At 64.8% G+C, this 54,427-nt stretch carries 57 protein-coding genes and 5 tRNA genes (1 of these 62 cut by a window edge); 29 read left to right on the forward strand and 33 right to left on the reverse strand.

The features are described from left to right. Window positions 1-17 precede the first annotated feature (17 nt). The 3 genes from ACFIMZ_RS05135 to ACFIMZ_RS05145 all read left to right on the forward strand — a co-directional run bounded on the left by ACFIMZ_RS05135 (window position 18) and on the right by ACFIMZ_RS05145 (window position 3,029). Window positions 18-953, forward strand: a complete 936-nt coding sequence (locus tag ACFIMZ_RS05135) for a carbohydrate ABC transporter permease (RefSeq protein WP_431821694.1) — start codon at window positions 18-20, stop codon at window positions 951-953. Further along, on the forward strand, window positions 943-1,800 hold the full coding sequence (locus ACFIMZ_RS05140) for a carbohydrate ABC transporter permease (protein WP_431821695.1): 858 nt from the start codon (window positions 943-945) through the stop codon (window positions 1,798-1,800). Before ACFIMZ_RS05135 ends, ACFIMZ_RS05140 begins: the two co-directional genes overlap by 11 nt. Window positions 1,801-1,910: 110 nt before the next feature. After that, window positions 1,911-3,029: an ABC transporter ATP-binding protein gene (locus ACFIMZ_RS05145; protein ID WP_431821696.1), complete on the forward strand. Its 1,119-nt coding sequence runs from the start codon at window positions 1,911-1,913 to the stop codon at window positions 3,027-3,029. Between the two features lie 72 nt (window positions 3,030-3,101). Here ACFIMZ_RS05145 and ACFIMZ_RS05150 read toward each other — a convergent pair whose 3' ends face one another. The 4 genes from ACFIMZ_RS05150 to trxB form a co-directional block, all read right to left on the reverse strand. Then, window positions 3,102-3,446: a hypothetical protein gene (locus ACFIMZ_RS05150; RefSeq protein ID WP_431821697.1), complete on the reverse strand. Its 345-nt coding sequence runs from the start codon at window positions 3,444-3,446 to the stop codon at window positions 3,102-3,104. 125 nt (window positions 3,447-3,571) lie between these two features. Continuing rightward, window positions 3,572-4,195 (reverse strand): trimeric intracellular cation channel family protein, encoded by a 624-nt coding sequence (locus tag ACFIMZ_RS05155; protein WP_431821698.1) that lies wholly within the window; start codon window positions 4,193-4,195, stop codon window positions 3,572-3,574. Next, window positions 4,182-4,967, reverse strand: a complete 786-nt coding sequence (locus ACFIMZ_RS05160; RefSeq protein ID WP_431821699.1) for a Smr/MutS family protein — start codon at window positions 4,965-4,967, stop codon at window positions 4,182-4,184. The genes ACFIMZ_RS05155 and ACFIMZ_RS05160 overlap by 14 nt, the downstream gene beginning before the upstream one ends. Before the next feature lie 131 nt (window positions 4,968-5,098). Next, window positions 5,099-6,061, reverse strand: coding sequence for a thioredoxin-disulfide reductase (gene trxB, locus ACFIMZ_RS05165; RefSeq protein WP_431821700.1), 963 nt, complete (start codon window positions 6,059-6,061; stop codon window positions 5,099-5,101). Between the two features lie 396 nt (window positions 6,062-6,457). Between trxB and ACFIMZ_RS05170 the strand changes: the two genes are divergently transcribed. From ACFIMZ_RS05170 to ACFIMZ_RS05180, 3 genes are all read left to right on the forward strand, one after another. Next, window positions 6,458-8,767, forward strand: coding sequence for a DNA translocase FtsK (locus tag ACFIMZ_RS05170; protein ID WP_431821701.1), 2,310 nt, complete (start codon window positions 6,458-6,460; stop codon window positions 8,765-8,767). A 41-nt stretch (window positions 8,768-8,808) separates the two neighbouring features. Next, window positions 8,809-9,498: an outer membrane lipoprotein chaperone LolA gene (gene lolA, locus ACFIMZ_RS05175; protein ID WP_431821702.1), complete on the forward strand. Its 690-nt coding sequence runs from the start codon at window positions 8,809-8,811 to the stop codon at window positions 9,496-9,498. Window positions 9,499-9,687: 189 nt separating this feature from the next. Next, the gene (locus tag ACFIMZ_RS05180; protein ID WP_431821703.1) at window positions 9,688-10,998 is read left to right on the forward strand and encodes a replication-associated recombination protein A; all 1,311 of its coding nucleotides are present in this window, start codon (window positions 9,688-9,690) and stop codon (window positions 10,996-10,998) included. Between the two features lie 21 nt (window positions 10,999-11,019). Here ACFIMZ_RS05180 and ACFIMZ_RS05185 read toward each other — a convergent pair whose 3' ends face one another. Then, window positions 11,020-11,286 (reverse strand): DUF2164 domain-containing protein, encoded by a 267-nt coding sequence (locus ACFIMZ_RS05185; RefSeq protein ID WP_431821704.1) that lies wholly within the window; start codon window positions 11,284-11,286, stop codon window positions 11,020-11,022. 173 nt (window positions 11,287-11,459) lie between these two features. Between ACFIMZ_RS05185 and serS the strand changes: the two genes are divergently transcribed. The 3 genes from serS (at window position 11,460) to ACFIMZ_RS05200 (ending at window position 13,654) form a co-directional block, all read left to right on the forward strand. Continuing rightward, window positions 11,460-12,761 (forward strand): serine--tRNA ligase, encoded by a 1,302-nt coding sequence (gene serS, locus ACFIMZ_RS05190; protein WP_431821705.1) that lies wholly within the window; start codon window positions 11,460-11,462, stop codon window positions 12,759-12,761. A gap of 125 nt (window positions 12,762-12,886) precedes the next feature. Continuing rightward, window positions 12,887-12,977, forward strand: a tRNA-Ser gene (locus ACFIMZ_RS05195). Between the two features lie 95 nt (window positions 12,978-13,072). Then, the gene (locus tag ACFIMZ_RS05200) at window positions 13,073-13,654 is read left to right on the forward strand and encodes a recombinase family protein (protein ID WP_431822425.1); all 582 of its coding nucleotides are present in this window, start codon (window positions 13,073-13,075) and stop codon (window positions 13,652-13,654) included. A 196-nt stretch (window positions 13,655-13,850) separates the two neighbouring features. Here the strand turns inward: ACFIMZ_RS05200 and ACFIMZ_RS05205 are convergent, their stop codons facing one another. The 11 genes from ACFIMZ_RS05205 to ACFIMZ_RS05255 all read right to left on the reverse strand — a co-directional run bounded on the left by ACFIMZ_RS05205 (window position 13,851) and on the right by ACFIMZ_RS05255 (window position 21,885). Continuing rightward, entirely contained in the window at window positions 13,851-14,135 is a 285-nt protein-coding gene (locus ACFIMZ_RS05205) for a helix-turn-helix domain-containing protein (RefSeq protein WP_431821706.1), read from the reverse strand. Continuing rightward, the gene (locus ACFIMZ_RS05210) at window positions 14,128-14,442 is read right to left on the reverse strand and encodes a transcriptional regulator (RefSeq protein WP_431821707.1); all 315 of its coding nucleotides are present in this window, start codon (window positions 14,440-14,442) and stop codon (window positions 14,128-14,130) included. Before ACFIMZ_RS05210 ends, ACFIMZ_RS05205 begins: the two co-directional genes overlap by 8 nt. 379 nt (window positions 14,443-14,821) lie before the next feature. Beyond that, the gene (locus tag ACFIMZ_RS05215; RefSeq protein WP_431821708.1) at window positions 14,822-16,171 is read right to left on the reverse strand and encodes a type II secretion system protein GspD; all 1,350 of its coding nucleotides are present in this window, start codon (window positions 16,169-16,171) and stop codon (window positions 14,822-14,824) included. Further along, a complete protein-coding gene (locus ACFIMZ_RS05220; RefSeq protein WP_431821709.1) occupies window positions 16,168-17,259 on the reverse strand; it encodes a zonular occludens toxin domain-containing protein in 1,092 nt (363 codons plus the stop codon). Before ACFIMZ_RS05220 ends, ACFIMZ_RS05215 begins: the two co-directional genes overlap by 4 nt. A gap of 3 nt (window positions 17,260-17,262) precedes the next feature. Then, window positions 17,263-17,556, reverse strand: coding sequence for a DUF2523 domain-containing protein (locus ACFIMZ_RS05225; RefSeq protein WP_373374805.1), 294 nt, complete (start codon window positions 17,554-17,556; stop codon window positions 17,263-17,265). 10 nt (window positions 17,557-17,566) lie between these two features. Then, on the reverse strand, window positions 17,567-19,363 hold the full coding sequence (locus tag ACFIMZ_RS05230) for a hypothetical protein (RefSeq protein ID WP_431821710.1): 1,797 nt from the start codon (window positions 19,361-19,363) through the stop codon (window positions 17,567-17,569). A gap of 154 nt (window positions 19,364-19,517) precedes the next feature. Beyond that, window positions 19,518-19,757, reverse strand: a complete 240-nt coding sequence (locus tag ACFIMZ_RS05235; protein ID WP_431821711.1) for a hypothetical protein — start codon at window positions 19,755-19,757, stop codon at window positions 19,518-19,520. 43 nt (window positions 19,758-19,800) lie between these two features. Then, window positions 19,801-20,097 (reverse strand): hypothetical protein, encoded by a 297-nt coding sequence (locus ACFIMZ_RS05240; RefSeq protein WP_431821712.1) that lies wholly within the window; start codon window positions 20,095-20,097, stop codon window positions 19,801-19,803. A gap of 5 nt (window positions 20,098-20,102) precedes the next feature. Beyond that, complete coding sequence (locus ACFIMZ_RS05245) at window positions 20,103-20,306, reverse strand: hypothetical protein (RefSeq protein ID WP_431821713.1); 204 nt, start codon at window positions 20,304-20,306, stop codon at window positions 20,103-20,105. A gap of 2 nt (window positions 20,307-20,308) precedes the next feature. Further along, a complete protein-coding gene (locus ACFIMZ_RS05250) occupies window positions 20,309-20,614 on the reverse strand; it encodes a hypothetical protein (RefSeq protein ID WP_060076448.1) in 306 nt (101 codons plus the stop codon). Then, window positions 20,593-21,885 (reverse strand): replication initiation factor domain-containing protein, encoded by a 1,293-nt coding sequence (locus tag ACFIMZ_RS05255; RefSeq protein ID WP_431821714.1) that lies wholly within the window; start codon window positions 21,883-21,885, stop codon window positions 20,593-20,595. The genes ACFIMZ_RS05250 and ACFIMZ_RS05255 overlap by 22 nt, the downstream gene beginning before the upstream one ends. A 553-nt stretch (window positions 21,886-22,438) precedes the next feature. On the opposite strand from ACFIMZ_RS05255, the gene ACFIMZ_RS05260 reads away from it, so the two are divergent. The 4 genes from ACFIMZ_RS05260 to ACFIMZ_RS05275 all read left to right on the forward strand — a co-directional run bounded on the left by ACFIMZ_RS05260 (window position 22,439) and on the right by ACFIMZ_RS05275 (window position 26,808). Then, complete coding sequence (locus ACFIMZ_RS05260; protein ID WP_431821715.1) at window positions 22,439-22,828, forward strand: helix-turn-helix domain-containing protein; 390 nt, start codon at window positions 22,439-22,441, stop codon at window positions 22,826-22,828. A gap of 189 nt (window positions 22,829-23,017) precedes the next feature. Continuing rightward, the gene (locus tag ACFIMZ_RS05265) at window positions 23,018-23,815 is read left to right on the forward strand and encodes a lysozyme inhibitor LprI family protein (RefSeq protein WP_431821716.1); all 798 of its coding nucleotides are present in this window, start codon (window positions 23,018-23,020) and stop codon (window positions 23,813-23,815) included. A 330-nt stretch (window positions 23,816-24,145) separates the two neighbouring features. After that, complete coding sequence (locus ACFIMZ_RS05270; RefSeq protein ID WP_431821717.1) at window positions 24,146-24,952, forward strand: lysozyme inhibitor LprI family protein; 807 nt, start codon at window positions 24,146-24,148, stop codon at window positions 24,950-24,952. Between the two features lie 314 nt (window positions 24,953-25,266). Then, window positions 25,267-26,808 carry a methyl-accepting chemotaxis protein gene (locus ACFIMZ_RS05275; RefSeq protein WP_431821718.1) on the forward strand — a complete coding sequence of 514 codons (1,542 nt, stop codon included), beginning with the start codon at window positions 25,267-25,269 and terminating at the stop codon, window positions 26,806-26,808. Between the two features lie 55 nt (window positions 26,809-26,863). On the opposite strand, the gene ACFIMZ_RS05280 is transcribed toward ACFIMZ_RS05275, so the two are convergent. Then, window positions 26,864-28,024 (reverse strand): alkane 1-monooxygenase, encoded by a 1,161-nt coding sequence (locus ACFIMZ_RS05280; RefSeq protein WP_431821719.1) that lies wholly within the window; start codon window positions 28,022-28,024, stop codon window positions 26,864-26,866. A gap of 542 nt (window positions 28,025-28,566) precedes the next feature. Here ACFIMZ_RS05280 and ACFIMZ_RS05285 point away from each other — a divergent pair. From ACFIMZ_RS05285 to ACFIMZ_RS05305, 5 genes are all read left to right on the forward strand, one after another. Then, window positions 28,567-29,079 carry a GNAT family N-acetyltransferase gene (locus ACFIMZ_RS05285; protein ID WP_431821720.1) on the forward strand — a complete coding sequence of 171 codons (513 nt, stop codon included), beginning with the start codon at window positions 28,567-28,569 and terminating at the stop codon, window positions 29,077-29,079. A 241-nt stretch (window positions 29,080-29,320) separates the two neighbouring features. Then, window positions 29,321-30,082, forward strand: coding sequence for a septum site-determining protein MinC (gene minC, locus ACFIMZ_RS05290; RefSeq protein WP_431821721.1), 762 nt, complete (start codon window positions 29,321-29,323; stop codon window positions 30,080-30,082). A gap of 59 nt (window positions 30,083-30,141) precedes the next feature. Then, window positions 30,142-30,957, forward strand: a complete 816-nt coding sequence (gene minD, locus ACFIMZ_RS05295; protein ID WP_124510040.1) for a septum site-determining protein MinD — start codon at window positions 30,142-30,144, stop codon at window positions 30,955-30,957. Between the two features lie 12 nt (window positions 30,958-30,969). Then, a complete protein-coding gene (gene minE / locus ACFIMZ_RS05300) occupies window positions 30,970-31,224 on the forward strand; it encodes a cell division topological specificity factor MinE (protein WP_010091676.1) in 255 nt (84 codons plus the stop codon). A 160-nt stretch (window positions 31,225-31,384) separates the two neighbouring features. After that, window positions 31,385-31,786 carry a YXWGXW repeat-containing protein gene (locus ACFIMZ_RS05305; RefSeq protein ID WP_431821722.1) on the forward strand — a complete coding sequence of 134 codons (402 nt, stop codon included), beginning with the start codon at window positions 31,385-31,387 and terminating at the stop codon, window positions 31,784-31,786. A 116-nt stretch (window positions 31,787-31,902) separates the two neighbouring features. Here the strand turns inward: ACFIMZ_RS05305 and ACFIMZ_RS05310 are convergent, their stop codons facing one another. After that, complete coding sequence (locus ACFIMZ_RS05310) at window positions 31,903-33,456, reverse strand: chloride channel protein (protein WP_431821723.1); 1,554 nt, start codon at window positions 33,454-33,456, stop codon at window positions 31,903-31,905. 176 nt (window positions 33,457-33,632) lie between these two features. Here ACFIMZ_RS05310 and waaC point away from each other — a divergent pair, with 176 nt between their 5' ends. Beyond that, window positions 33,633-34,634 carry a lipopolysaccharide heptosyltransferase I gene (gene waaC, locus ACFIMZ_RS05315; protein WP_431821724.1) on the forward strand — a complete coding sequence of 334 codons (1,002 nt, stop codon included), beginning with the start codon at window positions 33,633-33,635 and terminating at the stop codon, window positions 34,632-34,634. Window positions 34,635-34,656: 22 nt separating this feature from the next. On the opposite strand, the gene ACFIMZ_RS05320 is transcribed toward waaC, so the two are convergent. The 8 genes from ACFIMZ_RS05320 to rph form a co-directional block, all read right to left on the reverse strand. Next, window positions 34,657-34,836, reverse strand: coding sequence for a hypothetical protein (locus tag ACFIMZ_RS05320; protein WP_431821725.1), 180 nt, complete (start codon window positions 34,834-34,836; stop codon window positions 34,657-34,659). Between the two features lie 98 nt (window positions 34,837-34,934). Further along, complete coding sequence (locus tag ACFIMZ_RS05325) at window positions 34,935-36,245, reverse strand: MFS transporter (RefSeq protein WP_431821726.1); 1,311 nt, start codon at window positions 36,243-36,245, stop codon at window positions 34,935-34,937. Between the two features lie 273 nt (window positions 36,246-36,518). Beyond that, on the reverse strand, window positions 36,519-37,007 hold the full coding sequence (locus ACFIMZ_RS05330) for a TonB family protein (RefSeq protein WP_431821727.1): 489 nt from the start codon (window positions 37,005-37,007) through the stop codon (window positions 36,519-36,521). Between the two features lie 154 nt (window positions 37,008-37,161). After that, entirely contained in the window at window positions 37,162-37,458 is a 297-nt protein-coding gene (locus tag ACFIMZ_RS05335; RefSeq protein ID WP_431821728.1) for a hypothetical protein, read from the reverse strand. Between the two features lie 209 nt (window positions 37,459-37,667). After that, window positions 37,668-37,755: transfer RNA gene (locus tag ACFIMZ_RS05340), tRNA-Ser, on the reverse strand. A 40-nt stretch (window positions 37,756-37,795) separates the two neighbouring features. Continuing rightward, window positions 37,796-39,010, reverse strand: a complete 1,215-nt coding sequence (gene hemW / locus ACFIMZ_RS05345) for a radical SAM family heme chaperone HemW (protein ID WP_431821729.1) — start codon at window positions 39,008-39,010, stop codon at window positions 37,796-37,798. Then, window positions 39,007-39,633, reverse strand: a complete 627-nt coding sequence (rdgB, locus tag ACFIMZ_RS05350; RefSeq protein WP_431821730.1) for an RdgB/HAM1 family non-canonical purine NTP pyrophosphatase — start codon at window positions 39,631-39,633, stop codon at window positions 39,007-39,009. The genes hemW and rdgB overlap by 4 nt, the downstream gene beginning before the upstream one ends. Beyond that, on the reverse strand, window positions 39,626-40,366 hold the full coding sequence (gene rph / locus ACFIMZ_RS05355) for a ribonuclease PH (protein ID WP_017333041.1): 741 nt from the start codon (window positions 40,364-40,366) through the stop codon (window positions 39,626-39,628). The genes rdgB and rph overlap by 8 nt, the downstream gene beginning before the upstream one ends. Window positions 40,367-40,540: 174 nt before the next feature. Here rph and ACFIMZ_RS05360 point away from each other — a divergent pair, with 174 nt between their 5' ends. The 4 genes from ACFIMZ_RS05360 to ACFIMZ_RS05375 all read left to right on the forward strand — a co-directional run bounded on the left by ACFIMZ_RS05360 (window position 40,541) and on the right by ACFIMZ_RS05375 (window position 44,850). Then, complete coding sequence (locus ACFIMZ_RS05360; RefSeq protein WP_431821731.1) at window positions 40,541-41,464, forward strand: YicC/YloC family endoribonuclease; 924 nt, start codon at window positions 40,541-40,543, stop codon at window positions 41,462-41,464. 6 nt (window positions 41,465-41,470) lie between these two features. Continuing rightward, on the forward strand, window positions 41,471-42,154 hold the full coding sequence (gene gmk, locus ACFIMZ_RS05365) for a guanylate kinase (protein ID WP_431821732.1): 684 nt from the start codon (window positions 41,471-41,473) through the stop codon (window positions 42,152-42,154). A 60-nt stretch (window positions 42,155-42,214) separates the two neighbouring features. After that, a complete protein-coding gene (gene rpoZ, locus ACFIMZ_RS05370; protein ID WP_006999799.1) occupies window positions 42,215-42,418 on the forward strand; it encodes a DNA-directed RNA polymerase subunit omega in 204 nt (67 codons plus the stop codon). 65 nt (window positions 42,419-42,483) lie between these two features. Next, complete coding sequence (locus ACFIMZ_RS05375) at window positions 42,484-44,850, forward strand: RelA/SpoT family protein (protein WP_431821733.1); 2,367 nt, start codon at window positions 42,484-42,486, stop codon at window positions 44,848-44,850. A 168-nt stretch (window positions 44,851-45,018) separates the two neighbouring features. Here ACFIMZ_RS05375 and ACFIMZ_RS05380 read toward each other — a convergent pair. From ACFIMZ_RS05380 to ACFIMZ_RS05390, 3 genes are all read right to left on the reverse strand, one after another. After that, window positions 45,019-45,095 (reverse strand) — tRNA-Arg (locus ACFIMZ_RS05380). Window positions 45,096-45,155: 60 nt separating this feature from the next. Further along, a tRNA-Arg gene (locus tag ACFIMZ_RS05385) sits at window positions 45,156-45,232 on the reverse strand. A 61-nt stretch (window positions 45,233-45,293) separates the two neighbouring features. After that, window positions 45,294-45,370 (reverse strand) — tRNA-Arg (locus tag ACFIMZ_RS05390). Window positions 45,371-45,500: 130 nt separating this feature from the next. On the opposite strand from ACFIMZ_RS05390, the gene greB reads away from it, so the two are divergent. Further along, complete coding sequence (greB, locus tag ACFIMZ_RS05395; RefSeq protein ID WP_431821734.1) at window positions 45,501-46,064, forward strand: transcription elongation factor GreB; 564 nt, start codon at window positions 45,501-45,503, stop codon at window positions 46,062-46,064. An 86-nt stretch (window positions 46,065-46,150) separates the two neighbouring features. On the opposite strand, the gene ACFIMZ_RS05400 is transcribed toward greB, so the two are convergent. Then, the gene (locus ACFIMZ_RS05400; protein WP_431821735.1) at window positions 46,151-47,296 is read right to left on the reverse strand and encodes a porin; all 1,146 of its coding nucleotides are present in this window, start codon (window positions 47,294-47,296) and stop codon (window positions 46,151-46,153) included. A 503-nt stretch (window positions 47,297-47,799) separates the two neighbouring features. After that, the gene (locus tag ACFIMZ_RS05405) at window positions 47,800-48,066 is read right to left on the reverse strand and encodes a hypothetical protein (protein WP_431821736.1); all 267 of its coding nucleotides are present in this window, start codon (window positions 48,064-48,066) and stop codon (window positions 47,800-47,802) included. Between the two features lie 395 nt (window positions 48,067-48,461). Here ACFIMZ_RS05405 and ACFIMZ_RS05410 point away from each other — a divergent pair, with 395 nt between their 5' ends. Further along, window positions 48,462-48,665, forward strand: a complete 204-nt coding sequence (locus ACFIMZ_RS05410) for a cold-shock protein (protein ID WP_010091695.1) — start codon at window positions 48,462-48,464, stop codon at window positions 48,663-48,665. Window positions 48,666-48,813: 148 nt separating this feature from the next. Then, a complete protein-coding gene (locus ACFIMZ_RS05415; protein ID WP_431821737.1) occupies window positions 48,814-49,941 on the forward strand; it encodes an exonuclease domain-containing protein in 1,128 nt (375 codons plus the stop codon). Window positions 49,942-49,995: 54 nt separating this feature from the next. Here ACFIMZ_RS05415 and ACFIMZ_RS05420 read toward each other — a convergent pair whose 3' ends face one another. Beyond that, window positions 49,996-50,589, reverse strand: coding sequence for a chorismate mutase (locus ACFIMZ_RS05420; protein ID WP_431821738.1), 594 nt, complete (start codon window positions 50,587-50,589; stop codon window positions 49,996-49,998). Between the two features lie 221 nt (window positions 50,590-50,810). After that, on the reverse strand, window positions 50,811-50,957 hold the full coding sequence (locus ACFIMZ_RS05425; RefSeq protein WP_431821739.1) for a hypothetical protein: 147 nt from the start codon (window positions 50,955-50,957) through the stop codon (window positions 50,811-50,813). Window positions 50,958-51,154: 197 nt separating this feature from the next. On the opposite strand from ACFIMZ_RS05425, the gene ACFIMZ_RS05430 reads away from it, so the two are divergent. The 3 genes from ACFIMZ_RS05430 to ACFIMZ_RS05440 all read left to right on the forward strand — a co-directional run. After that, window positions 51,155-51,544 carry a DUF2946 domain-containing protein gene (locus ACFIMZ_RS05430; RefSeq protein WP_431821740.1) on the forward strand — a complete coding sequence of 130 codons (390 nt, stop codon included), beginning with the start codon at window positions 51,155-51,157 and terminating at the stop codon, window positions 51,542-51,544. 118 nt (window positions 51,545-51,662) lie between these two features. Further along, the gene (locus ACFIMZ_RS05435; RefSeq protein ID WP_431821741.1) at window positions 51,663-54,032 is read left to right on the forward strand and encodes a TonB-dependent receptor; all 2,370 of its coding nucleotides are present in this window, start codon (window positions 51,663-51,665) and stop codon (window positions 54,030-54,032) included. Next, window positions 54,020-54,427: the 5' portion of a sialidase family protein gene (locus ACFIMZ_RS05440; RefSeq protein ID WP_431821742.1), read on the forward strand. 852 nt of this gene lie beyond the right edge of the window; only the first 408 of its 1,260 coding nucleotides appear in the window; its start codon is at window positions 54,020-54,022; the stop codon falls past the right edge of the window. The genes ACFIMZ_RS05435 and ACFIMZ_RS05440 overlap by 13 nt, the downstream gene beginning before the upstream one ends.

Below are 54,427 nucleotides of genomic sequence, written 5' to 3' on the forward strand. Positions count from 1 at the left end.
TCCAGGAGTCGAATCAAGTGGCTGCCCCTCTTAGCGGAAACGGATCCGGCGCTGCCGTCAGGCGCACGTCGCCGATGTCGGCCTTCGCCGACCGCTGGATACCGAAGCTCGTGCTCGCGCCCAGCGTGGCGATCGCCGTGGTGTTCATCTACGGCTTCATCCTGATTACCGGCTATCTGTCGCTGACCCGGTCGCGGCTGTTGCCGAACTACGCGTTCGACGGCTTCGGCCGCTACACGGACCTGTTCCAGAACGACGTGTGGTGGACCTCCGCCGCGAACCTCGGCTGGTTCGGCATTCCGTTCATCGCGATCTGCGTCGCGCTCGGCCTCTTTCTCGCGATCCTGCTCGACCAGAGGATTCGCAACGAAGGCGCGCTGCGCGCGATCTTCCTGTACCCGATGGCGCTGTCGTTCATCGTGACCGGCACCGCGTGGCAGTGGATCCTGAACCCGGGCCTCGGCCTCGAGAAGGTGATGCACGACTGGGGCTGGACGAGCTTCTCGTTCGGCTGGCTCGACGATCCGGACAAGGCGATCTTCTGCGTCGTGATCGCGGCCGTGTGGCAATCGACGGGCTTCGTGATGGCGCTGTTCCTCGCGGGCCTGCGCGGCGTCGACAGCGAGATCTTCAAGGCCGCGCAGGTCGACGGCGCGACGCTGCCGACGATCTACCGCAAGATCGTGATCCCGAGCATGCGCCCGGTGTTCTTCTCGGTGCTGCTGATCCTCTGCCACATCACGATCAAGACCTTCGACCTCGTCGTCGCGCTGACGGCGGGCGGGCCCGGCACGTCGTCGTCGCTGCCGGCGATGTTCATGTACACGTTTTCGTTCAACCGCGGCCAGCTCGGCCTCGGCGCCGCATCGTCGGTGATGATGCTCGCGACCGTGGTCGCCGTGCTCGTGCCGCTGATGTATATGGAATCGAGGAGCACTCGCAATGCAGCCTAAGCCGACCCTCAGCCGAGCGGTCATTTACGCCGCCCTGATCCTGTTCGCGCTGTACTTCCTGTTCCCGATCTACGTGATGCTGTCGACGTCGTTCAAGGATCTCGACCAGCTGCGCACCGGCAACCTGCTGACGCCGCCGACGCACTGGACCCTCGATCCGTGGGTGAAGGCGTGGAGCGGGGCCTGTACCGGCGTGCGCTGCGACGGCATGAAGCCGTTCTTCCTGAATTCGCTGCAGATGGTGATCCCGGCCGTGCTGATCTCGTCGCTGATCGGCGCGTTCAACGGCTACGTGCTCACGCACTGGCGCTTTCGCGGCGCGGACGCGCTGTTCACGATGATGCTGGTCGGCTGCTTCATCCCGTTCCAGGTGATCCTGCTGCCGATGGCGCGCCTGCAGGGGATGCTGGGCCTCGCCAACACGATTCCCGGCCTCGTGTTCGTGCACGTCGTGTACGGGATCGCGTTCACGACGATGTTCTTCCGCAACTTCTACGTGAGCGTGCCGGCCGAGCTCGTGAAGGCGGCGCGCATCGACGGCGCGGGCTTCTTCACGATCTTCACGAAGATCCTGCTGCCGGTGTCGCTGCCGATCTTCATGGTGTGCCTGATCTGGCAGTTCACGCAGATCTGGAACGACTTCCTGTTCGGGATCGTGTTCTCCGGCGTCGATTCGATGCCGATCACGGTCGCGCTGAACAACCTCGTCAACACGTCGACGGGCGTGAAGGAATACAACGTCGACATGGCGGGCGCGATCATCGCCGCGCTGCCGACGCTGCTCGTCTACGTGATCGCCGGCCGCTACTTCGTGCGCGGCCTGACGGCGGGCGCGGTGAAGGGCTGAGCGCGGTTTCATACGAGACGACGAACCGGCCGCGCGCGCGACGCGCGGCGCATCGAAACGAACCCGACGCGGCGCGCGGAACGCGCCGCACGAGACAGAGGATTCACAGCATGGCAAGCCTTTCCATCCGTGACGTGTACAAGACTTACCCGAACGGGGTGCCGGTCCTGAAGGGTGTCGACATCGACATCGAGGACGGTCAGTTCCTGATTCTCGTCGGCGGCTCGGGCTGCGGGAAATCGACGCTGCTCAACATGATCGCCGGGCTCGAGACGGTCACGAGCGGCGAGATCCGGATCGACGGCAAGGTCGTCAACGACCTGTCGCCGAAGGACCGCGACATCGCGATGGTGTTCCAGTCGTATGCGCTTTATCCGTCGATGACGGTGCGCGAGAACATCTCGTTCGGCCTGAACATCCGCAAGGTGCCGAAGAGCGAGCAGCAGCAGATCGTCGAGCGCGTGTCGCAGATGCTGCAGATCCAGCACCTGCTCGAGCGCAAGCCGGGCCAACTGTCGGGCGGCCAGCGCCAGCGCGTCGCGATGGGCCGCGCGCTCGCCCGCGATCCCGCGCTGTTCCTGTTCGACGAGCCGCTGTCGAACCTCGACGCGAAGCTGCGCATCGAGATGCGCGCGGAGATCAAGCTGCTGCACCAGCGCCTCGGCACGACGATCGTCTACGTGACGCACGACCAGATCGAGGCGATGACGCTCGGCGACCGCATCGCGGTGATGAAGGACGGCGTCGTCCAGCAGTTCGGCGCGCCGCAGGACATCTACGATTCGCCGTCGAACCTGTTCGTCGCGGGCTTCATCGGCGCGCCGCCGATGAACTTCATCAATGGCCGGCTGGTGGAGCAGGGCAGCGGCGTCGCGCTGGAGATCGACACGGGCGTCGCGCGCGGCGCGCTGAACCTGCCGTTCGACGCGGGCAAGCTGAAGGCGCATGTCGGTCGCGAGGTGATCCTCGGCCTGCGGCCGGAGCGCATCACCGACGTGCGTCATGCGCACAACGGCGACGCGTCGCACCTGCAGCCGCTCGATGTGCGCGTCGACGTGACCGAGCCGACCGGCCCGGACACGCACGTGTTCGCGCAGGTGAACGGCAAGCGCATCGTGAGCCGCGTGCACCCGGCCGCGAACCCGCAGCCGGAGCAGACGCTGTCGCTGCTGTTCGACGTATCGAAGGCGGTGCTGTTCGATCCGGCGTCGGAAGAGCGGATCGCGTAACGCGAATGGGCCGGGGCATCGACGACGTGTCTTGTTTCGCACTCGAACGGGAGACGCGTCGATTGCCCGGTTTCAAGGGACGCTCGTGAATTCAACGCGGATGCCAGGCCATTTGCGCCCGTACAGGGAGATGATGCGAGGGGGGCGTTCACAACGGCATCGGACCCAATCTCCATCCAGGGCTTGAAGCCTTTCTCCGGAAGTGAGGTCGCGCATTCGCCTTTTGTCTGGAGAGCCGGGAGCCGCTTCGATCGTCCCGACGCTTTCGCAGGTGTTGCACCACGCCTGTTGTCCGAGGAACGCGATTCTCCGGCGTTCGCCATCGTCACCCGTGATCGTTCCGCATTTTCCTTCCTTGAGTACGTGGCCTCCGCTGTCCAACGGATCGCCTTCAACTACCGCATAAAGGATGCTCATGCGCATTCCACTCGTTTGTCATCAACCGGGCGGAACGTAGCATGGCGGCATTGCGCGCCGAAAGGGATATGTAAAAGACTGTGTCTGATGGATCGCGTCAGTTCTGGACAACCGATGGTCTGCGCTCAATGCGGCAGCCGCACGTCGAACTTGAACGTAACGAGCCGCGCGACGAGGATGAAGCCGGTCGCCGTCAGCACGCTGTAGACCGAATCGACGTCCAGCCACATGAGCAGCAGGTAGAACCAGCAGCCGACGAATGCGCAGGTCGCGTACGGCCGCGAGTCGCGCAGGATCAGCGGGATGTCGTTGCACAGCACGTCGCGGATGATGCCGCCGACGACGCCGGTGATCACGCCCATCATCACCGCGATGAAGCGCGGCATCTCGGCGTCGAGCGCGATCGACGTGCCGGACACGCTGAAGATGCCGAGGCCGACCGCGTCGGCGACGAGCAGCGTTCGTTCGGCCAACAGCCGCGACAGCATTCGCAGCACGAACGGCGCGCACAGCGACAGCGCGAAGATCACCAGCACGTAGTCGTCGTGCACGACCCAGTAGAACGGCCGGCGTTCGAGCAGGATGTCGCGCAGCGTGCCGCCGCCGAACGCCGTCGCGAGCGCGACGACGAACGTGCCGACCGAATCGAGCCGGTTCTTGCGCGCTTCGATGAAACCGGAAATCGCGAACGCGAGCGTCGCAATGGCCTCGAGTACCGTGATCGCGAGCGTCAGCCTAGGATGCGGCACGCGGCCCCCGATCGCCGGGCGCGGCCAACGGCTGCAGCAGCACGAGCACCGCGCCCGCGCCGCCGTCGTGGCCGCGCGCTTCGCAGAATGCGATCACTTCCTCCTTCTGCACGAGCCATGCGCGCACCTTGCCCTTCAGCACCGGCTCCTTGCCGACCGAGCCGAGGCCCTTGCCGTGGATCACGCGCAGGCAGCGCAGCCCCTTCTTGCCGGACTCGCGGATGAACTCGGCGAGCGCCTCGCGCGCTTCGTCGCGGCGCATCCCGTGCAGGTCGATCTGCGCCTGGACGATCCACGCGCCGCTTCGCAGCTTGCGCACGACGTCGCGGCTCACGCCGGGGCGGTGGTAATAGAGCGACTCGTCGCTGTCGAGCAGCGTCTCGGGATCGAACTCGTCGGACAGCGTCGCGTTCAGCACCGCTTCCTCGTCGCGCTGCGTCTGCTTCGGCACGGGCGTGGGCGGCTCGCGGCCGGATGCGGCGCGCGGCGGCGCGTTGAGCGGCCGGATCGCGCCGATCTCGTTGCGGAACAGGTTCGCGTCGGCTTCGGCCTGGCGCGTGGCTTTCGCGGTTTCGACGCGCTCGCGCTCGCGGCGCTCGGTTTCGCCCTTGAGCGCGGTGCGCAGCGCACCGAGGCCGGCAAGGCCCTGGCCGCGCAGCGCGGCGGGGTCGGGCGCCGGCGGCGCGGAAGGGGCGCCCGGGGCGGGTTGCTTGGGACGGGCGGCGGCCTGCCGCTTCGCGGGATCGCTCGGATGGGGCTGATTCTTCGCCATGATTCACACACGCAAGGCAAACGCGCGCGGGCGCGCGCGGGCATGAAAAAAGCCGCTGCGTCGGCAGCGGCTTGGTCGGCCAGGCGTGCGTCGCGGCAGCGGACGCCATTGTAGCGCCCGGCGCGCGCGGCTTACTTGTGGTCGTGCAGGCTTTCGAGGTAGCGCTGCGCGTCGAGCGCGGCCATGCAGCCGGTGCCCGCGCTGGTGATCGCCTGGCGATACACATTGTCCTGCACGTCGCCCGCGGCGAACACGCCCGGCACGCTCGTCGCGGTCGCGTTGCCGTGCAGGCCGCTCTGCGTCAGGATGTAGCCGTCCTTCATCTCGAGCTGGCCCTGGAAGATGTCCGTGTTCGGCTTGTGGCCGATCGCGACGAACAGGCCCTGCACCGCGAGGTCTTCCGTCGCGCCGGTCTTCACGTGCTTGATGCGCAGGCCCGTCACGCCCGAATCCTCGCCCGTCACTTCGTCGAGCACGTGGTCCCACTTGATCTCGACCTTGCCTTCCTTTTCCTTCTCGAGCAGGCGGTCGACGAGGATCGGCTCCGCGCGGAACTTGTCGCGGCGGTGGATCACGGTGACCTTGTTCGCGATGCCCGTCAGGTAGAGCGCTTCCTCGACCGCGGTGTTGCCGCCGCCGATGACCGCGACGTTCTGGCCGCGATAGAAGAAGCCGTCGCAGGTCGCGCAGGCCGACACGCCCTTGCCCATGAACGCCTCTTCGGACGGCAGGCCGAGGTACTGCGCCGACGCGCCGGTCGCGATGATCAGCGCGTCGCACGTGTATTCGCCGGCGTCGCCGATCAGGCGGATCGGCTTCTCGTGCAGCTTCGTGGTGTGGATGTGATCGAACAGGATCTCGGTGTTGAAGCGCTCGGCGTGCTCGAGAAAGCGCTGCATCAGCTCGGGACCCTGCACGCCCTTCGCGTCCGCCGGCCAGTTTTCGACGTCGGTCGTGGTCATCAGCTGGCCGCCCTGTGCGATACCGGTGATCAGAACCGGGGACAGGTTGGCGCGCGCCGCGTAGACGGCAGCCGTGTAGCCGGCGGGGCCGGAACCGAGAATCAGGACTTTGGCGTGTTTGGGCGTGGACATGTGCGAAATCCGTAAAAGGCGGCTGCGGCGGGCGGGGTGAGCGCGCCGGACGGTCGGGGTTGACCGGGATGCCACCGTAGATGGGTATCAGACGCGCATTATAAAGGCCCTGTTGTTGCGCTGCCGAACGAGAGTTTCAATCGCGGCGATAGCGTTCGGCGGGGCGGGCAGGTCGAGGGAGGGCGTCCGCGTTCTGGCGGCCCGGCCTGTGGGGCTCCACCGCGCCGGCCGCACCAGGGCGGTCCCACCTCGCCGGCCCCACCTCGCCGGCCCCACCTTGGCGGCCCCATGTAACCGTCATTTACACTTGGCGGCGCGGCGCAGCGTTTACAATAAGCGGGCTCGAACGATCGGCGGGCGCGCGGCGTGCGCGGCCCGTCTTCTCTATACGGATTCATGGCAAAAGCTCCTTATTCCGCTCAGGCACAGGCGTTGCCGCACCGGATGTCGAAGCTCCTCACGGAGATCCGCTGGATTCTCCAGGTCGCGCTGTGCGCATTTCTGGTGATGGCCCTGCTGAGCTACAGCCGGCGCGATCCGAGCTGGACGCACGCGGCGCAGGTCGATCACATCACCAACTGGGCAGGCCGCGTCGGTGCGTGGACCGCCGACATCGTGCTGCTGCTGTTCGGCCTGTCGGCCTACTGGCTGATCGTGCCGCTCGGGCGCCGCATCAACGCCACCTATCGCCGCATCACCCGCCACGAAGCGTTGCCCGACGAGCCGGAGCGGCCGGTCGGCTGGCTGACCGAGGTATTCGCGTTCGTGCTCGTGCTGCTCGCGTGCGACGGCATCGAGGCGCTGCGGATGTGGTCGCTGAAGGTGCAGCTGCCGCGCGCGCCGGGCGGCGTCGTCGGCGAGGCGGTCGCGGGCGCGATGTCGCACGCGTTCGGCTTCACGGGCGGCACGCTGCTGCTCCTGATCGCGCTCGCGATCGGCCTGTCGCTGTATTTCCGCTTTTCGTGGCTGTCGGTCGCCGAGCGCGTCGGCGGCGCGATCCTGTCCGCCGTCAACATCGCGAAGCTGCGCCGCGAGGCCGAGCGCGACCGCAAGCTCGGCGAGGCCGCAGCCGTGCGCCGCGAAGGCAAGGTCGAGGAAGAGCGCGTGCGCATCGAGGATCACGAGCCGGTGACGATCGTGCCGCCGGTCGTCACGCCGGTGAAGTCCGAGCGCGTCGAGAAGGAGCGTCAGGCGCCGCTCTTCACCGACCTGCCGGGCGACTCGACGCTGCCGCCGGTCTCGCTGCTCGACCCGGCGCCGAAGGCCCAGGAGGCGATCTCCGCCGACACGCTCGAATTCACGTCGCGGCTGATCGAGAAGAAGCTGAAGGACTTCGGCGTCGAGGCGAGCGTCGTCGCCGCGTATCCGGGGCCGGTCGTCACGCGCTACGAGATCGAGCCGGCCACCGGCGTGAAGGGCAGCCAGATCGTGAACCTCGCGAAGGATCTCGCGCGCTCGCTGTCGCTCGTGTCGATCCGCGTCGTCGAGACGATTCCCGGCAAGAACTACATGGCGCTCGAGCTGCCGAACCAGCGCCGCCAGACGGTGCACCTGTCGGAGATCATCGGCTCCGAGGTGTACGCGGCCGCGTCGTCGGCGCTCACGCTCAGCCTTGGCAAGGACATCGGCGGCAAGCCGGTGTGCGCCGATCTCGCGAAGATGCCGCACCTGCTGGTGGCCGGCACGACCGGCTCGGGCAAGTCGGTCGGGATCAACGCGATGATCCTGTCGCTGCTGTACAAGGCGACCGCCGACCAGGTGCGCCTGATCCTGATCGATCCGAAGATGCTCGAAATGAGCGTCTACGAAGGCATTCCGCATCTGCTGTGCCCGGTCGTCACCGACATGCGCCAGGCGGGCCACGCGCTCAACTGGACGGTCGCCGAGATGGAGCGGCGCTACAAGCTGATGAGCAAGCTCGGCGTGCGCAACCTCGCCGGCTACAACAACAAGATCGACGAGGCCGCGAAGCGCGAGGAGAAGCTCCCGAATCCGTTCAGCCTGACGCCGGAGGATCCGGAGCCGCTTGGCCGGCTGCCGAACATCGTCGTCGTGATCGACGAGCTTGCCGACCTGATGATGGTCGTCGGCAAGAAGGTCGAGGAACTGATCGCGCGGATCGCGCAGAAGGCCCGTGCGGCCGGCATCCACCTGATCCTCGCGACGCAGCGTCCGTCGGTCGACGTGATCACGGGCCTGATCAAGGCGAACGTGCCGACGCGGATCGCGTTCCAGGTGTCGTCGAAGATCGACTCGCGCACGATCCTCGACCAGATGGGCGCCGAATCGCTGCTCGGGATGGGCGACATGCTGTACCTGCCGCCCGGCACCGGGCTGCCGGTGCGCGTGCACGGCGCGTTCGTCGCCGACGACGAGGTGCACCGCGTCGTCGAGAAGCTCAAGGAGCATGGCGAGCCGAACTACGTCGAGGGCCTGCTCGAGGGCGGCACCGTCGACGGCGACGAGGGCTCGGCCGGCGCGGGAACCGGCGAAGGCGGCGGCGAGTCTGATCCGCTGTACGACCAGGCGGTCGAGATCGTCGTCAAGAACCGCCGCGCGTCGATCTCGCTCGTGCAGCGCCATCTGCGGATCGGCTACAACCGCGCGGCGCGGCTGCTCGAGCAGATGGAACAGTCGGGGCTCGTGTCGGCGATGTCGTCGAGCGGCAACCGCGAAATTCTTGTGCCGGCGCGCGACGCGGAATGAGTCCGCGACGCACGCAGGCCACCCAGGGAGAAAACCGCATCATGCAGCAACATCCGTTCGCCCCTTCCCTTCGTTCGACGCGGCGCTGGCTCGGCGCGGCGCTCGCCGGCGCATCGCTGATGCTCGCGGCGACGCATGCGTTCGCGGGCGGCACCGAACAGCTGAAGGCATTCGTGTCGCAGGTGCGTTCGGCGAAGGGCGAGTTCACGCAGCAGATCGTCAAGGCGCCGGCGAAGGGCGCGAGCGCCGCGCAAGTCGCGCCGAAGCCCACCGACAATTCGAGCGGCACGTTCGTGTTCGCGCGTCCGGGCAAGTTCATCTGGACTTACCAGAAGCCGTACCAGCAGGTGCTGCAGGCCGACGGCGACAAGCTCTACGTGTATGACCGCGACCTGAACCAGGTCACCGAGCGCAAGCTGGCCGGCGCGCTGGGCGCGAGCCCGGCCGCGATCCTGTTCGGCAGCAACGACCTCGACAAGAACTACACGCTGCGCGACGCCGGCGAGAAGGGCGGCATCGAGTGGCTCGAAATGCTGCCGAAGGCGCAGGACACGCAGTTCCAGCGGATCGGCATCGGCTTCAGGAACGGCACGCTCGCCGCGATGGAGCTGCATGACGTGTTCGGCAACGTCACGCTGCTGACGTTCACGAACATCCAGACGAACCCGCCGCTGAAGGCGGACACGTTCAAGTTCGCCGTGCCGAAGGGCGCGGACGTGATCACCGGCTGACCGGCGCCGCGCGCCGGATTTGCCGTCGGGCCTGCCAGCGATGGCAGGCCCGTGTTGTTTGCGGGCGCGGGCACCGGGCGCGGGCACCGGGCGCGGGCACCGGGCGCGGCGGCCATGTCGCGCGGCTGTCATAATGTCGGGTCCGGCGGCCGCGTTCGGTCGCCACCGTATGATGGGGAGCGAGGGTTCATGTCCGACCTGTTTCAAGTCGAACCGCGCCGGCCGCTCGCCGAGGCGCTGCGGCCGAAGACGCTCGCCGAGGTGATCGGCCAGACGCATTTGCTGGGCGAAGGCAAGCCGCTGCGGCTCGCGTTCGAATCGGGCAAGCCGCATTCGATGATCCTGTGGGGGCCGCCAGGCGTCGGCAAGACCACGCTCGCGCGGCTCACCGCGCTCGCGTTCGACTGCGAGTTCATCGCGCTGTCCGCGGTGCTGGGCGGCGTGAAGGACATTCGCGAAGCGATGGAGCAGGCGAAGGACACGCTCAATCGCACCGGCCGCCACACGATCCTGTTCGTCGACGAGATCCACCGTTTCAACAAGGGCCAGCAGGATGCGCTGCTGCCGTTCGTCGAGTCGGGGCTCGTGACCTTCATCGGCGCGACTACCGAGAACCCGAGCTTCGAGGTCAACTCGGCGCTGCTGTCGCGCGCGCAGGTCTACGTGCTGAAGTCGCTGACCGACGACGAGATGCGCCAGCTGCTCAAGCGCGCGCAGGAGATCACGCTCGAAGGGCTCGCGTTCGACGACAAGGCGGTCGACACGCTGGTCGGCTACGCGGACGGCGATGCGCGGCGTTTCCTGAACCTGCTCGAGCAGGCGCAGACGGCGGCCACGTCGGCCGGCGTGACGACGATCGACGCGGATTTCGTCAGCAGCGCGATGACGCTGAACGCGCGCCGCTTCGACAAGGGCGGCGACAACTTCTACGACCAGATCTCGGCGCTGCACAAGTCGGTGCGCGGCTCGAGCCCGGACGGCGCGCTGTACTGGTTCTGCCGGATGATCGACGGCGGCGCGGACCCGAAGTATCTTGCGCGGCGGATCGTGCGGATGGCGTGGGAGGACATCGGCCTCGCCGATCCGCGCGCGATGCAGATGGCGAACGACGCGGCCGAGACCTACGAGCGGCTCGGCTCGCCGGAGGGCGAGCTCGCGCTGGGCCAGGCCGTGATCTATCTCGCGTGCGCGGCGAAGAGCAACGCGGGCTACAACGCGTTCAACCAGGCGATGGCCTTCGTGAAGCAGGACAAGTCGCGCGAGGTGCCGGTGCACCTGCGCAACGCGCCGACCAAGCTGATGAAGGAGCTCGGCTACGGCCACGCGTACCGCTACGCGCACGACGAGCCGAACGCGTACGCGGCCGGCGAGACGTACCTGCCGGACGGGATGCGCGAGCCGCGCTGGTACAAGCCGGTGCCGCGCGGGCTCGAATCGAAGATCGCCGACAAGCTCGCGTGGCTGCGCGAGCTCGACCGCGAGGCGGGCAAGAAGGACTAGCGCGCGAGCGGCCGGCCCGCGTCAGCGCTTGCGGCCCGGCAGCTGCTTCCAGTAGCCGAACGGCTCCTCGTGGCATTCGATGTCCAGCTCGGCGATCCGCGCGTGCAGGCGTGCCTGCGCGTCGGCGATCGCGCGGTTGTAGATATCCGGCGCGATCTCTTTGACGAAGAAGTGCAGCAGCGCGCCGGCCTGGATGTTGCCGATCGGCTCGTCCATGTTTTCTGTGAAATAACGTTGCAGCGATGCGATCGCGCGGTCGCGTACGTCCTTGTCCAGTTCGATGGCCATCGGTTCTCGGGTCCCATGCGTGGCGGTTTGCCGGCGGGCGACATGCGGCCGGCACCACGAGTCTGCCACGGACGGCCGCGGCGTGTTCCCGGCGCTGTCCATCCGGCCGATGCCGTGGCGACCCCGCGGTGCGTTAGAATCCCCGTCTTACACAACGATTTTCCAGTCCTCCCATGCTCGACATCCAGTTGCTGCGCAAAGACCTCGACGGCGTCGCCAAGCGCCTCGCCGATCGCGGCTACACCCTCGACGTCGCCGCGTTTTCCGCGCTCGAAGCGGAACGCCGCGCGATCCAGACCCGCACCGAAGAGCTCCAGGCGCGCCGCAACAGCCTGTCGAAGCAGATCGGCGCGATGAAGGGGCGGGGCGAGGACACGTCGGCGGTGATGGCCGAAGTCGGCGGCATCGGTGACGAGATGAAGGCGTCGGAGGCGAAGCTCGGCGAGATCCAGGCGCGCCTGTCCGACCTGATGCTGCTCATGCCGAACCTGCCGCACGACAGCGTGCCGGTCGGCAAGGACGAGAACGACAACGTCGAGGTGCGCCGCTGGGGCACGCCGCGCCAGTTCGACTTCGACGTGAAGGATCACGTCGACGTCGGCACGCCGCTCGGCCTCGATTTCGAGACCGGCGCGAAGCTCGCCGGCGCACGCTTCACGATGCTGCGCGGCTCGATCGCGCGCCTGCACCGCGCGCTCGCGCAGTTCATGATCGACACGCACACGCAACAGCACGGCTACACCGAGACGTATACGCCGTACATCGTGAACCCCGAGATCCTGTACGGCACCGGCCAGCTGCCGAAGTTCGCGGACGACATGTTCCGCGTCGAGAAGGGCGGTGCGGAGAACACCGTCACGCAATACCTGATCTCCACGTCGGAAATCTCGCTGACGAACACCGTGCGCGAGTCGATCGTTGAAGCGTCCGCGCTGCCGATCAAGCTGACCGCGCATTCGCCGTGCTTCCGTTCGGAAGCGGGCTCGTACGGCCGCGACACGCGCGGGATGATCCGCCAGCACCAGTTCGACAAGGTCGAGATGGTGCAGATCGTCGAGCCGGAAGCGTCGTATGCGGCGCTCGACGAGATGGTCGGCCATGCGGAAGCGATCCTGCAGAAGCTCGGCCTGCCGTACCGCGTGATCACGCTGTGCACGGGCGACATGGGCTTCGCGGCTGCGAAGACGTTCGACCTCGAAGTGTGGCTGCCCGCGCAGAACACGTATCGCGAGATCTCGAGCTGCTCGAACACCGAGGCGTTCCAGGCGCGCCGGATGCAGGCGCGTTTCCGTAACGCGCAGGGCAAGCCGGAGCTCGTGCATACGCTGAACGGTTCGGGCCTCGCGGTTGGCCGCACGCTGGTGGCCGTGCTCGAGAACTACCAGAACGCCGACGGTTCGGTCACGGTGCCTGAAGCGCTGCGTCCGTACATGGGTGGCGTGGAGCGCATCGACGCGCCTGCACAGGCGTCGTGAGATTGCCCCGCGACCTGCTTCCGACGGCCTCGCAAAAAATTTGCAAAAAAGGCTTGAAGATATCGAAGAGATCGTTTTATAATCTTTTCTTTCCCGGAGACGACCAACCGGGAAATAAGCAGGAAGGAGAGGTGGCAGAGTGGTCGAATGTACCTGACTCGAAATCAGGCGTACGGTTTCCCCGTACCGTGGGTTCGAATCCCACCCTCTCCGCCACACAAAAGAAGAATTTCGATTTTGAATGCAATATCGAAATTGTTCGTAAGGAAACGCCAGATTCTGTGGAAGAATCTGGCGTTTTTTTACATCCAATGAGAATCGGTTACGCCAGAGTTTCCACACAAGAACAGGAAACGCGTGCGCAGATCGACGCATTGACGAAGGCCGGCGTCGATGCAGTCCACGAAGAGAAGCGATCAGGTGCAAACCTGCGCCGACCAGTCCTAGACAAACTCCTCAGAAACCTCAAGCGCGGCGACGTCCTAGTCGTCTACAAGCTCGATCGCATTGCGCGATCGCTCAAGCACCTTCTCAGCATCATCGATCGCCTGCAGGAGCGCGGAGCGGGCTTTGAGAGCCTTACCGAGCACATCGACACCACTTCGCCAGCTGGGCGGCTGATGATCCAGATGCTTGGCGCATTCGCCGAATTCGAGCGGGAAATGATTCGCGAGCGGACGAAGAGCGGCATGCAGGCTGCGAAGAAGCGCGGTGTCCGCTTAGGCCGACCACGAAGCCTTGAGTGCGAGGACGAGCGCCGCGTCGTGCGCCAGTGGCGTACCGGGAACTACACGCTAGCCGCGCTCGCTCACGAATACGGGGTTCACCTGTCGAGCATCAAGCGCGCGGTCTATCGCGCAGAAGAACACGCTCAACCGGCGCCCGTTCAGTAAAAGCAGCCTTGCAGAGAGGGGAGGGGGTGCATATGGCGCTGCCTACGTTCCCCCTCCCCGGAGATACCCGCTACTCGGTCCGGCAGGCCGCGCTAAGCCGCGCGACAACCGATAGCACTTCGAGCACAGACAGTCGCCCTAAGCCTCTTCGATTCCGGCCGGACACTCCTGACGCTGAACGTCCTATGCGCCTCTATCAGACTGGTTGGAGATCTTGAAGCGCTTCCGGATGCTTAACGACAACACGCAACAAAGTTTGTGCTGCACCAGTTGGCGTGCGTCGTCCCTGTTCCCAATCCTGAAGCGTGCGCGCCGAGACGCCTAAAAGCGCGGCAAATGCACTTTGGGACAGCCCGACCTTTGCGCGAGCGAGCGACGCCACCGTCGGCTCAACTGTTGTCGAACGGGCAGCCTTTCGCGCCTTCATTTCTCGAACCGAATTCAGCAAGTCGGCTTGAAATTGTTCCAGTTCCTTATCCATGGCTAATTTCCTCCCGCAGTTGGTTCAAAAACGATGTCGGTAGGTTGTCAAACTTGGCCTTCGTATATGCAATCAGAAGCCAGATTTCTCCGTCATCCAAAAGGTTGTAATAGATGACGCGCGCCCCGCCGCGCTTGCCCATTCCGGAGCGAGACCAGCGCACTTTTCGTAACCCGCCAGTACCTGGAATTACGTCACCCGCAAGTGGGTTGTTTGCGATCCAGTTAATGAACTCATCGCGCTCTACATCGCGCCAAATATCTGACGAATACCGCTGGAAAACTGGGGTCTCGATGATCGTAAACATGGTATAACCATACGGCAGCGCCGTATAGTTGTCAACTCCGTCCCCTAGACGCCCGTCTGACCCGCCTGCCAGTTTTGCGAGTGCGCGCAGGGGCAGCAGATTTGATACCGTTCAGCGAACAACTCCAAGGCACTACGACGCATGCACGGCAACAAGCCAGATCCGCACTACTACCCCAAGCAGCACCGCCGCCCCAAAGACACGCCCTCGCTAACAACCCCTCGACCCAAGATTCAGCGGGAGCCGTTCTGGAAACACCCGCTGTACCTCGCAATATGGGAGTGGCTTCCGAACAGCCTACAGATTCGCCTACTGGAATACGAAGCAAGGTTAGAGCAGCGCCCGCGGCGACCCCGATGAAATCGCCGCCGACCAAGCATCACAGCTTCTGGACTTGCAGGAGCAACAGGATTTCCGTGCGGCTGCCGCCGCTCGAGTGCCCTCTCATCCACGACGGCAGGAACGACAGGCCCGAATCAATGTGACTGGCCTTTTCCTGCATCAGCCCGCCGATAAGCACGGCGTCCCCATCCTCGACACTGAACGACGATTCGAGCTTGCGCGTGTTCTTCGTGGGCGAGTTGTTGACGCCGGTCGTTGTACGCACGAAGTCGCTTATCTCTTCAACGACGGTCAGATCAATCGCCCCCGCTTTGACGGTCGGCTGCACCTGAAAGATCACCCCCGCGTCCTGATACTGCACGCTCTGCACCGGCGCACCCGATGTACTTGGATAGGAAACAGACCCGACAACCGGCACGGATTGACCGACATTCAGCCTGGCTAACTGGCCGGACCGGACCCGCAGATTCGGCGAGGTGACGACCTTAAATCGAGAGTCGCTGTTCAACGCCGATATCGCGGCTTCAAAACCACCGGCACGCAACCGAATCGCGTTCGAATCATTGCCAACGGATCCAGACCCGATCGACGCCCCGACGCGCCCACCTAGCAGGCTCAAAGCCAACTGGAAAGCCGAATTGTTGTCTTCCTGCTTGCTGACCTCATACACCCAAGCACGCACCGCAACTTGACCGGCCGGCATATCGACTTGCGGAAGCAGCTTTTTCAGTGCGGCTATCTCGCGTGCGGACCCGATGAACACAAGCGTATCGGTTTCCTGATCCAGCATCGCCGCCGCAGACGTAGGCGACGAACCCGCACGCATCCGGCTATCGGTCGATGTGGCGATATCGCGATTGGTTGTGAATCGCCCCGTGAACAATGGCTGCACGAGGCGAGAAAGGTAATTTGCATCACGATAGCGCGGTTGATATACGTAGTTATCCTGATCTTCGTCTGGTGCCGCGTCGCGCTTCGACACATAGTCCACCCCATCGCGCGTGTTCAGCGAAAAGCCGAGCGACGCGAGGAATCCCCGCATGAAGTTACGCATATCACCATCGCGCTTATCAAATCGAAACGACACCGGCCGTTGATCCGCGAGCACTTCAGGCGCGATCACGTAAGGCACCTTCAGCATATCGGCGTAGACCAGATCGACCACTTGTGCAACCGGCACAAACCGCAAATCGATACGCGTCCCTGACACTGGCGGAAGCGCCGATAGCGCAACCGGGGCAGGGGGCGCATTCGGTGGTACGAATGCCGCTTCGGACGGCCCGACTGCTCCGGGCGGCAGCGGTGGCAACGTCGGCACCGGGTGCACCGCCTGCGCTGCGTGTGCAATGGATGCAGCGAGGAGCAAGAGAATCGCAATCCTTTTCATCGGCCGCCCCCTGCTGGGAGCGCGGCCCCCGGCGATCCAGACCACGTTGTAACGTCCTGACCGTCGATCTTCCCGACTCGCACCATCCCATCGTTTACAAACATCGACGGTGACTCGATACGCAGCCGGCCCGAGCCGCCAACGAGAACCACCCATTCAAGATCACCTATGCGATACGATCCTGCGATTCGCCACGCATCCGACACCTTACTCGATGCAGGCGCAGCTTCTCCGGCGGGACCTACGGCATTTCCCGGCGCCCTCGATGTAGTGTCAATCTGAGGTGGGGGCGCTGCATGTGAAACATCCACCTTTGACGCTGGATGAAAGAAGCGCCACGCACCCCAAGCACCAACCATCATGCATACGGCAACGCCGCCAACGATCCCCCAGAGCGTCTTATTTGCCAACACGTTCTGTCGCTTGTCGATCGTTGCCTCAGACCCGGAGCCACCCACGTAGCTGCTATAGAGCGGAAAGATTTCTGACTTGTACGTTCGCACGAACGTCCCGACTCGCGTTTTCAGTGTCTGCTTGCCACCCTCATACATCTCTACGCGGTACTTCTTCGATAGGCCCAAGCTCTTGAGCTTGACCATGACGAACGACAGTTCCAGCACGCCGCGAACAGACCGATGCAGGTCTGCGATATTCTGGATCATCAAGGCCACGTCGCACGAAACGCCTGTGTCCGCGCTGACGAAGTGTCGATGCATGCGAAAGAAATTCATATGTTCAGGCGTGACTTTCATCCCTACCGCCCACAGCTTCCACGCCTCATCAATTACAAGGAAGTCCCCCGGCTTCACGAAGCCCGGTGTTACGACCGCGCCATCATGGCTTTCATCCTCAGTCGGGAAAAAGCCGTCCGTCAAGAGATCAGCAGTCCGAACGTGAACGATAGCGCCCAACCTGTCTGGCGAAACACGCCGCCTCTCGATGAGGTAAGCGTGCACGCGCTCTTCACTGATGCCATCGATGTTCGTCACGACTCGCCGACCGGATGCGACTGCATCAAGCAACGGGCCAGATACAACCTCATACGACTTTCCGGACCCCATGACACCGCAATATGCATTGATTGCCATGTGTCACCCGATCACTGGAATACGACGAATGATGAAGCGCGTCGCGTATGCAGAGATGATCAACTGCGCGCCGAAACTGAACGCGCAGAGATCGAGGAAGTACCAAACGTCAGCGCCAATACCGCCAAATGCCCCCGCGAGCGACGCGGCCGTCGGCAACAGCCCCGACGACTGAAGTACAGCAATAAATTCGGTCGTGATGAAGTACATCACGAAGTAAGCGAAGAACTTCGCGATGACCGACCGCACTACGAACCCGAGAAGCAGGTTCACCGCAGATGCAAGCAATGCCCACATAGTTGCCCCCTTATGCTGCCAACACGATAAACAGCGCGCCGAGAACAAACACGGCAACGAACACCGCATGTATTTGCGGTCTGAACTTTTCAGCAAGATCGCAATGCGAAGTAACGGTGATCTGCTGACCGAACAGCGTTATTGAAGGCCGAGGGCATTCGCCGTTGTGTGCCGGAACTTCGAAGCTACGCAGATCGGGAAACAGCCGAAGCAATGGCCGCAGGATCATTTCTGCCGTCGGCGTATCTTCAAGCGATGGCGCACCAATGCCCGGATCGGGACCGACATCGACGCCCACGCGGTTTATCACGTTCACGCTTGGAACATTTACGACGTTCACGTTCTGCGCGATGCTCGGGTCGGGATTCGGATTCGGATTCGGATTCGGATTCGGATTCGGGTTTGGGTTTGGGTTTGGGTTTGGGTTCGGGTTCGGGTTCGGGTTCGGGTTCGGGTTCGGATTCGGATTCGGATTCGGATTCGGATCGGGATTCGGGTTGGGGTTTGGATTGGGGTTCGGACTTGGCTCAGGATTCGGAAGGGGAACCGGCTCAGGATTGGGAACCGGAGTCGGAGTCGGAGTGGGGACCGGGATTGGGTACGGTGCAGGATTGGGATTCGGCTGTACATCGGGCGATACCACGACAGATGTTCCAGGCGTAGCAGGCCGAGACAGCAAATCGCCGAGAGTCGGCCTACGGGCGAACGGGTCTGACTTGTAGTATTCCTCAACGTCATCCTTCGTAACCGGAGAATTTGGCGAATAGGGCAGGCCGTGATAACCCGGTTGCGCCGCTGCGCGCTTCCACGTCTCATCAACCAGTTTCGCGACCGTCTGCGGCGGAACTGTTGCCCTCGCCGCCGCAGGCGAAATGTTCTTCACGATATCTGAAAGGTCTCCGCTAGCCAATGCTACGACATCCTGATCAAACGTCCATGAGATAGCACGATCAATACTGGTATCGACCGTAGAGCACATTTCCATTTGTGGATCACCACTCCGGCATTGAAACGTGACGCGGGAGACTGTCTTTGTGTACAAGTACCACGGACCATTGTAATTGGGAGGTTCCTTGGCGAAGTAGGTGACACTCGACAACACTTCGCTATTCTTACCATCACTCACGCGATCATGAGCCATGTACCATGCGTGGTATGCGTTGTAGCGCGAAACTTGATCGAGCGTATCTGCATAAAGGTCCATCCATCCATTTCGGAGAATGAAAGCTCCATCCGCACTCGAATCAGGATATGGGTACCTGCCACATTCGGTACGGAGGTTGCACGTCGTATTCTTGAATACTCGGATGCCGAACGCGCGTGCACGAGACTCGGGGGATTCCACCGCGTCCGGTTTTACTGGTATCCGGCCCGGATCTGGATATGGAGCCGGAAGAGGCGAAGCAACTCGATTGAGAGAGACACTCTTGCCGTCGGGGCTAACCGCCACCTTGAAATTGGTGAGCCCCGAATTCATCGTGATGGCAGCGCCTGCCGCCAAAATACCGAGGCCCGCTAAGACCGTGAGCCATACCGGGGCACCGGCGACAGCCATAACGGCCCCCACACCCGTCGCAGCGATACTGGCCACGGATGAGACGGAACCCATGCCCGTGAGCGTCGCGGCGATCCGCGGGTCGTTTGCCGCGAATCCTCGCTGAATCGCGACTCGCGTCAGGATTGCAGCCTCAACGCGGTTGATTACGAAATTCTCGATAGGCAAGAGAGCGGCCTGTGCGTGCGCTTGCTGGTTGCAAACCATTGCCAATGCCGCGAACAACGCTATCCATGCGTTCTTAATCTTCATCCTTGCATCCCCTGAATGACGGCCCACGCTGACAGCAAGCCCCATGCGAACATCACCAGATACCACGCCTCAACATTGGTCATGTCTCTTTCGACCCGTCAAAAAAGAGGGGGCGCTAGGCCCCCTCAACACTCACCCCGTAACGCGGGCTAACTTAAGCGCCGCGCACCATGCCGATAACGATCTTCGCCCCCTTGATCGCCATATACAGACCAGCGAGCAGCGCTGCGATCGACAGGACGGCCGCCGTGGTCGTCGCAAAGTCGATCTTCGCCAGCATCGGGCCATAGTCGACGCCGCCACCTTCCGCGTGAGCGAGGACCGGCAGGACAGCGACGCCACCGAGAATCGAACGCACGGACAGCGCCTTGAGAGTTTGCAACTTCGTTTTCATACGTACACTCCAGAAAGAGCCGGGAAGCGCCCGGCACGCGTTTCTACGCCCGTCGAATCATCTCGACGACCGCACCAATCCCACGGCACGCGAAATACAGACCTACAACCGACGTAAATGCAGCACCCCAGAATCCGGCCGCCTGACCGTAATCGAAGGGCTGCACCACCGCATCGATATATCCGGCGCTCGCTGCATCGAGCACGTACGCCTGTACTGCTTGCACATGGAAAAACTGTTCGCTACTGGGCGGGCATACCGCTTGATCCGTTGCGTTCGCCTGATCGGCCGACGAGACCGGCGCGCAAACCAGTACGTAACGTGTCGTGCCCGCAGTCATCCTGTTCACACCCCTCTGTTGAAGAAGATCAGCGCAACGACGTCGAAAGCACCGTCGCAGTGATCGATGCCAGCCTCATGCGCCTCGCCGATATCCTCGAATCCGCCAGCGTCACGCAAGCGATCGGTCCGGCCCACGTCCCCGGCATCGGGCCGCAGGAAGCCCCCTGAAACAAGGTCCTGCACGACGTACACGACCCTGCCGTCCATGACTAGCCCGCCTTCGCCGCACGAGCGGTCGGCGTCAGGGAATGCATCACGGTTTTCTGCGTCTTGCCATTCGTGACGATTTCCAGCTCGGCGGTCGCTTCGAAGGGGAAGGGCAGGTGCTTGTACTTGTCGAACTCGGCCGACGTGCCGAGCGTGAACTCTGCGACGGCGAAGCCCTTGGCCGTACCTTTCGAATCATCGAGCGCGGTTTCGGTATAGACCTTCGTGCTATCGAAGGCCGTACCGTTATCCATCTGGCCTTTGCTCGACTTCATCCCCAACACCTTCACATCGCTCTTGAATCGCATGATTCGCTTCCTGTCATAGCGGCTGGTGCGAAGACCGCTTCCTCTGTCCAGCCATCGCCAGAGGGGTCTAAATCATTGAATGCTTGCTCGCACGGCCGGGCGTGCAGAGGCGTCGCGCAGGTCTCGAAATCAGGCACCTTGAGCCGTTCCGGCCACTCGCCCGACTGGTTCGTGATCGCGTCGAGAAAGTCCTCATCGCCCAGGAGGTTCCGAAGCACGAATGCATACTTGCCGTAGCTCGTGCGGATGTTCCGCAGGCTGGCATCGACGTTGATTTCCGCCGCCTTGCGCTTGATCTCAATCTTTTCTGGCGTGCGTGCTGCATCAAGGAGACGAAGACACGGATACGCGCCTACGAAGTAGCTGGACGGGTCGAGAAGCACGTCGAGTGGAATGACGCGCTTGTTGTTGCGAAACTCGACCTCAACACGCAGCCATTCCGATTCCGCGTCGCCTTGCTCGCGCCCTTTCTCGTATGCACGGCAGAGCTTCCCGTTCCGGCGCAGGCCGATGTACACGCTGCGACCCTTGCCGTTCGGCTTCTTCCAATCGCCCTTGTACTCGTGGTGCGGGGCGTTCACGGAGCAGGTGAACAGGCCGTCGTCGTACCAGCCGTCAACCTGATCGACCGTGTATTCACCTTCCATGCAGTCGTGCGCGAGGTCCACCCGCGTGATCGTCGGTCGTTTGGCCGTATCAACAAGGAAGTCATGCAAGCGGGATTCCCACCCGGCTTTAGCTGCGATGCAACCCTGACCGTTCAGGTTGATGAGCATCGTTCCGCGCTGGCTGGCACCACCGAAGGCGACGTGACCGAAGTTGTCGCCTAGCTCCCATGCGTTCGTGTAGAAGTCGCGGCTCTTCTTCAGGTCGCGCGTGACGCCGAAGCCGAAAATCTCCGTCAGGTGCTTGCTCGCTTCGAAGATGAACGCCTCATCGGCAACAAGCTGAATGCCCGCCGTCCGGTTCCACGTTTCCTCGCCCACCGTGAAACGGAGCGTATCGACCATCGCAATCTGTTCGTTGACCGGGCGGCGCACGAGGATAGTTTTCAACTCGCCCGTATCAGTCATGACCATTTGCAGTTCTTGCACCGTCGCGATGGCCGGCCTTTCCGTTCCCCCCCTGTTAGTCCGGGGGGGGCAAAAAGCAGCGGCCCCGCCGCTGCTGTCCTCGCTGCCGCTGCGGGCAGGAGCAGCGGGGCCGCTGCACGGGACGGATTTAGGAATACGAAGCGCACCCGATTGAACTGCTGCCTTGAGCTTGCCCATGTCTAGAACTCAGCCCAGATCGGTTTGGGAGGGGATACGGCCGCAGACATCGCAGCCGCGCGAAGGCGCACCGCACCACTCGCAGGAGTTTTCGTTACACGTAACGGGAATGAGGCGACGGCGAGCGCGGAAGTTCGCCACGCGCTGAGCACCGGTCAACGCATTGGCCTTTGCCGGGCGGCCCGGCCGATTGCCGAACATATCGCCCGTGAATCTGTCCTGCGCCTGCTTCGCCATAGAGCCCCCACAACGTTGTAGTTTTTCCGCCACACTGGCGGACCGCTCAAAAAGGGCGGGGGCCAACGGGCCGCCCGCCAAAAAAACCGTGCGCTTCGTGGGGACAAAGTCGCACGGTCAAAGAGGCACGACCTACCGCCGAACTACTCCCCACACAACCCAACCCAGACCAACCGCCGCTGCAGCCCGGCGGGTTTACCTTTCCGCCGAAGCTGCTAGACTGCCGCCTATCGCAAATCCACAAAAATTTGCGTAATTGCCCAAATGCTCGGGCGAATTATTTGGGCGAAAGCGCAAATATGTCAAGGAGATTGTTATGACGATTAGCGAACTTTTGGACGCAGCGAAGCGCAAGCAGGGATCGCTTGGGGCCATAGCAGCGCACCTCGACTTCCACCAATCACGGCTGTCCGAGTGGCGATCCGGGAAGCGCAAGCCGGATGCAAGCGAAATCCTGATTCTTGCTGAGCTAGCCGAATTGCCACCGCTTGAGACGCTTGCGGAGATCGAGCAGGAATTGGACGCCAAGCACGCATCCGTTTGGGCGCGGGCATTGGGAAACCTGCGCGCGGCGGGGGTGGCCGCGTCCGTGACACTCGCACTCGGGACCTCTTTGACGACCTCGAATGACGCCAAGGCCGCCGTCGATCATTCGGGTAAAGCGGTTCGAAATGCACCCTCTCCGCCAAAATACGAAACCCCTTGATCCGGAAGGATCAAGGGGTTTTTCGTTTTTGCCGATCTGATCGCACGGTACTTCTTCACTGATCGGTGCATGTGCAGTCGGCCATCGAATTGCGCATCGTCTCGATTCGATCCGGCACGGCTCTGTCTTCACCGCTTCGAAATACGCTTCCCGTGGCTGTACGTATCCGCTCGACCTTGGAGGTTGTCAATGATGAGAAGGGCATTCAGGCTGATGCTGGTTATCGGGTTGCTTTTTCATGCGCTCGGTGCCGCTGCGGAGAGCGCTTATCGCCTGACCGGTGTCGCGAGGATATACAGCGTCGGCCCGGCAGTGCAGCCGAACATCGAACTGCCCGTCAATCCGGCATATTCCAGCGTTCTCGCGTTGAGGGGAGATTCGTTCTATTTGAACTATGACGGTTCGACCTCGGATGAGTGTGGCGTGAAAATAAAAAAGCAGGCGCCATTCTCGTTTGACTCGGCGCCGCTCGGGAATGCTCAGAAGCTGAATAAATTCCTCGAGGACAAGTTCCGCATCAATTCGAATGGCTGGACGACGATGTATCTGCTGCAGGATGCGGCATCGCCGAGCTGTACCGCGCTCCGCTTCTCGAGGATATATGCGTCGAATTCCGGGTTCGTCTTGCTGGATGAACCCTTCATCTATGTGTTCACGCTCGAGAAGCATCGCTTCAGGGATGCGAGCAAGGGGTTCGATTGTGGAGCCGCGAGGTCCGACGTGGAGCACCTGATCTGCGGCGATCCAAAGCTGCGGAAGATGGATGCCGACGTCAATTATGGATTTGTCCTGATGCAGCGAAAATACTCGAAGGAGATCTCTTATCAGGATCCTGTCCGGATGGATCAGATCAAATGGGTTTCTGGCGTAAGAAACAAATGTGCGACGGTGGATTGCCTGCTGAAGGCGTACTCGTCGAGAATCAGCTATATCAAGGGCAAGGTATCGGATAGCTACCCGTCGTATCCGAACGACGAGAACGATTGAGTCGCAACGGTTCGGAACGAGGTGTCGAATCTGCTGGATTGATCGAAAAGATATCCCGATGGGCGTCCGCGCGGCGTGAACGAAATCATCGACGGCTATCCGATTTTCACGGTCGGCGGGGGGCGTGTGCGCTGCATGACTACCTTATCGAGTGCGGCTGCACCAGAATGCGTCGATCGACTGTCGCCGATTGCTTCACCGACCCTGAGCGCCTCCTTGACCCTTCGGGATCAACGGGGGATTCTGGACCACGGAATCGGCTTCGGCCCATGCGACGCCCCGATCTGGCAAGGGTGTTTATAATTCGAGGCGCCGAGTCACGTGGTCGAGATGATGAAAGAATTTAAGCGCCTTGCAGTATTTATGATTCTGATGTTTTCGTTGTCGGGTATCGCTTTTGCGCAAGATCGATACCTGATGACCGGAGTCGCCCGATTCGAAGAAACGAAGGACGCTCATGCACTTCCATTTCCGGTGAATCCGGTTGGTTCGAGTGTGCTGGCTCCGAGCAATGGTGCCATGACGATTCGGTATGGTGGGCACGAATGCTCGGTCAAGATTCAGAGGCGGATGAATTTTTATTTCGATCCGGTCATTGCACGCGCCTTTGGGTCGCTTGATGCATTCGGGACATTTCTGGGCGATAAATTTCATATGAGTTACAAGGACATGAATGAAATTTATCTGCTTGGAGATGCGAATGTGCCGCTTTGCTCGGGGTTGCGATTCGCGATGGTTTACAAATCCGCGGACGACCTCGTTCTGGCGAGCGGAGCGTGGATGTATGCGTTCCAGCGCGAGACGCATCCTCCCGTGAACGCGGAAAAGAGCTTTGATTGTTCGAAGGCCCGGACGAATGTCGAGCGTCTTGTATGCGCCAATCCTGATCTCGTGAAGCTTGATGAGATGGTGAACCGTGGATTTGTCGCGATGCAGCTGGTCGAATCGAAGGAAATTTCGTATCAGGACCCGGTCAGGAAAGACCAGATCAACTGGATCAGAAACGTCAGGAACAAGTGTGTAGACAATACTTGCCTCACTGATGCATACCGTGCGCGAGTTCAATATATCAAGGGCCGGATATCCAGTGCCTACCCGTCTTATCCGGGAAACGAGCCCGAGCAGGATGGTGATTGATCGACAGTAAAAGGATCGCCCGGCTGCACATGTCGGCGATGTTTTTTGGGGTTCCTGAAATCGGCTCCGACCGTCGCGTCGTCCTCAATGTGGCCCGGCGCACGCAGTCGCTTCGCAGCCGTCCGCCATCCAGCCGAAGCGGCAGCCAGTCACCAGCCGTCTGTCCTGTTGTCCGCACACGCACGCGGTTCGCGCCCGATCCGGGCCAATCGCTTTCGTCTACTTTAAGCCGCCAGCTTGCCCGCCGTTAACAGGTTTCGACAAATAGGCGTCCGTGCCGCGACGCCGCCCCCTCTCTGTCGATCCAAGGTCCCATGAAGCTGAGCTACAAGATTCCCCTCGCGTTCGCCGTCGCGCTATTGCTGATGTTCTCCGGCGCGCTGTACGGCATTCACATCCTCAATCGCTCGATCGACACGTTCGCGAACGACGTGCAGACGCATGTCGCCAACGAGCGGCTCGTCTCGGCGACGCTCGTGCAGTTCAAGCTGCAGGTCCAGGAATGGAAGGACACGCTGCTGCGCGGCAAGCAACCCGACAAGCTCGACAAGTACTGGAGCGCGTTCCAGACGCGCGAGCGCACGGTCAACGCGCTCGCCGCGCAGCTCGACAAGCAACTGCCGGCCGGCGAGAGCCGCACGCTCGTCGAGCAGTTCATGCGCGCGCACGCGACGATGGGCGACGGCTACCGGCGCGGCTTCGACGCCTTCAAGGCCGCCGGCTTCGATCCGACGGCCGGCGATGCGGCGGTCGCGGGCGTCGATCGCGAGCCGGCCGAGCTGCTCGAACGGGCCGCGAAAACGATCGCCGACGAGAGCGCGGCGGTGTCCGAGCGCGCGGGGCGCGACGCGCAGCAAGCGACGATCGCGAGCATCGTGCTGATGCTGGTCGTGCTGGTCGTCGCGATGATCGGCGCGTTCCTGTTCAGCCGCGCGATCCTGCGGCCGCTCGACGCGGCGGTCGCGTGCGCGAAGGCGGTCGCCGACGGCGACCTGACGCGCGAGTTCTCCGTGTCCGGCCGCGACGAGATCGCCGACCTGCTGCGCGCGTTGCAGACGATGCAGGCAAGCCTGTCGGGCGTCGTGCTCGAGGTGCGCGCACATGCCGAGTCGGTCGCGACCGCGAGCGCGCAGATCGCGTCCGGCAATCACGACCTGTCCGCGCGCACCGAGGCGCAGGCGGCGTCGCTCGAGGAAACCGCGGCGAGCATGGAGCAGCTGACGGGCGCCGTGCGGCAGTCGGCGGACCATGCGCAGCATGCGGCGCAGCTCGCGAACGAGGCGTCCGACATCGCGTCGGCCGGCGGCGGCGTGATGGCGCAGGCGGTCGAGACGATGAGCGGCATCGCCGACAGCTCGACGAAGGTCGGCGAGATCATTTCGGTGATCGACGGGATCGCGTTCCAGACCAACATCCTCGCGCTGAACGCGGCGGTCGAGGCCGCACGGGCGGGCGAGCAGGGGCGCGGGTTCGCGGTCGTCGCGGCCGAAGTGCGCACGCTCGCGCAGCGCAGCGCCGCCGCGGCGAAGGAAATCAAGGCGCTGATCGATCAGTCGACGCAGCGCGTCGACGCCGGCGCGGCGCTGATCGGCCGCGCGGGTGAATCGATTCGCGAGATCGTCGGCGCGGTGGAGCGGGTCACGACGATCGTCGGCGAGATTTCGTCGGCATCGCAGGAGCAGAGCGGCGGCATCCACCAGGTCAACATCGCGGTCACGCAGATGGACGACGCGACGCAGCGCAACGCGGCGCTCGTCGAGCAGGCGTCGGCCGCGACGCAGGCGCTTGCCGAGCAGGCGCGGGCGCTGCGGCACGCGGTGGCGGTGTTCAAGCTGCCGGAAACGGCGACGGCCTGAGCGGGCGGCGGCGCGGCACGCGGCACCGTCGCGCGCAACGCGTCGACGCAGGGGCTCAGGCCGCCGCGCCGTACTGCGCGAGAACCTTCTCCCGGATCGACGGCTTGATGTTCGATTGCGCCATGTTGCCGCCGTAGTGCGCGACGACGCGCGGGTTCATCACGCGGTACCAGAGCGGCGGGACGTACGCGAGCAGGATCATCGTCGCGTAGCCGGCCGGCAGTTGCGGCGAATCGCCGAAGTGGCGCAGCGCCTGGTACGAGCGGGTCGGATTCGCGTGATGGTCGGCATGCCGCTGCAACTGGTACAGGAACAGGTTCGTCACGACGTGATTGCTGTTCCATGAATGCTGCGGCGTGCAGCGCTCGTAGCGGCCGTTCGGCAGCTTCATGCGCCCGAGCCCGTAATGCTCGACATAGTTCACGACTTCGAGCAGCGACGCGCCGTACACCGCCTGGATCAGCAGGAACGGGATCACCACCTTGCCGGCCAGCGCGATCGCGATGCCCCACACGACGACGGTCATCGCCCACGCATGCAGCACTTCGTTGCGCCAGGTCCACGGCGACTTCCCGAGCCGCGCGAGGCGCGTCTGCTCCAGATGCCACGCGGAGCGGATGCTGCCGATCACGGTGCGCGGCAGGAACGCCCAGAACGATTCGCCGTAGCGCGCGCTCGCCGGGTCCTCGGCGGTCGCGACCCGGACATGATGGCCGCGATTGTGCTCGACGAAGAAATGCCCGTATGCGACCGGCGCGAGCGTGATCTTCGCGAGCCGGCGCTCGAAGCGGCTGGTCTTGTGGCCGAGCTCGTGCGCGGTGTTGATCGAGATGCCGGTGGCCGTGCCGACCGACAGCGCGAAGCCGACGTAGTCGTACCACGCGAGCGTGTGCGTGCCGACGATCCAGACGCCCACGAAGAACGCGACGTATTCGACGAGCGTCGCGAGATAGACGATGAGCCGGTAGTAGCGGTCCTGTTCCAGGCGGGGCACGACGTCCTCGGGGGGATTGTCGCGATCGTCGCCGATCAGCGTATCGAGAATCGGGATCACGCCGAACGCGAACAGCGGCCCGAACCACCAGAACACGTGGATGCCCGTCGACAGCGCAAGCTGGGCGGCGAGGATCGGCAGCGTGATCGTCAGCGCGCCGAGCAGCCACAGGTAACGCTTGCCATCCGACCAGCTCGCGGCCGATCCGTTGGTCGTTGCCATCGTCTCCCTCCTTGCTTGAACCCGCTCGTTGGTCCGCGCCGCATGGGCATGCGCGGCGCCGGGTCGTGGCCCGGTTCTGCCTGTTATACGACCGGTGCGCGCACTTTTCCAAACCCCCGCGCTAGGCAGGACGCTCCAAACGGCGGGGTTCCGCCAACGCATCCGGGGAAGGGCGGTCGCGCGCCGATTGAAACGGGCCGGCAGATCGCGCGCGGCGCCGGCGAGGCCATGCGATCGTCAGACGAAACCGCGACGGCAGCCGTGCGCGCACCGCGCTTGCGGTCGCGCAACAAATGTTGCGTCGCAATAAAAATCACCGGTGCGAGGCGGCTTTTGTTTGATTTTAGGTCGTCGCCGCGAAGCGCGGCCGGGTGTACCGTCGATGCTGCACCTGCACAGCGGCGCGCGGGCGGCGGTGCCGGGGGGCGCCTGCAACGCCTGTTGCCTTTCGATTTGCGCCGGCATTTGAAAATAACGATTTGACTCATGCCCCGCTTTCGGATGAAGCTTATAGCTTGCTGTCCGAAGGGGGCTGTGCCTGCATGAGTTCGATCTTGACCGTTCGTCGTATCGCTGCCGACCAGGGCAACGTGTATCGCGAACTCCGCGCCGCGTCGCTGCGTGAGCCCTACGCACCCGGCGAAGCGCCGGAGGCCGAATTGCTGAACGTCGATGCCGACGCGGCGGCGGCCATTGCCGCGCTGCGCGCGACGTCCGATCAGTCGACGACGTTCCTGCTGTACACGGAAGGCCATCCGGCCGGCATGATCGGCGCGTATTTCGACAACACGCCCGAGCGCCGCGCCTTCGTGAGCGAGCTATGGGTCGCGCATGCAGTCCGTCATCTGCGCGGCGGGCTGTTGCTCGTCGACACCGCGAGCGCGTGGCTCGCCGAGCGCGGCGCGCAGGAAATCTATGCGTGGATCGCCGACGCGAACCGCAACGCGATCCGCTTCTACGAGCGTGCCGGCTTCGGCAACACCGGCGAGCATGCGCCGATCGCGCGAATGCCGGGCGCGATGAAAACGCTGTTCGTGTCGCAGGCGACGCACTGAACGACGGGCCGCGCCCGCGGCGCAGGCCCGGCCTCCGTCCGGCGCGCACGATCACCGTCCGCCAGCAATTCGCGCGCACCGGCGTGCCTTCCCTCCCGTCCGGGCCGCCGCGGCCCGACACCCGATTCCCGACAACCGTGGCGTGACGCCCGGTGCACGACGCCTGTTGCACGACGCCCAAAAATAATGGCTGGTCGCGTGGACGCCTGTAAAATACGCAAAAATTTTTTGCAGAGTGTCCATGTCGCTTAAAAAATCGCCATTCTTCGAACTGCGCAGCGGCTCGGTCGATACGTTGCTGTTCACCGTGAAGACGACCGATCTCGATGCGTTGCGCACCGAGCTGGTCAAGCGCTTCGAGGCGACTCCCGAGTTTTTTGCCGACGACGTCGTTGCGATCGACGTCCGTCGTCTCGCGGAAGGCGAGCGCGTGGCGCTGGGCGACATCCGCCAGATGCTCAACGACGTGCGGATGCGCCCGGTGGGCGTCGTCGCGCTGGCTTCGCAGGGCTGGGCGGGCGAGGCGGGCCTGCCGCTGCTCGAGGCGCGCGATCGTCGCGTGCCGTCGGCGAAGGGCGCGGGCGACACGGACGCTGCGCCTGCCGTCGAGGCGGTGGCCGCTCCGGCCCCTGCGCCCGAGCCGGCGCCGGCGCAGCCGCAGGCCGGCGGCCAGACGCTCGTGATCGATCGGCCGTTGCGCTCGGGGCAGCAGGTTTACGCGAAAGGAGACCTCGTGGTGCTCGCGCCGGTCAGTCACGGCGCCGAGATCATTGCGGAAGGCAATATCCACATCTACGCGCCGTTGCGCGGCCGCGCGTTGGCGGGCGTGCACGGCAATCACGACGCGCGCATTTTCTGCACGTGTCTGGAGCCGGAACTGATTTCGATTGCGGGTATCTATCGAACCACCGAGAACCCGCTGCCTGCCGACGTGCTGGGCAAAGCGGTGCAGATCCGGCTCGAAGAGGAAAAATTGATGATCGAACCGCTGCGCCTGACGTGAAGCACGCGGCGCACGCCGGATCGATCGGCTCTCATTGACGAACACAGGGTATAGGGTAAATGGCAAAAATCATCGTGGTGACTTCCGGCAAGGGCGGCGTGGGCAAGACGACGACGAGCGCGAGCTTCGCGTCCGGCATCGCGCTGCGTGGCCACAAGACGGCCGTGATCGACTTCGACGTCGGCCTGCGCAACCTCGACCTCATCATGGGCTGCGAGCGTCGCGTCGTGTACGACCTCGTGAACGTGATCCAGGGCGAAGCGAACCTGAACCAGGCGCTGATCAAGGACAAGAAGTGCGAGAACCTGTTCATCCTGCCGGCGTCGCAGACCCGCGACAAGGATGCGCTGACGCGCGACGGCGTCGAGAAGGTGCTGAACGACCTGGCCGCGATGGATTTCGAGTACATCGTCTGCGATTCGCCGGCGGGCATCGAGGCCGGCGCGCTGCACGCGATGTACTTCGCGGATGAAGCGCTGATCGTCACGAACCCGGAAGTGTCGTCGGTGCGCGACTCGGACCGCATTCTCGGCATCCTGTCGTCGAAGACCAAGCGCGCGACCGAAGGCAAGGACCCGATCAAGGAGCACCTGCTGATCACCCGCTACAGCCCGAAGCGCGTCAACGAAGGCGAGATGCTGTCGCTCGAGGACATCAGCGAGATCCTGCGCATCAAGCTGATCGGCGTGGTGCCGGAGTCGGAAGCGGTGCTGCACGCATCGAACCAGGGCCTGCCGGCCGTCCACCTCGACGGCACCGACGTCGCCGAAGCGTACAAGGACATCGTCGGGCGCTTCCTCGGCGAGGACAAGCCGCTGCGCTTCACCGAATACCAGAAGCCGGGCCTGCTGCAGCGCCTCTTCGGCAGCAAGTAACGGAGGCCGCCCATGTCCATTCTGTCGTTTCTCCTCGGCGAGAAAAAGAAGTCCGCATCGATCGCGAAGGAGCGCCTGCAGCTCATCATCGCGCACGAGCGGGTAGGCGGCAAACCGCCGGCCGACTACCTGCCGGCGCTGCAGAAGGAGCTCGTCGCCGTGATCTCGAAGTACGTGCAGATTTCGAACGATGACATCCGCGTGAGCCTCGAGCGTCAGGACGATCTCGAGGTGCTCGAAGTGAAGATCGAGATCCCGCAAGCCTGACCCGCGTCGTTCCCGTTCCGCGCGGCGGCACCCGCCGCCGCGCGCGTCTTACGCCCTGTTGCACTTTCGGGCACGCCGTAACACGGCGCCTGTCGGCCGTAACCCCCGCTCCCGCATTGAACGAATACGCTCGCGTTGCTTGTTCAATCAGGAGGTTGTAATGGCTGTCTCATCGATTCGTCGCGTTGTCCTTGCATTCGCAGCAGTGGCTGCGGGCGCGTCCGCTTTTGCCGCACCGCTCGCCGCGCGCGCGGATGAAATCCTCGTCGCCACGCCGGTCGTCACCCGGCCGGGCGAAGTCGTCATCGCCGAGCCGGTCGCCGGGCGCACGGAAGAGATCGTCGTCGTCGCGCCGAACGCGCCGCCGCCTGTCCGCTATGAAGTCGTGCCGGACGCGCGGGTCGGCTACGTATGGGAGCGCGGCCACTGGCGCTGGGATCATGGCCGCTACGTGTGGATCGACGGCCACTGGGAAACCGAGCGGATCGGCATGCACTGGGTGCCGGGCCACTGGGACCAGCGCGGTCCGAACTGGTTCTGGACGCGCGGGCACTGGGCGTAACGGAGGCGAGCGATGAAAAGAACCGTATTCGTGATCGCGCTCGTCGCCGTCACGCTCACCGGCTGCGTCGTCGTGCCGGCCCGTCCCGTCTACTACCGGCCGGCGCCGGTGGTGATCTACTGAGCGTCGCGCGGTCCGGCTTGCGTCGCGGCGGGGTTCGCCGCGGCGGCAGCCGGTCCGGTGTCGGCTGCGGGCCTGCCGCCGGCAGCTTCGTTGCCGGCAAGCCCGTCGCCGGCATGCCCGTCGCCATTCTCGTCACGCAGCGTATCGAGCGGATCGGCGGGTGCGGCGGCCGCATCCTGCGGCGCGGTGACGCCGGACGCTGCCGGCGCGCGTTCGGCCGGCGCCGCGGCTGCTGCTGCGGTTGCCGCAGCCGGCGGCGCAAGATAGCGCTGCGCGAGCGTCTCATACAGCGGCGGCACGAAGAAGCGCGAGACGCGGCTCGAGATCAGCGCGGTGGCCATCAGCGAAATGACGAGCGCATGGCCGTTGATCATCTCCATCACGATCACGAACGACGTGATCGGCGATTGCGTGACCGCCGCGAGGTAGCCGACCATCGCGAGCGCGATCAGCACCGGCAGGCTCAAGTTGCCGAACACGACGTGCAGCAGGTTGCCGAAACCCGCGCCGATCGACAGCGACGGCGCGAAGATGCCGCCCGGGATGCCGGGCAGGTAAGACGCGACCATCGACACCATCTTCAGGAACGGATACAGCACGGACAATTGCTCGCGCCCGTCGAGCAGGCCGCGCGCTTCCGCATAGCCGCTGCCGAACGTCGTGCCGCCCGACACGAGACCGACCACGGCGATCACGAAGCCGCACAGCGCGGCGAACGCGATCGGCCGCTCGCGATACAGCGCGAGCAGCCGCGCCGGCAGCCAGCGGCCGGTATTGAGCAGCAGCCAGCAGAACAGCCCGCCGGCGACACCGGTCACGACCGCGGCGACGAGCACCGCGACTGCGAGCAGCTTCGGGAAATGCGCGCCGGCGTCGATCGTGCCGAAATACGTGTAGTTGCCGTTCAGCCCGAGCGCGACCACGCCGGCGATGATGATCGCGGTGATCAGCACGCCGCTCGCGCGCGCGGAGAAGCTGCGCGTCAGTTCCTCGATCGCGAACACGATGCCGGCGAGCGGCGTGTTGAACGCGGCCGACAGACCGGCCGCCGCGCCCGCGAGCACGAGCTGGCGCTCGATCTGCGCGTTCGAGCGCGGATAGAAGCGCCGCAGGTTGAACATCAGCGCCGCGCCGACCTGCACGGTCGGCCCTTCGCGGCCGATCGTGAAGCCGCCGAGGATCGCGAGGAACGAAAGCAGGATCTTGCCGAACAGGATCCGCAGCGTCAGCAGCCGCGCGCCGAACGCGCCGGGGCGCGCGTGCAGCGTCGCGATCACCTGCGGGATGCCGCTGCCTTCCGCGCCGCGGAAGAAGCGGCGGGTCAGCCAGACCGAGCCGGCTGCGATCGCAGGGGTCAGCAGCAGCGGCAGCCAGGGCGCATGCTGCCGCAGCGTGCGGAACGTGTCGTAGCCCCAGTCGATCAGCCGCGCATAGAGCACGGCGGTCAGGCCGACGGCGATCGCACCGAGCCAGAACACGCCGTACTGGCGCCACAGGCGCTGGGTGCGGCGGGTGAGGGCGGGGAACAATTGCGGGGAACGTTGCATCGGCGCGGCCGCTGGCAAAGGACCGATTATAAAAAGGAAACCGCCCCGGGGCGTGTTTAACAGATCGTCATAATCAAGATACAAATTGTTACAAATGTAATCCGGATGTAGTCCTCATGTCGCCCGGGCTTCACTAGTATCCGTACACGCCCTGCTCTCGCAACTCGAACATAAACGTGAACCGCATCCTCATCGTGAAAGTGACGTCGCTTGGCGACGTCGTCCAGACCCTGCCGGTGGTCGCCGACCTTCATCGCGCGTTTCCGGGCGTGACGGTCGACTGGGCCGTCGACGAATCGTGTGCGGAAGTGGTGCGCTGGCATCCCGGCGTGAGCAACGTGTTGTGCGCGCCATTGCGGCGGTTCAAGAAGCTGCGCGGCGGCGGCGACCTGAAGGCGATCTGGGCCTCGATCAGCGCGTTGCGCGCGCACCGTTACGACGCGGTCATCGACCTGCACGGCGTCTACAAGAGCGCGATCATCTCGGCGCTGGCGCGCGCCGCTCGCCGCGTCGGCTATCAGACGCAGGATCTCGGCGAACCCGGCGCGCGCTTCGCGTACTCGGACCGTTTCGGCCCGCGGCCCGCATGCGACGCTTGGCACGGGATGCGCGTGAGCGCGGGCGAGGCGTTCGGCTACGAGCCGCAGGGCGCCGCCGATTACGGGATCGTCGCGCCCGACGACGCGTGCCTGCCTGCCGCCGTGACCGACGGCGGGCCGTTCATGCTGATGTTCCATGCCACGTCGAACGACGACAAGCGATGGCCGGTCGAGCACTGGGCGGCGCTCGCGACGCGGATGATGGCGCGCGGCATGCGCGTGCGGCTGCCGTGGGGCTCGCCGGCCGAGCACGCGGTCGCCCAGGAGATCGCCGCGCGTGCGCCCGGGGCCACCGTGCTGCCCGCGATGTCGGTGCGTCAGCTCGGCGCGGCGATCGGCCGGGCCGCGCTGGTGGTCGGCGTCGACACGGGTTTCGTCCACATGGCGCACGCGCTGCGGCGGCCGACCGTGATGATCTTCGTGGCCACGTCGCCCGGGCACTGCGGCATCGGCGGTGCGCCGCATGCCGTGTCGATCGGCGAGGTGGGCGCCGCGCCGTCGGTCGACGAGGCGCTGCAGGCAATCGACTCGGTCGGTCCGGCTTTCGGCGCGGCGATGCATGCGCAGGCGGCGGCCTGACCGGCCGCGCGCCGGTGCACGCTCAGGCGAGCAGCGCCTCGAACGCGAGCACGGCGGCAATGGCCGCCGCATTCGCGACGAGCGCCTCGAACACGATGCCGCGCCAGGTTTTCGGCCGGAAGCGGAGCGTGAGCAGCAAGGCGGCGCCCAGCGCGAGCGACAGGATCAGGACGAGGTCGGCATTGGCGACGCGGATGCTCATGGGGGCGGCTCCGTGGCGATGGCGGCGCGGCAGGCGGCGCGCCAGCAATCGAGTATAGGCGGCGCCGGCCGCGGCACAAGCCGGGTTGCCCCGCAGCGTCAGACGAGCGACGTGTCGCGCGTCTCGCGCATCAGCAGCACGCCGAGCAGGCTGAGCGCCGCCGCGACGGACACATAGCCGCCGACCCACGACAGGCCGCCGCGCGCGGCAAGCAGCTGCGCGATGTACGGCGCGATCGACGCGCCGAGGATCCCGCCGAGGTTGTACGCGACGCCCGCACCCGTGTAGCGGACGTTGGTCGGGAACAGTTCCGGCAGCAGCGCGCCCATCGGCGCGAACGTCACGCCCATCAGGAACAGCTCGAGCGTCAGGAACAGCGCGACGAGCGGCATCGAGCCGCTGCCGAGCAGCGGCGCCATCGTGAAACCCGACAGCAGCGCGGCGATCGCGCCGGTGATCAGCACCGGCCTGCGGCCGAAGCGATCCGACGCCCAGGCCGACAGCGGCGTCGCGAGCCCCATGAACACGACCGCGAGGCAGAGCAGGCCGAGGAAGCTCTGGCGCGGGATATGCAGTGTCGCGACGCCGTACGACAGCGAGAACACTGTCGAGATGTAGAACAGCGTGTAGCAGACGACCATCGCCAGCGCGCCGAGCAGCGTCGGCTGCCAGTGTTGCGTGACGAGCGTCGCGACCGGCACGCGCACGCGTTCGTTGCGGTCGAGCGCGGCCTGGAACGCGGGCGTCTCGGCGATCTTGAGCCGCACGTACAGGCCGAGCGCGACGAGCACCGCGCTCACGAGAAACGGAATGCGCCAGCCCCAGCTGCGGAACTGCGCGTCGGACAGCGACAGCGCGAGTGCGAAGAACAGCCCGTTCGACATCAGGAAGCCGACCGACGGGCCGAGCTGCGGGAACATGCCGAACCAGCCGCGCTTGCCTTGCGGCGCGTGCTCGGTCGCGAGCAGCGCGGCGCCGCCCCATTCGCCGCCGAGGCCGATGCCCTGGCCGAAGCGCAGCACGCACAGCAGCACCGGCGCGAGCGTGCCGATTGCGTCGTAGCCGGGCACGAGGCCGATCGCGGTGGTGGACAGGCCCATGACGAGCAGCGACGCGACGAGCGTCGACTTGCGGCCGATGCGGTCGCCGAAATGACCGAACAGGAACGAGCCGATCGGCCGTGCGATGAACGCGATGCCGAACGTGACGAACGCGGAGAGCGCCTGCGCGGTCGCGGAGCCGTGCGGGAAGAACACCGGGCCGATCACGAGCGCGGCGGCGGTCGCGTACACGTAGAAATCGTAGAACTCGATCGCGGTGCCGATGAAGCTCGCGAACACGATGCGCTTGTGGCTGACGGCGCCGGCCGCATTGGTTGCGTGCGCAACGGCCGGTGGGGATGCGGACATGGATGTCTCCGTTGTTGGTCTTGATGAACGCCCGGTGATACGCGCGGCCACGCAGGCGGACGCCTGCCCGGACCGTCGAGCGGGAGAAGGATGCGGCGTGGATGCGCGCCGTGGCGCGGATCGTCACCCGCAGGTCGACGCTGGAGACGGCTAGTCGCCGCCGTGATCGGCTCGTCTGCCCGGTGAGGCGCGAGCCCGCGCGCGGCGTGATGGCCGCGGCGAATGCGGAAAATTATAGCCAGCGGCGCCGAGCGCCGGCAATCTCGCGCGGGTTCAGTCGATCGATTGCGCCTGTGCCGATGCGGTGCTCTGCAGCTGGAACTTGCCGTTGTCGTTGAAGAGCCAGCTTTCCATCAGCTCCACCTGGCCGTTGCCGTCGAGCAGCTTCGCGGGCGGTGGCGGCAGCGGCGCCGAACGCCGCAGCGATGCGAGCGCGAGCGACTCGGCTTCGCTGTCGCCGTTGCTGCGATATACCGATGCGTGCACGAGGCGGCCGCTGCGATCGACCGTGAACGCGAGTACGACGAGCGAGCGCAGCATCGCCTGCGGCGTGCCGTGCAACACGCCGGACGGATTGCGCTCGGCGACGCGTTCTGCAACTTCGGTGCGGTACTGGGCGAGTGTGGCGCTGCGCACGACCGACGGGATCGTCAGGACCGCGCGCGGGGGCGGCGGGGTGATCGTGCAGGCAGCGAGCATGGCGACGGCGGCCGCGGCGGCAACACGCAGCCGGCCGATGCCTGACAGGGGGATGGCGAACATGGCGTGGCGCCGGGGAACACGATAGACAAATGATAGTCGCGCACGGATCGCGCGACATCGGGACAAACGTATATCGCGCGGCGCGCGTCGTTGTGCCGGCTGATGGCGCGGGCGCGCCTGTCGGCTGATCGTCAGGCGACGCGTGCCGTCCCGCTCAATACCCATGCGTGACGAGCGACAGGACCGACAGGTCCGGATGCGTGCCGTCGACAATGCTCTTGCCGATATGCACGGCTTCGTGGACGGCCTCGTCAACGGTTGAGTAGCTTTCCTCGCCGTCCGCGTGGAACGCCACGGCGTGGCCGGGCAGCGCGGAATTCGCGCCGGGATGGCAGACGTAGCCGGTGTACGTGAAGCGCGAGTCGTTGCCCGGCATCGAGGTTGGCACGACATGGATCTCGAAGCCTTCGTAGTAATCGACGTGGCGGATCGGGGTCGACTGTTCGGACATGGCGGTCTCCGTGTGCGGCGCGGGCGGGTAAGCCCGTGCGGCAGCGAATTCGCGGCGGCGTTCGTGTCGCCGTTGTGATCCGAATTCTAGGCGATGGCAATGCAACGGGGCAGGTCGGGATTACCGCCACGCGTCGTGCCGCATGCAGTGCGAAGGCGCAAACAAAAACCCCGTCATTCAGGGAATGGACGGGGTTTGGCGAACCTTGCTGGCGGAAGCGGTGAGATTCGAACTCACGGACAGTTGCCCGTCGCTGGTTTTCAAGACCAGTGCCTTAAACCGCTCGGCCACGCTTCCACGAGGCGGCATTGTAACCGAAATGCCGCTGCTGTCATGCTCAATCGTCGCGCAGGAACAGTTCCTGCAGGTCGTTGAGGAACCGCTGGCCGAGCGGCGTCGGCGCGATCTGCGCGAAATCGCGCGCGATCAGCCCGCGCCGTTCCGCTTCCTTGAGCGCCGGCTCGATCGTGCTCATCGGCAGCCCCGTGCGCTCGGCGAAGCTGTGCACCGGGAAGCCCTCGACGAGCCGCAGCGTGTTCAGCATGAACTCGAACGGCAGGTCGCGCGCGCCGACTTCGCGTTCCTCCTGGACCGGCGTGCCGGCATTCGCCTGCTCGATGAAGGTCGCCGGATGCTTGTAGCGCGCCTGCCGCAGGATGCGGTTCGGGAACGACAGCTTCGTGTGCGCGCCCGCGCCGATCCCGAGATAGTCGCCGAAGCGCCAGTAGTTCAAGTTGTGCTTGCATTGGTGATGCGGCTTCGCATACGCGGACACTTCATAGCGTTCGTAGCCGGCCTCGGCCGTGCGCGCGTGGATCCACTCCTGCATGTCGGCGGATGCGTCGTCGTCGGGCACCACGGGCGGAAACTTCGCGAACAGCGTGTTCGGCTCGAGCGTCAGGTGATACAGCGACAGATGCGGCGGCGCGAACGACAGCGCGGTCTCGACGTCGGCGCGGCATTCGTCGAGCGTCTGGTTCGGCAGCGCGAACATCAGGTCGAGATTGAAATTGTCGAACGTGTTCGCGGCGACCTCGACGGCCGCGCGCGCCTGAGCGGCGTCGTGGATGCGGCCGAGCGCCTTCAGGTGCGTCTCGTTGAAGCTCTGGATGCCGACCGACAGGCGATTCACGCCGCTCGCGCGGAACTGCGCGAACTTCGCGGCTTCGAAGGTGCCGGGATTCGCCTCGAGCGTGATTTCCGCATCCGCGTCGAGCGGCAGCAGCGCGCGCACGTCGGACAGCAGGCGGTCGAGGCCGGCTGCGGACAGCAGGCTCGGCGTGCCGCCGCCGATGAACACGGTATGCACCTGCCGTCCCCACACGAGCGGCAGCGCGTGCTCGAGATCGGCGCGCAGCGCGTCCAGATACTCGGTCTCCGGAAACTGCTCGCCTTTCCATTCGTGCGAGTTGAAATCGCAATACGGGCACTTGCGCACGCACCACGGGAAATGCACGTACAGCGCGAGCGGCGGCAGCGACGTCAGCCGCACTTGCCCGGGCGACGTGAAGGTCGCGACGACGCGCGCACCGGTGTCCGCGGCCTGGCTCATTCTCCCTCCGCAAGCCGCGCGAACAGCGCCTTGAGCGCGAGCGCGCGATGGCTGAGCGCGTTCTTCACCGGCGGCTCGAGCTCGGCCGCCGTCGCGCCGAGCGACGGCAGGTAGAAATACGGGTCGTAGCCGAATCCGTGCGCGCCGCGCGGCGCGTCGACGATCTCGCCGTGCCAGCGGCCTTCGGCGAACAGCGGTTCCGGATCGTCGGCATGACGCACGAGCGCGAGCACGCAGCAGTAGTACGCACGGCGGTCTGCGACGTCGCGCAGCTGGTCGACGAGATGCGCGTTATTCGCCGCGTCGCCTTTCTCGAGCCCCGCGCGTTGCGCGTAGCGCGCCGAATAGACGCCCGGTGCGCCGCGCAGCGCGCGCACGCACAGCCCCGAATCGTCGGCGATCGCCGGCAGCCCGGTGAGCTGCGCCGCGTGCCGCGCCTTCGTCAGCGCGTTCTCGATGAACGTGCGGTACGGTTCTTCCGCTTCCGGCACCGCGAGGTCGCCCTGCGGAATCACGTCGATGCCGACGGTCGAGAACATCGCCGTGAATTCGCGCAGCTTGCCCGCATTGTTCGACGCGAGCACGATGCGCGACAACGGCGGCGTGATGCGATCGTCAGACATGGCTCACACCCAGCGCGTCCTTCTGCAGCCGCACGAGCTCGCCGATCCCGCTTTGCGCCAAGTCGAGCAGCGCGTTCATCTCGTCGCGCGAGAACGGCACGCCTTCCGCCGTGCCCTGGACTTCGACGAAGCCGCCCGCGCCCGTCATCACGACGTTCATGTCGGTGTCGCAGCGCGAATCTTCCGGGTAATCGAGATCGAGCACCGGGGTGCCCTCGAACACGCCGACCGAAATCGCGGCGACGTGGTCGGTGATCGGCGAGCGTGCGAGCTTGCCGGCGGCGATCAGCTTCGACACTGCATCGTGCGCGGCGACGAACGCGCCGGTGATGCTCGCAGTGCGCGTGCCGCCGTCGGCCTGGATCACGTCGCAGTCGATGTGGATCGTGCGCGGGCCGAGCGCCTCCAGGTCGAACACCGCGCGCAGCGCGCGGCCGATCAGGCGCTGAATTTCCTGCGTGCGGCCCGTCTGCTTGCCGCGCGCCGCTTCGCGATCGCTGCGCGTATGCGTTGCGCGCGGCAGCATTCCGTATTCGGCGGTCAGCCAGCCTTGCCCGCGGTCGCGCAGGAATTCGGGTACGCGCTCGGCGACGCTCGCCGTGCAGATCACCTTGGTGTCGCCGAATTCGACCAGCACGGAGCCTTCCGCGTGCTTCGTGTAGTGGCGCGTAAGGGCGACCTTGCGCAGTTCGTCGGCGCGGCGGCCGCTCGGCCGGGAAGTGGATTGCGTCATGTGGGAACGATGGACAGGGAGGAAACCTCGATTTTAGCGCCGAACGGCGGCGGTGCCGGGCGGGGTGGCCGGCAAAAATGGGATAATGCGCGTTTCCCGCCCCGCGCTTGCGAATGCGCCGGGCGCCTCGATTTATCCCCGGCCCGCGAGGGCATTCAGACGGCGAGACGAACCATGATCTACAGCATGACGGGCTACGCGAGCGCGACACGCGAACTCGCAGCGGCGACGGGCAACGGCGGCACCAGCGTGTCGGTCGAATTGCGCACCGTGAACTCGCGTTTCCTCGACCTGAATTTCCGCATGCCCGACGACGTGCGCGCGTGCGAACCCGCGCTGCGCGAGATGCTGATGAACAAGCTGTCGCGCGGCAAGGTGGACGTGCGCATCAACCTGCAGCGCGGCGAGCAGAGCATCGGCGCGGGCGCGCTGAACCAGGCGGCGCTCGGCCAGCTTGCGGACCTGGAGCGCACGGTGCTCGATACGTTCCCGGGCGTCGGCCGCCTGCGCGCGGGCGAGATCCTGCGCTGGCCCGGCGTGATCGCCGAAAGCGGCGTATCGGCCGACGCGATCCGCGACGCGGTGCTCGCGTGCGGCAAGGAAGCGATCAACGAGCTGGTCGTCGTGCGTTCGCGCGAAGGCGCGCAGCTCGCGGCGATGCTGCTGTCGAACGTCGCCGAGATGGAGGCGATCGTCGCGCGCATCACGCCGCTCGTGCCGGAGCTGATCGCGAAGCATCAGCAGAAGATCGTCGAGCGGCTGCAGGAAGCGCTCGGCATCGCGGCGCCGGAAGGCAGCGCGCCGATCGTGTCGCGCGAGGAAGCCGCGGAGCGCATCCGTCAGGAAGTGACGATGTACGGCATCCGGATCGACATCGCGGAGGAGCTGTCGCGGCTCACCGCGCACCTGAACGAAACGCGTCACGTGATCGAGAAGGGCGGCCGCGTCGGCAAGCGTCTCGACTTCATGATGCAGGAACTGAATCGCGAAGCGAACACGCTCGGCTCGAAAGCGGCGGCCAAGGAACTGGCCGATGCGTCGATGGCGCTCAAGCTGCTGATCGAGCAGATGCGTGAGCAAGTGCAAAACCTGGAGTAACGCAACATGACCGAATCCACCCACGACGGCCACGCCGTGCATGCGCTGCACGGCGGCATCTATCCCGGCAACCTGTTCATGGTCGTCGCGCCGTCGGGCGCCGGCAAGTCCACGCTGGTGAACGCGCTGCTGTCGAAGGACACGGATATCTGCCTGTCGATCTCGTACACGACGCGCAAGCCGCGCCCGGGCGAGCAGGATGGCCAGCATTATCATTTCACGACCGTCGACGATTTCCGCGCGCGCCACGCCGCGCACGAATTCCTCGAGAGCGCGGAAGTGCACGGCAACTACTACGGCACCTCGCGCGTCTGGATCGAGGAGCAGATGAAGAACGGCCACGACGTGCTGCTCGAAATCGACTGGCAGGGCGCGCAGCAGGTGAAGAAGCAGTTCCGCAACGCGGTCGGCATCTTCATCCTGCCGCCGTCGCTCGACGCGCTCGAGGAGCGCCTGAAGAAGCGCGGCCAGGACGAGCCGAACGTGATCACGCGGCGCCTGCTCGCGGCCGGCAGCGAGATGGCGCACGCATCGGAAGCGGAGTACGTTGTGATCAACGAGAACTTCGATCGCGCGCTCGCCGAGCTCGAATGCATCGTCGCCGCGACGCGCCAGCGCTTCATTTCGCAGTACGCGCGACATGCGGAGCTGTTCATCGAGCTCGGCATCCACCAGCCGCACGCGGAATGACGGCGAGGGTCGAGGGACATAAGGTAGAATAGGCACTATATTCAGAAGGAATTACCCAACATGGCTCGCATTACCGTCGAAGACTGCCTGAAGCAAATCCCGAACCGCTTCGAACTGGCGCTCGCCGCCACTTATCGCGCGCGGCAGCTCGCGCAAGGCCATACGCCGAAGATCGAAAGCCGCGACAAGCCGACGGTCGTCGCGCTGCGCGAGATCGCGGCCGGCCAGGTCGGCATCGAGATGCTGAAGAAGGTGCCGGTCTAACGCGCACCGCTTCACGCCAGCCATGTAGTCCACGCGCGCAACGATTGCTGACCGAGGAGGCGAATATGAGCACCACCCCATCGTCCGCCTCCGCGGATCCGAGCACCGAAGCCACGGCACAATCGCCTGCGCGCCAGTACATCGACGCGGTCCTCGAACAGTCGTTCCGGCATCTGTTCGGGCCGACCGCCACTCCGGAGCAGCCGCGCAAGCACGGCGTCGTTTCGATCGCGAAACTGACCGCCGCGCTTGCCGAGTACCTGGCGCCGGAAGAAATCAAAGAGGTCAAGGCGGCGTTCCACTTCGGCGACGAAGCCCACCTCGGTCAATATCGCCAGAGCGGCGAACCCTACATCACCCATCCTGTCGCCGTCGCGGAAATCTGCGCCGGCTGGAAGCTCGATGCGCAGGCGGTCATGGCCGCGCTGCTGCACGACGTGATGGAAGATCAGGGCGTGACCAAGAGCGAGCTGGCCGAGCGGTTCGGGCCGAAGGTCGCGGAGCTGGTCGACGGGCTGTCCAAGCTCGACAAGATGGAATTCCGCAGCCGCGAGGAAGCGCAGGCGGAAAACTTCCGCAAGATGCTGCTCGCGATGGCGCGCGACGTGCGGGTCATCCTCGTCAAGCTTGCCGACCGCCTGCACAACATGCGCACGCTCGGCGCGGTGCCGATGGAAAAGCGCCGCCGCGTCGCGCGCGAAACGCTCGACATCTACGCGCCGATCGCGCACCGTCTTGGTCTGAACAATACCTATCGCGAGCTGCAGGACATGAGCTTCGCGAACTTCAACCCGCATCGCTACGCGACGCTCGAGAAGGCGGTGAAGGCCGCGCGCGGCAATCGCCGCGAGGTGATCAGCAAGATCCTCGAGGCCGCGCAGCGTGCGATGGTCGACGCGAAGATCGACGCCGAAATCACCGGCCGCGAAAAGACCATCTACAGCATCTACCGGAAGATGCGCGACAAGCAGTTGTCGTTCTCGCAGGTGCTCGACGTGTACGGCTTTCGCGTCGTCGTCGAGAATCCGCTCGACTGCTATACGTGCATTGGCGCGCTGCATGCACTGTACAAGCCGGTGCCGGGCAAGTTCAAGGACTACATCGCGATCCCGAAGATCAACGGCTACCAGTCGCTGCACACGACGCTCGTCGGCCCGTTCGGCGCGCCGATCGAGTTTCAGGTGCGCACGCGCAAGATGCACGAGATCGCCGAGGCGGGCGTCGCCGCGCACTGGCTGTACAAGAACGGCGGCGCGGATCTCAACGACGTGCAGAAGCGCGCGCACCAGTGGCTGAAGTCGCTGCTCGACATCCAGAGCGAGGCCGGCGATTCGAGCGAATTCCTCGAGCACGTGAAGATCGACCTGTTCCCGGATGCGGTCTACGTGTTCACCCCGAAGTCGAAGATCATGGCGCTGCCGCGCGGCGCGACGGCGCTCGACTTCGCGTATTCGATCCACAGCGATCTCGGCAACCAGTGCGTCGCCGTGAAGATCAACAACGAGCTGCTGCCGCTGCGCACCGAGCTGAAGAGCGGCGACATCGTCGAGGTGATCACCGCGCCGTATTCGAAGCCGAACCCTGCATGGCTCGGCTTCGTGCGCACCGGCAAGGCGCGTTCGGCGATCCGTCACTACCTGAAGACGATGCGCCTGAACGAATCGGTGCAGCTCGGCGAGCGGCTCGTCGACCAGAGTCTGAAGGGCTACGGCCTCGCGCTCGCGGACGTCGCGCCTGAGGTGTGGGAAAAGCTCGTGCAGTGGACGGGCAACAAGAGTCGCCAGGAAATCTTCGCGGACATCGGCCTCGGCCGCCGCGTCGCCGCGGTGATGGCCAAGCGCATCGAGGTGCTGATGAGCGGCCGCGACGCGGACGACGACCTGCCGAGGGCCGAGCGTCATGCCGCGCATCATGCGCCGCCGGTCGTGATCACCGGCACCGAAGGGATGTCGGTGCAGTTGTCCGCGTGTTGCCGGCCGATTCCGGGCGACGCGATCATGGGCTACATCGGCATCGGTCTGGGGATGGCGATTCATACGACCGACTGCCGCGTCGCACAGCGTATCCACCGGCGTGATCCGGGCCGCTGGATCGACGTTGAATGGGCGCCGCAGCCGGGACGCCTCTTCGACGTCGCGGTGAAGGCGCTCGTGAAGAACACGAAGGGGATCTTCGCGCGAGTGGCGGCGGACATCACGTCGGCTGACGCGAACATCGTCCACATCGCGATGGACGAGGATCTCACACACGAGTCGACGGTGCTGCGCTTCGTGATCCAGGTCAGCGACCGCGTCCACCTTGCGAACGTGATGCGGCGCGTGCGGACCAATCCGGACGTGATGCGGATCATGCGCGAGCGTTCGACCGACGACGGCGCGCATGCGCGTCATGACGGCGGGATGCGGATCGAGCGCGAGCGGCAGGATTACTGACGCGCGAGTGCTCACACAAACAAGAACGGCGGCCTCGGCCGCCGTTCTTGTTTGTGTGTCGGCGATTTGATTCGGATTCGAATCGGCGCGGTGAAATCGAGCGGGGAAGAGGGGAAAAAGGGGGGGGGCAAAGAAAAAGGGCCTTCCCGGAGGAAGGCCCTTCTGAAGTGGCGCGGCTGGCAGGATTCGAACCCACGACCCCTTGGTTCGTAGCCAAGTACTCTATCCAACTGAGCTACAGCCGCACGCAAAGCGGTACTACTTCAACTGTCGGAACCTTCTGCGATGGGAAGGCCCCCAAAAAATGGCGCGGCTGGCAGGATTCGAACCCACGACCCCTTGGTTCGTAGCCAAGTACTCTATCCAACTGAGCTACAGCCGCACGCAAAACGGTACTGCATCGAACTGAAAGGGCCTTCGATTCGGAAGGCCCTCGAAATTAGTGGCGCGGCTGGCAGGATTCGAACCCACGACCCCTTGGTTCGTAGCCAAGTACTCTATCCAACTGAGCTACAGCCGCACGCAGAAGAGGGATTATAGCAGGGCCGCGTAAAAAGGGAAGCCTTATTCGCAAATTGTTGGGCACGGGCTTGCCGGCCGGTCCATCGTGTACCCTTGAAGTATCTGCAATTCATGTTTGAACGTGCACCATGAACAAGGCGTTTGTCAAAGAGTCGGACGGCGACGACGACGATCTCGACCAGGCCCAGACGGCGATCCCGGCGGGCTCGAAAAATTACATCACGCCCGCGGGGCACAAGCGCCTCAGGGACGAGTTGCTGAACCTGATCGACGCAGAGCGGCCCGAAGTCGTGCGGCTCGTGTCGTGGGCGGCGTCGAACGGCGACCGCTCCGAGAACGGCGACTACATCTACGGCAAGCGGCGGCTGCGCGAGATCGATCGGCGCATCCGTTTCCTGACGAAGCGGCTCGACATCGCCGAGGTGGTCGACGCGAGCCGGCAGGAGAACACCGACCAGGTGTTCTTCGGTGCGACCGTCGACTATGCGACGCCGGACGGCGAGAAGCATACGATCACGATCGTCGGCATCGACGAGGTCGATCTCGACCACGGTCACGTGAGCTGGATCTCGCCCGTCGCGCGCGCGCTGCTGAAGGCGAAGATCGGCGACACCGTCACGCTGATGACGCCCGCCGGCCCGCAGCCGATCGACGTGCTCGACGTGCACTACCCGGAGCCGGGCGCGGCTTGAACGCGTCTGCGCTGCCGCACAACGAAAAAAGCGCCCCGGCTGGGGCGCTTCGTGATGCTGCGGCGGACAGGGCGGTCCGGCGACGCTCAGAAGCGGTGGCGCAGGCCGGCCGTGACCGCGACCTGCTTGTCGCTCGATGAAGCCGTGCCGAGACCGTTGATGTTCGCGCGGAGCGGCAGGCCATCCGAATTGACCTTCTGGTATTCGCCCTGCAGATAGACGTCGGTGCGCTTCGACAGCGCGTAGGCGGCCTGCAGGTTGAACTGATGCCATTTCGGCGACTGGCCGACGAGGCGCCCGTCGGTGTACGTGTACGAGCCGGCGAGCGACAGTGCCGGCGTCAGCGCATAGCGGCCGTTGATTTCATAGTTGTTGAAGCGGGTGCCGCCCGACAGGCCCGTGATGCCGCCCGACACGCCCGATTGGCCGGCACTGATCGCGACGCTGTCGGTCAGGCGCGTCTGCGTGAACACGAAGCCGGCCGTTGCCGGGCCGAACGAGTAGTTCAGGCCCGCGCCCCAGGTGCGCTGACGGCTGGCCGCGAACGTCCAGTCGCCCGCGACTGCGCCGGGATCGCTGACCGCCTGCGCCAGTCCGTTCACGTTGTTGTTCAACTGCATGTACGCGGCCGCGACGTTGAAGCCCATGAAGCTGTACGACGCGCCGACGCTGTATGCGCGGTTGTTCGCGAAATTGCTCGAATTCGAGAATCCGTACAACGCGCCGAACTTCAGGCCGTTGTAGTCCGCGCTCTGGTACTTGACCGCGTTGTTGATCCGGAACGAGTTGTTCAGGTTGTCGTTGTCGAACGGGTGCGCGAACTGGGTGCCGCCGTATTGCGTGCCGGTCAGCGACAGCGGGCCGAGATAGTCGACGACGCTGTCGTACTGGCGGCCCAGCGTGACCGAACCGTACACGTTGTGCGAAAGCCCGACGAACGCCTGGCGGCCGAATTCGCGGCCGTTCTGCTTGAGCGTGCCGTTATTGATGCCGAAGCCGTTTTCCAGCGTGAAGATCGCTTTCAGGCCGCCGCCGAGGTCCTCGGTGCCGCGCAGGCCCCAGCGGCTGCCGTTGACCGAGCCGGTCGTTTGCTGCCAGGCGCTGTGGCCGCCTTGGTTATTCGTGTAGGTGATGCCGGCGTCGATCAGGCCGTACAGCGTGACGCTGCTTTGTGCGTGCGCGGCGGTCGCGAACACGCCAGACAGTGCTGCAACAACCAGGGTCTTTTTCATTGATTTGTCTCCAAACCGGATGATGGGAAGCGAACCTGTTGCTGGCCCAGGCGTGGCGCGTGGCTTCTGCGCTGATGCCGGACGGGCTTGATACCCTTTGTCTCAAAATTCAATTGAAGTGTAAGGAGCGGCCCCGAGCGGGGAGGGGGGTACTTTAAGAAATACTGTATTTAGAATTTAGCAATGATGGGCGGGTGGCTCGGAAGCCGTGTCCATCAAGGGTTTGCTGCATCGCCGCGAGAATTCGGTGTGACGCGGCGGCGCAGTCGGGCGTTGCGCGGCCGCGACAGGCGGCTATCCGGCGACGCCTATTGCACGAGCGCCATTATTGTCGCTTCGGCAATAGAGGTTTGTGCGGAGCATGGATAATGAAAGGATGTTATGTCGCTATACTGCGATCTCTGCTTTCCGAAGCAGACTTTTTCGTTGACGGAAAAGATCTCCAAACCTTTGTCGGCGCGACTTTCCAGTCGCGCTTTTTTTTCGTCCGTCGGTTTCGCTTCCTATTGTTCGTACAAGCGGCGCCTGCGCCTGCGGGGCGGCGGCGTGTCCTTGGCTTCGGCGGGCGGCGGCGTGTATGCCCAGTCTTCCATCACGTAATGACGCGCATCGAGCGGCGACGCCAGCAGGTTCTGCCAGTGGTCGCCATGCCACGTCGTATCGAATTCGGCCTCGCAAGGCTGTTCACGTGCAGGGTCGGCAAGGGCGCGGGACTTCCTGCGGACGCGGCCGAGCCGGCTCGCGAAGCGCTTGATTCCGTCCAGCCACATGGCTTTCTCCGTCGCGTGGGTGTGGCTTCAGCATCGCAACGTCGTTCGTGATTTGCAACCCGTAGAAATACCGAGCATTTTACCGATTCGATTCGACCCCGGTAGGTTTTTCCCGGCGTGGATTATCGGTGAATCGTGCAAGGTAACAATGACGGGATTTGGTGCGAAATCTAATTGCAGAAGCGGATCAGGTACCGATTCCATTGGCAATAGCGTTATTTTTATAAAGCGTTCGATAAAAATCCACTTGACGCACCTGGATTTTCCAATTTATAAAGTCAGCACTCCGTCCTCGGGGCGGCGTATATGGCTGAAATCAGATGCGACGCTTCGGGATTTCGGGAAACGGCTATAAAAAATAGCTATTTTGATCAAATCGAGTGGGGAACGAAGGTATGGATACCGGTATCGTGAAATGGTTTAACGATGCTAAAGGTTTCGGTTTTATCACGTCAGACAATGGCGGTGAGGATCTGTTTGCGCACTTTTCCGAAATCAAGATGGATGGCTTCAAAACGCTGAAGGAAAATCAGCGTGTTTCTTTCGACGTGAAAGTCGGGCCGAAAGGCAAGCAGGCTGCGAATATCCAGGCGATCTGACGCGCCACGCATTGCTGATCACGTCCGAGCCCCCGCTTCGTCGGGGGCTTTTTGCATTCAGGTGCGGAATCGTGATGCGTGGGTTCACGCTGGCCGTGGACGGGCCTGCCGGTGCATACTCACGGAAGCGTCGCTTTCCTGTTCATTCATGTCCGATTCCCGTTCGACCGATCCCGCCTGCGAGCAACCGCTCGTCTTCGTCGACCTCGAAACCACTGGCGGCTCATCCGCCGAGCACCGCATCACCGAAATCGGCGTGGTCGAAATCGGCCCGCTCGGCGTGTCGACGTGGACCTCGCTCGTCAATCCCGGGCAGCCGATTCCTCCGTTCATTCAGCAACTGACCGGCATTTCGGAGGCGATGGTGCGCGATGCGCCGTCGTTCGCATCGCTCGCGCCCGCGCTGTTCGATCGGCTCGACGGCAAGCTGTTCGTCGCACACAACGCCAGCTTCGACCGCGGTTTCCTGCGCGCCGAGTTCGAGCGCACCGGGTTGGCATTCAATCCTGACGTCCTGTGCACCGTGCGCTTGTCACGCGCGCTGTTCCCGCGCGAATCGCGGCACGGGCTCGACGCGCTGATCCAGCGGCACGGACTCGTGCCGTCCGCGCGGCACCGGGCGCTCGCGGATGCCGACCTGCTGTGGCAGTTCTGGCGCCAGTTGCACGAGACCGTGCCGCTCGAGCGGTTGCGCGACCAGATCACCCGCACGACACGCCATTTCCGCCTGGCGGGCGGACTGACCGAGGCGTGGCTCGACACCGCGCCGGCGGGATGCGGCGCCTATGCGTTGTTCGGCGAAGCGGACGAACCGCTCTATGTCGGGCGCAGCGTGCGGGTGCGGCAACGGCTGCGTGCGCTGCTGACCGGCGAGCGGCGCTCGTCGAAGGAACTGCGGCTCGCCCAGCAGGTGCGGCGCGTCGAGTGGCGGGAGACCGGTAACGAACTCGGCGCGATGCTCGCCGAAGCGCAGTGGATTGCGCGGTTGCGTCCGACATCCAATCGTCGTCCGGCCGACGCGGCGCGCGCGGGTGCGGTGGCGCCGTGGCCGTTCGACGGCGCGGTCGCGTTCGAGGCGCACGGCGAGCGCCGGCTGTTTCACGTGATCGATGGCTGGCGCTATCTCGGCGCGGTGGAGACGCTCGACGCAGCCGCGCGGCTGGCCGTCGACGAAACGGCCGGGACGTTCGAGCCCTCTACCTATCGGCTGCTGCAGACGCACCTTGCGCGCGGCCTGCAACTGATTCCCCTGGCCGCGCTCGCGCCTGCGGGTTAGGGCGCGGCGCGCGCCGATCAACGGCCACGGCCGCCGCAAGCGCTGGTTGACGCGTCAGCCGATCGCGCTTGCGCCGCCCGCCGCGCACACATGCGACAGCGCTGTGTTGAGCGCTTGTGCCTGGTTCGCGTCGTAGCGCGTCAGCGCCTTCCAGTTGGCGATGCTGCGCGCGAGCCGCATCTGGCAGTCGGGTGCGGCCCGCAGCGGCTCGACCTGCGCAAGCCCGGTCAGCATCGCCTGCGTGAGCCGGTCGAGCTTCGGGCGTGTGCTGGTCGCGAGATCGGGCGGCGTGTCTTCTGGCGGCCGGGTCGCCCGCCACGTCGCGAACAGCGCGTTCTGCACGTCCTTGCTGGCCGTGATCTGATCCTCGAAGAACCGCCGGGCGAACGCCGGATCGATACCGGCCTGCGTCGCGCGCTTCTCGACGGACGCGAGCAGCGCGGCTTCACGCGGGCGATCCTCGATCGGCTTGCCGTTCGCCCACTTCCAGCGCGCGACCGGCTCGGCGAGCGCGAGGCGCTGAGAGGCAAGCGCGACGAGATTGGTCAGCGCCGTGTCGTCGCCGTCGGCGGCGGCGATGCGTGGCGAGGAGAAGAGGGCGAGGCCGAGCGCTGCCGCGGCGAGGCCGGCGCGAATTGCGTGCTTCATCGGAACGAGCGGGGACCGGGCGAGCCGGAAGTGGAAAACCAGAAGAATAGACGAAGACAGTCGCGCGGCGTGGCGACGCGACAGAAGAATCAGCGGACGAACTGATCCGGCACCGTCAGGTCGTTGCGACCCGGGTGCGATGCGTACGGCTGCGGAAACGCAGCGATGAACCGCACGATGTCGGCTTGCGGCACGTGGCGGTTACTGAGCGGAACGCCCGTTCACTTCGGCGAGTACAGCTTGTGCTGCTCGTCGAAGAACGCCCGCACGTGCTCGGGCAACTCGGCGAGGAATTCCACGCCAACGGGTTCCGGGTCCGGGCTCATCACTTGCTCCGGCGGCGGCACGCGGATCGGCTTTTCGTCCATGATCGTTTCTCCAACAGGTTCAATGATTATCAGCCTCGTGCACAGATTTATGCCAGCAACGAATCGTTAGATTTTGTCTCTGTTGTATTCGCGGCACATGTGTTTACCCGCTCGCGCCGATACCCGCCATACAGTCTGCGGAATCGGCAGGGGTCAGGCTGCTTGCTATACTTGCGCGCACTTTTCCCTGGACCGCGATGAAACGAACGACGCGATGGATCGGCCTCGTCTGGCTGGCGCTGGTACTGAACGTCCTGTCGCCCGTCGTCGGCTACGCGCGCATGGCGTCGAGCGGGTCGGGGGGGCTCACGCTCGAACTCTGCAGCGCGGCGGGTGCCCGCCAGGTCGTGCTCGCGCAGTCGGGCGACGATCGCAACGCGTCGTCGTTCGATCATGCGGGCGTGCCGCATTGCGTGTACTGCCCGGGCTTCGCCGCCAACGTCGCGCTCGGCGCAAGCCTGCCCGCGCTGCCGGGTTTCGTGCGGGCGTTCGCGGTCCGCACGCCGGCCGTGTCTCTTCCCGTCGTCACGCGCAGGGGCATCCGTCTCGCCCAACCGCGCGCTCCGCCTGAAATCGTCCCGATCTGATTCCGCGCGCGCCTGACGGCGCGCTCCGCACGCGGCGCCGGCCGCGCGCCGCGCCGTATCGTGCGCGGCGTGTGGTCGGCGCCCGGCGGCGTTCGATCACGTTTTCAGGAAACCATCCATGTCATTCACCGTTGCCGCGCGGCCGTCGCGCGGCCCGGTCGCGCTTGCCTGCGCGGCCGCTTTCGCATGGCCCGCCGCCTATGCGGCGCAGCCGGACGGCGTGCGCGTCGACCCGATCCAGACGCCGGCCCCGCAGGCAAGCCGCGCTGCCGTGCCTGCGCCTGCAGCCATCCCGCCCGCGCCAGTCGAGGCCGCGGCCGGCGACACGCTCACCGCCGTCAGCGTGACCGCGCAGCGGCAGCCCGTCGACCCCGACACGCCGGCTGTCATCGAATCGATCTCGCGCGACCGGATCGACGCGCACACCAACGTCAACACCGAGGACGCGCTGAAGTACGCGCCGAACCTGATGGTGCGCAAGCGCTACATCGGCGATCGCAACGCGGTGTTCGCGGGGCGCGACTTCAACGAGCTGCAGAGCGCGCGCGGGCTCGTCTATGCCGACGGCTTGTTGCTGTCGAACCTGCTCGGTTCGAGCTATGCGTACCCGCCGCGCTGGTCGCTGATCCCGCCCGACGACATCGCGCGGGTCGACGTGCTCTACGGCCCCTTTTCCGCGCTGTATCCGGGCAACGCGATCGGCTCGACCGTGCTGCTCACGACCCGTCGGCCGGAGCGGCTCGAGGCGTCGCTGTCGACGCAGTTCTTCACGCAACGCTACCGCGACGGCTACGGGTTCGCCGACAGCCTGGGCGGCAACCACCAGACCGCGCGGATCGCGAATCGCGTCGGCCGCTTCTGGTTCGCGCTGTCACTCGACCGCCTCGAAAACAACGGGCAGCCGATGCAGTATGCGAGCCCGAACGCGAGCTACAACCCGAAGCTCGGCCGTGCGGTGCCGGTCACCGGCGCCGCGACCGACGTCGGGCCGAACGGCAAGCCGCGCACGATCGTCGGCGCGCAGTCGATCGAGCGCACCGAGCAGATCAACGGGACGGTGCGGATGGGCTACGCGTTCACCGATCACGTCGACGCGACGCTCACGCTCGGCCACTGGGAGAACCACTACCGGCAGCACGGCGAGACCTTCCTGCGCGACGCGGCGGGCAACCCCGTGTACGGCGGCAACGTGTCGATCGGCGGGCAGAACATGACCGTTGTGCCGAGCGCGTTCGCGCCGCAGCGCGGCGACCAGGAGAACTGGCTGTACGCGCTCGGGTTGAACGGGCGGCTCGATTCCGGCTGGCGGCTGTCGGGCGTCGTGTCCGCGTACGACGTGTCGCGCGACGTGCTGCGCGCGGCGTCGACCGCGCAGGGCGGCCCGGGCACGCAGTTCCAGGGCGACGGCACCGGCTGGCGCACGCTCGACCTGAAGGCGGAAGCGCCGGAGGTGAAGGGGCATACCTTCACGTTCGGTTACCACTACGACAACTATTTCCTGCGCAACGTCACGTTCAACACGGCCGACTGGCAGGCCGGGCCGATCACGTCGCTCGCGAGCGTCTATCGCGGCGACACGCGCACGCAGGCGCTGTTCGCGCAGGACGCGTGGCGCTTCGCGCCGGGATGGCTCGCGACGCTCGGCCTGCGCTACGAGCGCTGGGACGCCTACGGCGGCGCGCTCGGCAACGCGAGCGGCACGTTCGGCTATGCGGATCGCAGCGCGAATGCGCTGTCGCCGAAGGTCGCGCTGCAGTGGGATGCGACGGACGTCTGGCGCGTCCGCCTGTCGTTCGCGACCGGCACGCGCTTTCCGACGGTCGGCGAGATGTTCCAGGGCTCGATCTCGAACAACGCGATCGTCAACAACAACCCGAACCTGCGGCCGGAAAAGGCGATCGACTGGGACTTCACGGCCGAGCGCGACGTCGGCGCCGGCGTCGTGCGCGCGAGCGTGTTCCAGAGCGACCTGCGCGATTCGATCTACAGCCAGACGACGGTGTCGGGCGCGTCGACGGTCACGAACACCTCGAACGTCGATCGCGTCCGCGTGCGCGGCGTCGAACTGGCGTTCAGCGGCCAGAACGTCGGGCTGAAAGGGCTCGACATCGATGCGAACGTGTCGGCGAGCAATGCGCAGATCCTGTCCGACGCGGCGAACCCTGCGTATGTCGGCTCGCGGTTTCCGCGCATTCCGCGCATGCGCGCGAACCTGCTCGCGTCGTACCGTTTCGACGAGCACTGGCTCGCGAGCGTCGGCGTTCGCTATTCCGGACGTCAGTTCAACATGCTCGACAACAGCGACGTGAATCCGGACGTCTACGGCGGCACCAGCTCGTTCACGGTCGTCGACCTGAAGGCGCGCTACCGCTTCGACCGGCACTGGGTCGCATCGGTCGGCATCGACAACCTGACGGACCGCCGCTACTACGTGTTCCACCCGTATCCGGGCCGTACTTTCTATGGAGAACTGAAATGGTCGCTGTGAAATCGTTCGCGGCAGGCTGTGCGCTCTGGCTCGCGGCGCTGTCGGTCGCCGGCGCGCATGAGGCGGCGAAGCCCGCCGATCCGCATGCCGCGCACATGGGCATGCAGGCGGCGCCCGCTGCGCAGAAGCAGCCGCTCGCAACGGGCGCCGCGTTCGATGCGCGGCATCGGCTGTGGGTTGCGTGGGTGGAGGGCGAGCATGTGACCGTCGCACATTCCGACGACGCGGGCCGCACGCTGTCGGCGCCCGTCACCGTCAACGCGATGCCCGAGCCGATCTATACGAGCGCCGAGAATCGCCCGAAGGTCGCGACGAGCCCGGACGGTCGCGCGATCTACGTATCGTGGTCGATGCCGCTCGACGCGCCGTACACGGGGATGGTGCGCTTCTCGCGC

It is taken from the genome of Burkholderia sp. F1 (genome assembly GCF_050813845.1).
Classification (GTDB): domain Bacteria; phylum Pseudomonadota; class Gammaproteobacteria; order Burkholderiales; family Burkholderiaceae; genus Burkholderia; species Burkholderia ubonensis.

Coding starts and splice junctions, on each gene's coding strand:
- ACFIMZ_RS05140 (WP_431821695.1), top strand. CDS start 943: ATGCAGCCTAAGCCGACCCTCAGCCGAGCGGTCATTTACGCCGCCCTG.
- ACFIMZ_RS05145 (WP_431821696.1), top strand. CDS start 1,911: ATGGCAAGCCTTTCCATCCGTGACGTGTACAAGACTTACCCGAACGGG.
- ACFIMZ_RS05150 (WP_431821697.1), bottom strand. CDS start 3,446: ATGAGCATCCTTTATGCGGTAGTTGAAGGCGATCCGTTGGACAGCGGA.
- ACFIMZ_RS05160 (WP_431821699.1), bottom strand. CDS start 4,967: ATGGCGAAGAATCAGCCCCATCCGAGCGATCCCGCGAAGCGGCAGGCC.
- trxB (WP_431821700.1), bottom strand. CDS start 6,061: ATGTCCACGCCCAAACACGCCAAAGTCCTGATTCTCGGTTCCGGCCCC.
- ACFIMZ_RS05170 (WP_431821701.1), top strand. CDS start 6,458: ATGGCAAAAGCTCCTTATTCCGCTCAGGCACAGGCGTTGCCGCACCGG.
- lolA (WP_431821702.1), top strand. CDS start 8,809: ATGCAGCAACATCCGTTCGCCCCTTCCCTTCGTTCGACGCGGCGCTGG.
- ACFIMZ_RS05180 (WP_431821703.1), top strand. CDS start 9,688: ATGTCCGACCTGTTTCAAGTCGAACCGCGCCGGCCGCTCGCCGAGGCG.
- ACFIMZ_RS05185 (WP_431821704.1), bottom strand. CDS start 11,286: ATGGCCATCGAACTGGACAAGGACGTACGCGACCGCGCGATCGCATCG.
- serS (WP_431821705.1), top strand. CDS start 11,460: ATGCTCGACATCCAGTTGCTGCGCAAAGACCTCGACGGCGTCGCCAAG.
- ACFIMZ_RS05200 (WP_431822425.1), top strand. CDS start 13,073: ATGAGAATCGGTTACGCCAGAGTTTCCACACAAGAACAGGAAACGCGT.
- ACFIMZ_RS05205 (WP_431821706.1), bottom strand. CDS start 14,135: ATGGATAAGGAACTGGAACAATTTCAAGCCGACTTGCTGAATTCGGTT.
- ACFIMZ_RS05210 (WP_431821707.1), bottom strand. CDS start 14,442: ATGTTTACGATCATCGAGACCCCAGTTTTCCAGCGGTATTCGTCAGAT.
- ACFIMZ_RS05215 (WP_431821708.1), bottom strand. CDS start 16,171: ATGAAAAGGATTGCGATTCTCTTGCTCCTCGCTGCATCCATTGCACAC.
- ACFIMZ_RS05220 (WP_431821709.1), bottom strand. CDS start 17,259: ATGGCAATCAATGCATATTGCGGTGTCATGGGGTCCGGAAAGTCGTAT.
- ACFIMZ_RS05225 (WP_373374805.1), bottom strand. CDS start 17,556: ATGTGGGCATTGCTTGCATCTGCGGTGAACCTGCTTCTCGGGTTCGTA.
- ACFIMZ_RS05230 (WP_431821710.1), bottom strand. CDS start 19,363: ATGAAGATTAAGAACGCATGGATAGCGTTGTTCGCGGCATTGGCAATG.
- ACFIMZ_RS05235 (WP_431821711.1), bottom strand. CDS start 19,757: ATGAAAACGAAGTTGCAAACTCTCAAGGCGCTGTCCGTGCGTTCGATT.
- ACFIMZ_RS05240 (WP_431821712.1), bottom strand. CDS start 20,097: ATGACTGCGGGCACGACACGTTACGTACTGGTTTGCGCGCCGGTCTCG.
- ACFIMZ_RS05245 (WP_431821713.1), bottom strand. CDS start 20,306: ATGGACGGCAGGGTCGTGTACGTCGTGCAGGACCTTGTTTCAGGGGGC.
- ACFIMZ_RS05250 (WP_060076448.1), bottom strand. CDS start 20,614: ATGCGATTCAAGAGCGATGTGAAGGTGTTGGGGATGAAGTCGAGCAAA.
- ACFIMZ_RS05255 (WP_431821714.1), bottom strand. CDS start 21,885: ATGGGCAAGCTCAAGGCAGCAGTTCAATCGGGTGCGCTTCGTATTCCT.
- ACFIMZ_RS05260 (WP_431821715.1), top strand. CDS start 22,439: ATGACGATTAGCGAACTTTTGGACGCAGCGAAGCGCAAGCAGGGATCG.
- ACFIMZ_RS05265 (WP_431821716.1), top strand. CDS start 23,018: ATGATGAGAAGGGCATTCAGGCTGATGCTGGTTATCGGGTTGCTTTTT.
- ACFIMZ_RS05270 (WP_431821717.1), top strand. CDS start 24,146: ATGATGAAAGAATTTAAGCGCCTTGCAGTATTTATGATTCTGATGTTT.
- ACFIMZ_RS05275 (WP_431821718.1), top strand. CDS start 25,267: ATGAAGCTGAGCTACAAGATTCCCCTCGCGTTCGCCGTCGCGCTATTG.
- ACFIMZ_RS05280 (WP_431821719.1), bottom strand. CDS start 28,024: ATGGCAACGACCAACGGATCGGCCGCGAGCTGGTCGGATGGCAAGCGT.
- ACFIMZ_RS05285 (WP_431821720.1), top strand. CDS start 28,567: ATGAGTTCGATCTTGACCGTTCGTCGTATCGCTGCCGACCAGGGCAAC.
- minC (WP_431821721.1), top strand. CDS start 29,321: ATGTCGCTTAAAAAATCGCCATTCTTCGAACTGCGCAGCGGCTCGGTC.
- minD (WP_124510040.1), top strand. CDS start 30,142: ATGGCAAAAATCATCGTGGTGACTTCCGGCAAGGGCGGCGTGGGCAAG.
- minE (WP_010091676.1), top strand. CDS start 30,970: ATGTCCATTCTGTCGTTTCTCCTCGGCGAGAAAAAGAAGTCCGCATCG.
- ACFIMZ_RS05305 (WP_431821722.1), top strand. CDS start 31,385: ATGGCTGTCTCATCGATTCGTCGCGTTGTCCTTGCATTCGCAGCAGTG.
- ACFIMZ_RS05310 (WP_431821723.1), bottom strand. CDS start 33,456: ATGCAACGTTCCCCGCAATTGTTCCCCGCCCTCACCCGCCGCACCCAG.
- ACFIMZ_RS05320 (WP_431821725.1), bottom strand. CDS start 34,836: ATGAGCATCCGCGTCGCCAATGCCGACCTCGTCCTGATCCTGTCGCTC.
- ACFIMZ_RS05325 (WP_431821726.1), bottom strand. CDS start 36,245: ATGTCCGCATCCCCACCGGCCGTTGCGCACGCAACCAATGCGGCCGGC.
- ACFIMZ_RS05330 (WP_431821727.1), bottom strand. CDS start 37,007: ATGTTCGCCATCCCCCTGTCAGGCATCGGCCGGCTGCGTGTTGCCGCC.
- ACFIMZ_RS05335 (WP_431821728.1), bottom strand. CDS start 37,458: ATGTCCGAACAGTCGACCCCGATCCGCCACGTCGATTACTACGAAGGC.
- hemW (WP_431821729.1), bottom strand. CDS start 39,010: ATGAGCCAGGCCGCGGACACCGGTGCGCGCGTCGTCGCGACCTTCACG.
- rdgB (WP_431821730.1), bottom strand. CDS start 39,633: ATGTCTGACGATCGCATCACGCCGCCGTTGTCGCGCATCGTGCTCGCG.
- rph (WP_017333041.1), bottom strand. CDS start 40,366: ATGACGCAATCCACTTCCCGGCCGAGCGGCCGCCGCGCCGACGAACTG.
- ACFIMZ_RS05360 (WP_431821731.1), top strand. CDS start 40,541: ATGATCTACAGCATGACGGGCTACGCGAGCGCGACACGCGAACTCGCA.
- gmk (WP_431821732.1), top strand. CDS start 41,471: ATGACCGAATCCACCCACGACGGCCACGCCGTGCATGCGCTGCACGGC.
- rpoZ (WP_006999799.1), top strand. CDS start 42,215: ATGGCTCGCATTACCGTCGAAGACTGCCTGAAGCAAATCCCGAACCGC.
- ACFIMZ_RS05375 (WP_431821733.1), top strand. CDS start 42,484: ATGAGCACCACCCCATCGTCCGCCTCCGCGGATCCGAGCACCGAAGCC.
- greB (WP_431821734.1), top strand. CDS start 45,501: ATGAACAAGGCGTTTGTCAAAGAGTCGGACGGCGACGACGACGATCTC.
- ACFIMZ_RS05400 (WP_431821735.1), bottom strand. CDS start 47,296: ATGAAAAAGACCCTGGTTGTTGCAGCACTGTCTGGCGTGTTCGCGACC.
- ACFIMZ_RS05405 (WP_431821736.1), bottom strand. CDS start 48,066: ATGTGGCTGGACGGAATCAAGCGCTTCGCGAGCCGGCTCGGCCGCGTC.
- ACFIMZ_RS05410 (WP_010091695.1), top strand. CDS start 48,462: ATGGATACCGGTATCGTGAAATGGTTTAACGATGCTAAAGGTTTCGGT.
- ACFIMZ_RS05415 (WP_431821737.1), top strand. CDS start 48,814: ATGTCCGATTCCCGTTCGACCGATCCCGCCTGCGAGCAACCGCTCGTC.
- ACFIMZ_RS05420 (WP_431821738.1), bottom strand. CDS start 50,589: ATGAAGCACGCAATTCGCGCCGGCCTCGCCGCGGCAGCGCTCGGCCTC.
- ACFIMZ_RS05425 (WP_431821739.1), bottom strand. CDS start 50,957: ATGGACGAAAAGCCGATCCGCGTGCCGCCGCCGGAGCAAGTGATGAGC.
- ACFIMZ_RS05430 (WP_431821740.1), top strand. CDS start 51,155: ATGAAACGAACGACGCGATGGATCGGCCTCGTCTGGCTGGCGCTGGTA.
- ACFIMZ_RS05435 (WP_431821741.1), top strand. CDS start 51,663: ATGTCATTCACCGTTGCCGCGCGGCCGTCGCGCGGCCCGGTCGCGCTT.